Here is a 57,671-nt window from a genome sequence, read left to right on the forward strand (position 1 = left end):
CAATCCTCGCTCGGCCAATCCCTAAAGTTCAGCCTGACTAAGCATCTCAGCCTGTCGGAAGATTTTTTCGAACCGTAAGCCCCGCAGAAGCGCCGCCCCGTCGTTCGGTGAGGCGGCTTATAGACCCCATTTCCCGATCCCGTCAACACGCTAATTCAAAAAAATGCATTTTATCCCAACCAACCAACCTCAACCATTGACCAATCAAACACTAAAACCTCTGATTCAAAGGGATTACAGACAGGGAAGGCCCCCATGAAAAATCTCATCACAGACGTCGAAGGCATTCGCGTCGGCCATGCCGACGATCTCAACCTCGCATCCGGCGTCACCGCGATCGTCTTCGAAACACCCGCCATCGCGTCCGGCCTCGCACTCGGCGGCGCTCCGGGAAGCCGCGACCAGATGCTCGCAGAGGCAGCTTCATGAGATGACTGAGACGTGAACTCTGGATTGGACTGCTTTCACTGTCATCAGCTCCAGCAAGTGTTTGTGAACCTGTGACAGCCTAGGCATGAGCAACATGCACACCTGACGCCGCTTCGTCCGCGCGAGTTTGTCTCTTCCTCAAGTGAAGCAGATCAGATCAGCCGAATTGAACGGCAAGCAATACTCGGACAGCGATTCCATTGCGCCACCAAAGCCTGAAGCTCAGCACCCTGGCGAACGACACGTCAAGGTCGCCCGCATTGCATTATGACCAAGCGAGGGACCGATGAATTCACGATCCGCTCAAAACGCTTATGCTTCTCTCAGGACCGTCGCCTTCACGCGCGCTCGCCCCGGCTTTAGTTTGAGAGCAGGACTTTCGACGTAATGCCAGGAAACCCATGCCACTGGAAGCACGACCAACAAAGTCAGAATGAAATTCGTGTTTGGCCGATGCGCCAGATCAAAATAATTACAGAATATCTGCTGTATCAAAAATGCATATAGGTATACACCATAAGAAATATCTCCAAACCTGCCAAGCTTGGAGAAGACAGGATTTGGGCAGAAACCAAAGGCAAGTACTGTATAGGGGAGAACCAACAAAAGCAAAATCTCGCCACTGACCCGACCTTGGCAAATGAGCGGAGCAATTATGATGAGCGAGAATGCGACCTGCAGGTTAAAGAAATTTCTATCGACGTATACCTTGAAGGCTGCGCCAGCAAGAAAATAAGGCGCAAGCTCGAGAGCGTTTACGACATTCGTTCCATAAAATACCATCAAAGGCGCTTCGCCGCGCATAAAATACAGCGAAAGAATGAACGAAATAAATAAAACAATTAAAACGATGTATTTGGATGGACCGCGAAAGAATATAAACGGCACCATTATATACATAAAAAACTCGACAGGAAGGGTCCATAGGGAGCCATTCACTGCCACCGGGTAAGGGTTGTTTTCAAACAACCCGGGGAGGTTGTACCTGGGAAACAGGGCAATATTCGAAAAGTACTGATAAACGGAATGGCTCGAGAAATACTGCGTGAAGTCCAGGCTCGTCACGAGCGGACCGACCAAGAAAGCCGTTAGCGTTACAAGCACAGCCAAGCCAGGAATGATACGCAACAAGCGTTTTGAGAAATAACGCGAAAGAGAGCGATCTCTCAACCAGCTCTCAGTGATCAGAAAACCGCTGATCACAAAGAAGATTTTGAGGGCTACCGTATGGACCCCATTTCCAAGAAATCCGGGAGCCGTGGACAGGGTGAGCCCATATGCATGGCCAAATATCACCAGAATGGCTGCGAACATGCGGAGAGCGACAAAGTTGTCCTCATGGCGAATCGCTGCCGCCTCACCCTCATTCCGGTGACCCTGCATCTCACTTCCTCTTTTTTCTGAATATCTTCGTTTTGCGCCACGAACCGCTTTTGCGCAGCTTGCCCTCAATGAAGATCAGCTGGGACTCAGGCATGTCAAAGCACTTCCTGAACTTAGGGTCTTTCCTTCCCCGAAGCCGCGCGGGCAACCTAAGGGGCTTGGTCAACCTCCAACTCCAAGAGTTCAACACCTCTGATATGCTCTTCAACAAGGCCAAACGTCGATCCTGAGCCTCATCCGCAGGCGGAGGCGAATAGTTCATTCCCATCAAGTGACGAATACGCCGGCTTGATCCAGGAGGGAGCAGAATCGGAAGCTGATCGAATTTCTTCAGGATGACCTCGTGGTTTAACAGCCACTCCTCATTGTTGTGATCTGTTCGAGACGAGTGATCGTTATCTGACCACCAACGATAGATACATGTAATTTCCGAGGAAGTGGCAACGCCCACAAGCAAGGCGCACCGGATCAGGAAGTCCCAGTCCTCGGTCGTGGTAAGGGTCTCGTCAAAACGAATACCGAGATCCTGGAACAGGCTCCGAGGCACGGCAAACGAAATCGGTGGCGTTTCATTGTAGGAAAGGTGGGTAAACAGATCGAAATGCGCAGGATAAGGCTCAAACCCCCCGATCGCCTTGATACCAGCGCCGGCCTTTCCTCGCTTTGCCGAAGTCACCGTCTGTTTTGCAGCGACCGAGCGGAGTACGGCGCCTGGCTTCTTCCGCGCCAATTCCCGGAAGGTCGCCGTCCAATGTGCCAGTGGCAGGTCGTCGTCGTCAAGAATGACGATGTACTGCCCACGCGCTTCCGCAAACCCCACATTCAGCGGCCTCGTCCTGTTGCCATCATCCACGAGGACCAACCGAATGCGGTTGCGCATTCCCTCAACGGCATCTTCGATGACGCGCTCGATTGCCTTCTGGTTTTCATATTCAAGCTTGTGGCCGACGACGATCAATTCAAAATCAGTATCTTCTTGAGCGGTTAGTGCAAGAATGACTTCTTCCAGCCCAAGAATGCGTTTGCCCTGAGTCCGGGTGATAATGGACAGGAAGGGGCGCTCCGCATCCTCTATTTTCGCAAGGGAAAATGGCTCGGGCGCAGACCGAGGCCCCGCCTGAACCAGCTGGACAAACTGGTTGATTGACGCTGTATCATCAACACCGTTGCGAATATGACTGAGAAGCTGATGCAGTTGAGATCCAGCCGAAACTGCAGGATGCCCCACAGGAAAAGCCTGGTCACTCAGCGAGATGCGCACCGGATTGCGCGCAACCGTCTGCAGTCCCGAGTGCTGGAGAAACTGCTCAAGACCCCTTTGGGTGAATAAATGCGTGTGGGTGTGATCGAGCAACCCGTCTTCTGTGTAATCCCATTCACCCATCGCAAGTCTGAAGCCGACATCACGATGAGCGACGTTGGGAACACTGATGACTGCGGGACAGGAATTCCGGGAAATCAGGGCGCGAATGGCGTTCAAGACATCGGTACCATTCGGCAGATGCTCCAAAGTGTCGAGCATCGTCAGCGAATACAACCGGCGACCGTTTAGTATTTGCTCTATATCTTGAACCAGTTGCTCTGCCGTGCCGAAGACGACCTTATGAGCCTCGAATCCACGTTCTTGCAAAGAAATCAGACCGCGATCATCGCCATCGACACCGATATAATGCAGACCCAGGCGCTCAGTAAGAGGCTCGGCAATGCGGCCAAAACCACAGCCAAGGTCGAGATGCACGCCATTTGAAGCAATATCAACGACGCGCTCCGAAAACTCGCTTAGAAGATCAAGTGCATGGCCGTAGACATTATTGACCTCATATGCATGGTCATAAAGCGTTTTACTGTTGAAAATCATAGCGCGTACCGATGTTTGGCGTAAAGGAATCCTTCGAAGGTCGCGATCTTGTGCGATCTGTCCCTCTGCTCGGGAAGCTTGTTTTCTTCCCGCTTTGTCTGGAAATGATCGAAGGCTGCACGCTCTTGTTCGCTGCCATTCTCATAAAATGACAGAATTTTGTTGAGAAGCTTCTCGTTGGACCACTTGTACGCCATTAACAGCGCAGCTTGCGCGGAATAATAAACCTCCGCGGAAGAAGGCTGCCAGGAACCGCTCTGGCTGACACGCTTGTCATGAAAAGCGACTGCGTCAGGCAAAAAGATCACTTTCTTGCCTGCTTCACGCACACGCCAGGAGTAATCGACATCGTCGCAGTACAGAAAGAAGGACTCTGAATCAAATCCTTCAAGCTGTCGGAACAAGTTGGTGGGCGTTATCGCGCAAGCAGTGGTTGCCCACGATGTTTCACCTGTGCGCGCGTCGTAATCCTTGGGATGCTCGATAGGCAGCTGCTTGGCCTCGGTCATTCCGACAGCACCGGATTGGAAGGGCGCAATCATGCGCTGGAGCAGGCGCGGCGAAATTACCACGTCAGGATTTAGGATCATCAAATAGTCGGTGTCCGCGTCCTCGGCCAGGAAATTATGCCCGGCCGCAGAGCCGACATTCTTGTCAAAGAAGTGGTAGTCGATCTCAATAAAGTCGCCGTACTTTTCTTTCACCTTCTCCAGCTCTTCATCGGAAAGGCAAGGTTCAGCCGACGTGTCCCCCATAAAGAAGCGCAATCGCTCAAGCACACCATCAGCGTGAGCAAGATCAAAACCTCTCCTCAGGCTTTCAATGGTGCGCCCTACCTCTTTAATACTCAGTCCGTAGAGGATCGATTGGACTTGGAGCGTCGCCCCTTCCACTGGGTATGAAGCGCTTCGTTCTTTAACCATCTGTTGCGAGACCTTTAGTTCCAAGAGAGTGACCAAAACTCAGAGTCAGATATATCCACGCGAAATCAGCCAACCACCGACGCGCTCGCTCCCCTCCTCGAAGCTGACCGAAGGCTCAACGCCGATCGCTTTGAGAGCACTGATATCCGCACTGGCGCTTCTTACGTCACCATCCCGAAATTTGCCACAGATAGCTGGCTCGGGCGCACCATGCATTGCCGCTATAATGCGGGCCGCTTCCAGAATGGACGTAGGACGACCCGTTCCGACATCAACTGGGCCCAGCTGGTCTGCAGCACCGTTGACCGCAGCGACGATCGCCTTGGCGACATCGTCAATGTGCACAAAATCCCTGATGATCTCGCCGTCTTCGTAAACGGGGATAGACTCCTTAGCATATGCGAGTTTGTGGAAAATGTTGATAATCCCGGTATAGGAATTATGGGGCGACTGCCCCTCCCCATACACATTCTGAAGACGAAGCACGGAAAGCGGCACGCCGAACGCGCCGCACCAGGCTTTCAGAATGTGCTCCTGAGTCAACTTGGTCGCGCCATAGATGCTTGTCGGATTGGGAGGCGTGGTTGACGCGTCGTGCTTCAATGCCTCGACCTTTCCGCCATAGGGGCTTAGCGGATCCCATTTGCTCGCGGCAAGCTGAGCATGGCTGCGTGGTTCAGGTAGAAAGGTTTTGTCTTCAGCTTGGTCAAGCCAAAGTCCTTCACCATAGACCGCCCGGCTTGAAGCGAGAACAATCCTCTCTGGCTTGATTGCCCGACGCGCAAAGGCGTCAAGCATTTCCGAGGTGCCCAACACATTGACCTTCGAATGCCTGACACTTTCCGTCAAAGATTGGGCTGTTCCCGTCTCAGCCGCAAGATGTACAACGATCGTCGGCGTATACTGATCAAGGAACTCTTCCCACGTGTCGCGCTCGCTCACGTCTCGCTTGAGCAACACCACCTCCGGGTGCAGAAATTCAGATTTCGTGCCTGTCGGGTGAACTTGGCTCAGAAAGCTATCAATCGCAACAACAGTGTGTCGACCTTCGACGAGAAACTTGCTTATAGCCGAACCGATGAAACCGGCACCACCAGTAACCAGGACGCATTCTTTCATTTACAAAGCCTTATATTTCTTGCACATCGGATCGAATATGAGTTTGCTCACCTCTAGCCCAGCTAGCATTCCGCTGCAACAATTCGGTGAGAAGAGGAACTGATTATTCCTGAACGACTGAGAGAATCGAGACGCCAATTTTGGTGTCACTAAGAAGTCCTCTCGGCCGCGCTCAGCACCATTCCGACGAATGGACCACGTGGCAAGGGGACAATTTCCAAAGCTGCATCATCTTATAGACGATGACACTCTCGTATTACCCTAGGTAGAAAGACCTTGATCTGGTTCCCATGACCGCGAAAAACATCTTCATCTCCGTCGTCTACTTCAAGCAAGCCCCTCTCATCCGGACAGAGCATCTGATCCCGGTGCAGGCAGGCAGGGCGCTTGGGCGGCATGTCATGGAAGGCGTGCAGGGCGACGACACGGGCAGGAATATCTCGGAAAAGAACATCGCGTGGAACGAACTCACCGCGCTCTACTGGATGCGGCACAATGTGGAAGCCGATTATTACGGGATGATGCACTACCGCAGGCTTTTGGTCTTTGCCGAGAAGAGGCCGAAGCGGCTTGCCTTTTCGGAGGTCACCGAACGCGAGATCGAACGCTATGGCTGGCGTGACGATTTGATCGAGAAGGCCTGCGAGAGCGCCGATATCCTGATCCCCGAGATGCGCGATCTCTATCTGCCGGGCCTGCCCGACATGCCGATGGCGGTCGCAGCCTTCTATGCGCACCAGCACCACGAAGGCGATATGGCGATCGTCGAGGAGATCGTGAAGAAGCGGTTTCCGGAGATCTATCCGTTTCTCGTTCAGGTTCTTGCCGGAAGACGGGTGTTCTTCAACAGCATTTCGGTGATGCGCAAACCGCTGTTCCAGGAATATTGCGATTTCCTGTTCGGCACGCTTGAGGAGGCCGAGACCCGGATCGACACCTCGGACTACGACCCCTACCAGAAACGGATCTGGGGCTTCCTTTCGGAGTACCTGACCAACACCTATGTGCACTATGCCAAGGCGGTGCACGGGGCGAAGGTCCGCGAGCTGCCGCTGACCTGGGGCATGCGCCCGCGCCCGCCCGTGGTGCCGGAAGATGTGCTTGGCGATGCCCGCGCCAAACGGTCGGCGATCGTGCCGCGCGCCAGCAATGGTGAAGACGACATCAATGTCGTGCTGTCCGTCGACGATCGCTATGCCCCGCATGCCGCCGTTACCATGCTGTCCGCGCTGAAAACCAGCGAGACGCCGTCCCGGCTCCGCTTCTTCATCCTCAACGGCGGCAGCATCTCGGCAAAAAACAGGGCGAAACTCGAACAGACCATTCATGATGCCGGCGGGCGGATCGACTTCTGCGATATCGACGATCGCGACCTGCGCTTCCTGCCGCTCAACCGCGACTATGTCTCGATCGCGACCTATTACCGCCTCGTCATGCATCGCTACCTGCCGGAATCGGTCGGCAAGGCGATCTATATCGATGCCGACACCATCGTCGTCGATCCGCTCGAACGGCTGTGGGACATTGACCTCGAAGGCCACCCCGTGGCCGGCGCGCCGGACGATGCCGGCTTCCACCAGGCGCGGCGCCTGCAGCTTTCGGCCAACCACCGCTATTTCAATGCCGGGGTCATGGTGTTCGACATCGCCCGTTTCCGGCAGATGGACATCCAGGATGCTGTGCTGAGCGCCTACCGCAGCAAGGGTCCCGCCATCGTGTCGCAGGATCAGGACCTCCTCAACATCCTGTTCGAAAACGACACCAAGGTGCTTCCGCTGTCCTGGAATGCCGGCACGCGGATCTATCGGGCGAACCCGCTGGAGCCGTCCTATTCCGAGGACGAGGCCTATGAAGCCGCCCGGGCGCCCTCGATCGTGCATTTCACCGATGCCAAGAAGCCCTGGCACACCAAGTGCACCCACCCCTTCACCGAGCTTTACTGGGACTATCGCAACATGACGGCCTGGGCCGAGACGGCGGGCGAGACCCGCAAGCGCCGCCTGATCCAGAAGGCCCGCCGGCTTCTGAGAGCCCGCGACCGGCGGTTCGAGCGGAAGGTCACCGACGGCTGAAGGCTTTCTCGATCGGGAAGGCACAGCGTGCCGAGCGGCCCTTCTTCTCCGTGAAAAACGGAACCGCCCTAACGGGTGGCCGGGATGGCCATCGCCAGAAAGTCGCTGATCCGGCCGAGCACCTCGGCATGGATCTCCGCTCGACTGCGCGCCCCGCCGTCCCTGCATACAATCCCCTCACCAGGGTCTTCCGCCTCGATCAGCTCTGCCGCGCCCGGCTTGCAGGGCTGCATGAAGCTGAAATGGATCGCGTCCGGAATTTCGACTGAGACGGTGCTGTCTGTCGGCAGGTTTTGCGTGAGATAGCCGCTTTCCATTTTCGCCGGCAGGTCGCCAATATCCGTGCCTGCGCCGATGACGAGGGCGGGCACGGCGATGCCTGCGAGACTTTCCGGTGAAAAGCCCCGCGCAAGCCCGATATCAAGGGAAACAATGGCACCGATGCGCGGATCGGCCATGCTTTTCGCCAGTGCGGGACGATCAAGCGCGAGTTCGTCGGCAAGGCCGCAGATACGCGGGTTCGGATGGAGGCGGCAATCTTGCGTGAACCTGTCGGCATCGAACCGCCCACCGGCGAGCGCAACCACCGTCCATCCTCCGAGCGAATGGCCGATCGCGCCAATCCTGGCGACATCCACGCTCCCGGCAAAGCCGGGATCATCGATCAGGAGATCAATCACGCGGCTGAGATCATGCGGGCGCTCCCACAGCCGGGCGGCCTCTTGCGGGCTTCGGTCGCGCGTTGTCGTTCCAGGGTGATCGGGAGCGGCGACGATATAGCCCTGGCCGGCAAGCGCGGCCGCCAGCCAGTTCAAATTGCGCCAGTTTCCGCCATAGCCATGCGAAAGCACCACCAGCGGATGAATGCCCGTCGCGGGTGCTGCATCTCTCACCGCAGTGATGCCGAAGAATGCAGGATTTTCGCCGATCGCGACCGGATCGCCGCCAGCCTTGGCCGGATACCAGAGCGCGACATGGAGCGGCCTTGCGCCCTCAATCCCGGCATCGCGAAAGCCGACCGGCTCGGCGGAGACAGCGAATGTGGCAAGCAGCAGCCAGAGCCCGCCTGTCAGAAATAGAAACCTCGGCATGGAAAATTCCCCTTGAAGATCAGAAGACCCACCTAGGCCAAAACGATCCCGGCAAGAGACCTGAAACGCGATCAAGGACCTAAAAAACGGCCGAGAAAAACCCTCTGACGTCGAAAGCTCTAATTGCCGCTCAGGATGTCCATCAGCGTGCGCCGCCTTGGCTCCGGCTGGGCGGGCTGGGCATTGTCCGAGGCGGGCGTCTTGATCCCGATCTCGCCGAGAAGCTCGACAAGCGTCTTCGGGTCATTGTCGTTTGAAGGCTGCTGGGCGGGTTTCGGATCGATCAGGCGACCACCGCCATAAAGCGGCTGCGGCTTCAGTCCGTGATGGGCCTTGGCCATGTAATCGTGCCAGATCTGCGCCGGCAGCTTGCCGCCGGTGACGTGCCGCATCGGCGAATTGTCGTCATTTCCGACCCAGACGCCGGTGGTGAGATTGGCGGTGAAGCCGACGAACAGGGCATCGCGCGAGGATTGCGTCGTGCCGGTCTTGCCGGCGACCTGCCAGCCCGGGATCTGGGCTGCCTTGCCCGTGCCTTCGGTCACGACCCGCATCATCATGCCGTTCATATTGGCGGCCGTCTGCGCCGAGAGCACACGCTCGGGCTGAGGCGCTGCCCGCTGGAAGAGCGACTGGCCTTCCGCGGTTTTCACGCTCTCGATCAGATAGGGCGTCGCCCTGAAACCACCATTCATGAAGGCGGTATAGGCCCCCGTCAGCTCCAGCAGCGACACTTCGGACGTGCCGAGGGCAAGCGAGGCATTGGCGGTGATATCCGACGTGATGCCGAGACGATGGGCCACATCGACGACATAGCCGGGGCTTGCCTCCATCACCAGCTGCGCGGCAATGGTGTTGACGGAATGGGCGAGCGCATTGGTGAGCGTCATCGGCCCGGAATAGGTCTTCTCGTAGTTTTCAGGCGTCCAGTCGTCGATGGTGATCGGGGCATCGTTGCGCACCGAGCCGGGCCGGTCGCCGATTTCGAGTGCTGCGGCATAGACGAAGGGCTTGAAGGCCGAGCCCGGCTGGCGCTTGGCGGTCACCGCGCGGTTGAACTGGCTCTTGGAATAATCGCGCCCGCCGACGAGCGCGCGGATGGCGCCGGTGCCATCGACGGAGACCAGCGCGCCCTGTTCGACCCGATCCTTCTCGCCGCTTGCGGCGAGCGCCTTTGACAGGCTCTCTCCGGCATCGCGTTCGAGGCCCGGATCGATCGTCGTCGCGACAACGATATCGGTCGTCACATCGCCGATCAGCGGCGTCAGCTCCTTCATCACCATGTCGGCGACATAGTTGTCCGGCCCGGTCCAGTAGCTCGGCGCCCGCGTCGGCTTGCGCGACATCGCGGTTGCCATATCGCTGTCATCGATCATGCCCTGATCATGCATCGCCGCCAAAACGACCTGGGCGCGCTCCTCAGCCGCTTCCGGATCGCGGGCGGGCGAAAGCCTGGAGGGCGCCTTCAGCAAGCCTGCAAGAAGGGCCGCCTCGCCGAGCGTGACATCACGGGCGGATTTGTCGAAATAGCGCTGCGAAGCGGCTTCCACGCCGTAGGCGCCCGAACCGAAATAGACCCGGTTCAGATACATGGCCAGAATCTGCTCCTTGCTGTATTCGTGCTCCAGCCACAGCGCCATCAGCGCTTCCTGCACCTTGCGCTCCAGCGTCTGGGCGCTGGACAGCAGCACGTTCTTTGCCAATTGCTGGGTCAGCGTCGAGCCGCCCTGGACGAGGCCGCCATGCTGGAGATTGGTGATCATGGCGCGGGAAAGGCCGATCGGATCGACGCCGAAATGGGAATAGAACCGCCGGTCCTCGATGGCGACAACGGCCATCGGAATGAAGGGCGACATTTCATCAAGGGTCAGCGCCTCGCCGCCGGTCGCACCGCGATTGGCGATCAGCGAACCGTCGGTGGCGAGGATCTTCACGTTGGGCGCCCGGTCCGGAATCGCCCATTCATCGACGGGCGGCAGCTTGGAGCCGTAATAGATGACGATGCCGGCGACGACGATCGCGCCCCAGACGGCTGCAACACAGGACCAGTAGACCAGGAAGCGCAGCATGCGCGTAAACCCGCCGCCGGAAGAGGCGCGCGACCGTTTCTTCGACGTCTTCCTGTTTTTCCCGGTGGCACGCTTCTTGGAAGGCTTCCTGGCAGGCTTCGCCGGCTCGCCGCCGCCAAGGCCGAAGAGAGAGGGTTCGGTTCTGTCGTGCTTGTTCTTCTTGCTTGCCATCAGGGAGCCGTCGGCACCTTTCGTTTCCGCACCCGTTTCTAGGCCCGTCCCTTTAAGGTGGTATTAAGGCGGGGGTGGTTCGCACCGGGCGTTTCGGCAAAAGATAGTATCGAAGGTTAACGTAAGCTGAACGGGATCGGGCGATGTCTCACCGAAGCTTCGACCCGCAACCCATCCAGTGGTCATGCGCGGGCTCGACCCGAGCATTCAGGCGGCGTTCTTTCTGTGGCCTGGACCCTCGGGGCAAGCCCGAGGGTGATAGCGTTGGTTGGGAAATCTTGCCGCTCATCCGGCAAGCAGGCGACCACCCGTCTTATTTCGCCAGCGCGTCGAGGATCCGGATCCAGGAGCGGATGCCCTTGTGAAACGAGGTCAGCTCGTATTTTTCGTTCGGCGAATGGATGCGGTCGTCATTGAGGCCGAAACCGACCAGCAGCGAATCCATGCCGAGCTTCCTCTGGAAATCGCCGACGATCGGGATCGAGCCGCCCATGCCGATGACGACGGCGGGCTTCGGCCATTCGTCGGAAAGGGCGGCCTGCGCCTTTTTCAGGAAGGGCGCGTTGTAATCCAGATGGATCGCGGGCGAGCCGCCATGGGGGTGGAATTCGACGCTGCAATCGGACGGCAGCTTCGAGCGCACATAGGCGCGGAAGCTCTCGCGAACCTTGACCGGATCCTGGGTGCCGACGAGACGGAAGGAAACCTTGGCGGAGGCCTCAGCGGCAATCACCGTCTTGAAGCCCTCGCCCGTGTAGCCGCCGGTAATGCCGTTGACTTCGGCTGTCGGCCGCGTCCAGGTCAATTCCAGCACCGAGCGGCCCTTCTCGCCGGAAGGCTCGGAAAGGCCGATCGCGCCCAGAAAGCGGCTGTCGGTTTCGCCGAGCTGCTCCCAGCTCTTCTTCACCTCTTCGGGCGTTTCCTCGACGCCGTCGTAGAAGCCCGGCAGGGTCACCCGGCCGGTTTCGTCGTGCAGGCCCGCGAGGATGTTGGCGAGGATATGGATCGGGTTTGCTGCGGCGCCGCCGAAGAACCCGGAATGAAGATCGCGGTCGGCGGCCTTGATCACCACCTCGTCGCCCACCAGACCACGCAGCGTGGCGGCGATCGCGGGCGTCTCGCGGTCCCACATGCCGGTATCACAGACCAGCGCGAAATCGGCCTTGATCAGATCGCCATGCTCCTCGATGAAGGCCGGCAGCGATGGCGAGCCGGATTCTTCCTCGCCTTCGAACATGATGGTGATCTTCACCGGCAGCTCGGCGTTTTCCTCGCGATAGGCCCGGCAGGCCTGCAGGAAGGTCATCAGCTGGCCCTTGTCATCGCTGGTACCGCGCCCGGTGATCACCTTGGTGCCGGCGGCGCTGTCCTTGATCTTCGGGTCGAAGGGATCGTCTTCCCAGAGCGCCAGCGGATCGACCGGCTGAACGTCGTAATGGCCGTAGAAAAGCACGTGCGGCGCGCCCTCGGGGGCATTCTCGCTGGTGGCGACCACCATCGGGTGGCCCTTGGTCTTGTGGGCTTCGGCCAGAAAGCCGAGCGTCTTCAATTCCGCAACGAGCCAATCGGCCGCTTCCGCGCATTTTTCCTTGTAGGCCGGATCGGTGGAGATCGACGGAATACGCAGGAGCGAAAACAGCTTGTCGAGGCTCGAGGGCAGGTTGTCATCGGCGCGCTTCAACAGCGCTTCTAGCTGGGTCATGAAAAATCTCCGGTGCAAATCATTGAGCGGACCATAGGCCAGGAGAGGCCGAATGAAAACCTGTGGGACTGCGTCAATTCCGGGCGAGAAAAAGCCGCCATGGCCGGGAGGGGGGACGGGCCATGGCGGCGTTTTTAGGGACAAAGGCCGGAGAGGGGGATGGAGCCTTTGTCCTTTTGTCTGACGAGGCGGGGGACGAGCCTCTTGCCAGACAGCGGCGTGATCAGGCGCCGTTGCTAAGTAAATGTACCCTGAAATGTGTCGATTCAAGGGAAGCGGGCACGCCGTTTCGTTACAATTCAGTAATCTGATTAAAGGCACGGGATCGCCCGATTGACGGGATCGGCCCAGCCAAGGCTTGCGAAGGGCTTGATGCGGGCGAACGGGCCATGGACGTTTGAGCCCCGAGCGGCTATGGATTCGCCATGAAAAAAGACGATCACCTTTTCCTGATTGATGGCTCCGGCTTCATCTTCCGCGCTTTCCACGCGCTGCCGCCGCTGACCCGCAAATCCGATGGCCTGCCGGTTGGCGCCGTCTCCGGCTTCTGCAACATGCTGTGGAAGCTACTGACCCAGGCGCGCGACACCTCCGTCGGCGTGACGCCCACCCATCTCGCGGTGATCTTCGACTTTTCCTCGAAAACCTTCCGCAAGGAAATCTATCCCGACTACAAGGCCCACCGGCCGCCGCCGCCGGAAGAGCTGGTGCCGCAGTTCTCGCTGATCCGCGAGGCGACCCGCGCCTTCAACCTGCCCTGTATCGAGATGGAAGGCTATGAGGCCGACGACATCATCGCCACCTATGCAAGGATGGCGGTGGAAGCGGGCGGCGCTGCCACCATCATCTCTTCCGACAAGGATTTGATGCAGCTCGTCGGCCCGAACGTACACATGTATGACGGCATGAAGGATCGGCAGATCGGCGTTGCCGAAGTGATCGAGAAATGGGGCGTGCCGCCTGAAAAGATGATCGACCTCCAGGCGCTGACGGGCGATTCGGTCGATAATGTGCCGGGCGTCCCCGGCATCGGCCCGAAGACGGCGGCGACGCTGCTGGAGGAATTCGGCGATCTCGACAATCTTCTGGCCAATGCCAAAACGATCAAGCAGACCAAGCGCCGCGAAAACATCATTGCCAACCGGGAACTTGTGCTGGTTTCGCGCCAGTTGGTGACGCTGAAGCAGGATTGCCCGGTGGACGTGCCGCTCGACGCGCTGTCGCTGGAGCCGCAGGACGGGCCGAAGCTCGTCTCCTTCCTGAAGGCGATGGAATTCAACTCGCTGACCCGGCGCGTTTCGGAGGCGACGGGCGCCGAGGCCCAGGCGATCGAGGCGGCACCCGTCGATGTCGAATGGGGCGCCGACGCCCATGGGCCGGATCTCGATCCGGGTGAAGGCAAGTCGGCGGCAGGTACCGCTGCCCCTTCGTCAGAAGGCAACCGGCCCGCAGATCTCGCAGCAGCACGCGCCGCCCGCTTTGCAGCGCTCCCGATCAACCGCGACAGCTACGAGACGATCCGCGATCTCGAAACGCTCGAAGCCTGGATTGCCACCGCGCGCGAACGCGGCCTCGTCGCCTTTGACACCGAGACCACCTCGCTTGATGCGATGCAGGCCGAGCTCGCCGGCTTCTCGCTGGCGCTTTATGACGAGGATGCCAAGGACGACGCTTCCGTCATCCGCGCAGCCTATGTTCCGGTCGCCCACAAGGCCGGACAGGACGATCTTCTGGGCGGCGGGCTTGCGGAAGGGCAGATCCCCTTCGACAAGGCGCTTGCCGCGCTGAAGGGCCTGCTCGAGGACGAGGCAGTCAAGAAGATCGCGCAGAACCTGAAATATGACTACCTCGTGATGGCCCGCCACGGCATCACGGTGAAGAACTTCGACGACACCATGCTGCTGTCCTATGTGCTGGATTCCGGCATGGGCGCGCATGGCATGGATGCGCTGTCGGAAAAATGGCTCGGCCACCAGCCGATCCCCTACAAGGAGGTCGCGGGGTCCGGGCGCAACATGGTGACCTTCGATCATGTCGATATCGACCGCGCCACGGCTTACGCGGCGGAAGATGCCGATGTGACGCTGAGGCTCTGGCTGGTGCTGAAACCCCGGCTTGCCGCCGAGCGGGTGACCACCGTCTACGAGCGTCTCGAGCGCCCACTGGTGCCGGTGCTTTCGCGCATGGAAGAGCGCGGCATCTCGGTCGACCGGCAGATCCTCTCCCGGCTTTCCGGGGAACTCGCGCAGAAGGCCGCAGCGCTCGAGGACGAAATCTACGAGCTTGCCGGCGAGCGCTTCAATATCGGGTCGCCCAAGCAGCTCGGCGACATCCTGTTCGGCAAGATGGGGCTTCCCGGCGGCAAGAAGACCAAGTCCGGGCAATGGTCGACGGCCGTTCAGGTGCTCGACGATCTGGCGGCACAGGGCCTGCCGCTTCCCAGCCGCATCGTCGACTGGCGGCAGATGACCAAGCTGAAATCGACCTATACCGATGCGCTGCCGGGCTATATCCACCCTCAGACCAAGCGCGTTCATACCTCCTATTCGCTGGCCTCGACCACGACAGGGCGGCTGTCTTCGTCGGAGCCGAACCTGCAGAACATTCCGGTCCGCACCGCCGAAGGCCGCAAGATCCGTACCGCCTTCATCGCCAATCCCGGCCACAAGCTGCTGTCTGCCGACTACAGCCAAATCGAGTTGCGCGTGCTTGCCCATGTGGCCGATATTCCGCAATTGAAACAGGCCTTTGCCGACGGCATCGACATTCACGCGATGACGGCATCGGAAATGTTCGGCGTGCCGGTGGAAGGCATGCCGGGCGATGTCAGAAGGCGCGCCAAGGCGATCAATTTCGGCATCATCTACGGCATCTCGGCCTTCGGGCTTTCCAACCAGCTCGGCATAGAGCGCTCCGAGGCGAGCGACTATATCAAGCGCTATTTCGAGCGCTTTCCGGGCATTCACGATTACATGGAAGAGACCAAGGAAAAGGCCCGCGACAAGGGTTATGTCGAGACCATTTTCGGCCGCCGCATCCATTACCCGGAAATCAAATCCTCGAACCACCAGGTCAAAAGCTTCAACGAGCGCGCCGCGATCAACGCCCCCATCCAGGGATCGGCCGCCGATATCATCCGCCGCGCGATGATCCGGATCGAGCCGGAACTTGCGAAAGCGGGCCTTGCCGACCGGGCGAAGATGCTGCTGCAGGTTCATGACGAACTGATCTTCGAGGTCGAGGACGAGGCCGTGGAAAAGACGCAAGCCCTGGTCGTCGACATCATGGAAAACGCGGCGATGCCCGCCGTCTCGATGGCCGTGCCGCTGAAGGTCGATGCCCGCGCCGCCCACAATTGGGACGAGGCGCATTGAACGCTGTTAAGAAGGAACGGCCATGAACCCGGCGCTTGCGGCTTACGGCATGCTCGGTATCGCGATCGTCTGCGAGGTGATCGGCTCGACGCTGCTGCAGAAATCCTACGGCTTCACCCGGCTGATGCCGACGATCGGCGTGGCCGTGTTCTACATCATCGCCTTCTTCTGCCTGTCGCAGGCGTTGAAGACGATCCCGCTTGGCGTCGCCTATGCGATCTGGGCAGGCCTCGGCATCGTGCTGACGGCCGCCGTCAGCGTCGTCTTCCTGCGCCAGAGCCTGGACCTTGCCGCCTGGATCGGCATCACGATGATCATCGGCGGCGTGCTGGTGATGAATCTGTTTTCGAGTGCAGCCGGGCACTGAAGACCGAAAGCAAGCTGACCCACAGGATGCGGCGGCGCGAGGTCGCCGATAAAGCGCTCGCGGGGTATCCCCGGGCTTGACCCCGGGGATCCATGCAGATGTGAACAGCGTCGATAAACAGCGTCAATCGCCTGCTCAGTATGGATGCTCGGGTCGAGCCCGAGCACGTGGCAAGAGGCTCTGAAGCCGTGGCTTGTCAAATGCCTGAGGGCCGCACGAGGCGGCCCGCGCATTCACGCCTCACACGTACTTGTTGACGATGTTTTCCAGATATTCCTGGCGGCCGGACTTCGGAAGCGGGTTGATGTCTTCCTTCTCGACCATGGCCGCGATCTCTTCCAGCGTCATTTCGCCGGCGAGCATCTTCTTTGCCACATCGCCGTTCCAGCCGGCATAGCGCTCGTCGAGCGGCTTCTGCAGGGCGCCGTCCTCGAACATGCGGGCAGCGGCCTTTAGGCCACGCGCGCAGGCATCCATGCCGCCGATATGGCCATGCAGCAAGTCGGCCGCGTCGATCGACTGGCGACGGACCTTGGCGTCGAAATTGGTGCCGCCGGTCGTAAAGCCGCCGGCCTTCAGCACTTCGAGATAGGCGAGCGCCATTTCCGGAACATTGTTCGGGAACTGGTCGGTATCCCAGCCCGACTGGTAGTCGTTGCGGTTCATGTCGATGGAGCCGAAGATGCCGAGCGTGCGGGCGAGCGCCAGCTCGTGCTCGAAGGTGTGACCGGCCAGGATCGCGTGACCCTGCTCGATGTTCATCTGCACTTCCTTCTCCAGCCCGTGCTTCTGCAGGAAGCCGTAGACGGTGGCGACGTCGTAGTCATACTGGTGCTTGGAGGGCTCCTGCGGCTTCGGCTCGACCAGGATCGCGCCCTTGAAGCCGATCTTGTGCTTGTACTCGACGACCATGTGCAGCATCCGCGCCATCTGGTCGAGTTCGCGGGACAGGTCGGTGTTGAGCAGGGTCTCGTAGCCTTCGCGACCGCCCCACAGCACGTAGTTCTCGCCGCCGAGCTTCATGGTCGCGTCCATGCAGGTCTTGATGGTCGCGGCGGAGTAGGCGAAGACCTCCGGGTCCGGATTGGTCGAGGCGCCCGACATGAAGCGGCGATGGGTGAAGAGGTTGGCCGTGCCCCACAGGAGCTTCATGCCGGCTTCTTCCTGCTTCTTGGCGAAGTAGTCGACGATCTCGTTCAGGTTCTTCGTGCTTTCGGCGAAGTTCTTGCCTTCCGGGCGCACATCGGCGTCATGGAAGCAGTAGAACGGCGCGCCGAGCAGGGTGAAGAGTTCGAAGGCGACATCGGCCTTGAGCTTGGCCTTGTCCATCTCGCCATCATACCACGGGCGATCGAAGGTGCGTCCGCCAAAGGGGTCGCCGCCTTCCCAGGCCAGCGAATGCCAGTAGGCGACGGCGAAGCGGAGGTGGTCCTTCAGCGTCTTGCCGAGGACGACCTCTTCCGGGTTGTAGTGCTTGAAGGCATACGGATTGTCGCTGTCCGGACCTTCATACTGGATCTTGGCGATATCGCCGAAAAAACCGGTGCTCATATCAATTCTCCATTCTGTTGGATTTCAGGCACGGCCCACTCTGAAGACCGTGAATTTCATCGGCAGCGCTTCAGCCCTTGCGGACGCCCTTGATCGCCGGGTAGAGCGCGCGAAAACGCTGGTAGCCATCCTCGAAGGCAGCGGTGTGGGCGGCTTCGGGCTCGACCGTCTCCGCAGTCTTCGGCGGGGTGCAGACGGCAAGCGGATCGCCGCCGGCTGCCGCCAGCATGCCGAGGCGGGCGGCGCCGAAGGCCGCGCCGAAATCGCCGTCGGCGGGGATGTCGATCGGCAGGTTCAGCGCGGTCGCCACCGTCTTCAGCCAGTACCGCGAGCGCGAGCCGCCGCCGATCGCGGTGATGCGGGTGAGTTCGGTGCCGGCCGAGCGCAGCGCCTCGAGATTGTCGCGCAGCGCGAAGGCGACGCCTTCCATCACCGCGCGGGTCATGGCCGGCCGGTCGCTTTCATGGGCGAGGCCGATGAAGGCGCCGCGGATTTCCGCATCGTTGTGCGGCGTGCGCTCGCCGGACAGATAAGGCAGGAAGGTCACATCGCCCGGGGCCTGCAGCGTATCGCCGACTTCGGTCGAAAGGTCTGCCGGGCTCTTGTCGGTGATCCGGGCATACCAGTTCAGCGTGTCGGTCGCCGACAGGATCACGCCCATCTGGTGCCAGGTGCCGGGAAGCGCATGGCAGAAGGCGTGGACGGCCGATTCCGGCTTCGGGCGGTAGCGGTCGTTCGCCGCAAACAGCACGCCGGAGGTGCCCAGCGAAACGAAGGCCGCGCCATCGGCAACCGTGCCCATGCCGCAGGCGGACGCGGCATTGTCGCCGGCACCGCCCGCCACCACGACGGGACCGGTCATGCCCCATTCGGCGGCAAGCGCGGATTTCAGCGTACCGCCGGCTTCAGAGCCCTCGACCAGCGCCGGCATTTCGGCGCGGGAAAGCTCGGTTGCCGCCAGCAGCTCGTCGGACCAGTCGCGCTTTTCGGTATCAAGCCAGGAGGTGCCGGCCGAATCCGACATTTCGGAGATGTATTCGCCGGTCAGCCAGTAGCGCAGATAATCCTTCGGCAGCAGCACCTTGCCGATCTTCGCAAAGATCTCCGGCTCGTTTTTCCTGACCCAGACGAGCTTGGGGGCGGTGAAGCCCGGAAACACGATATTGCCGGTGATCGCGCGGAACCGCGGATCGCCGTCGAGCGCCGCCGCTTCCACATGCGAACGGGTGTCGTTCCAGAGAATGCAGGGCCGGAGCACCTCGCCAGCCTTGTCGAGGATCGTCGCGCCGTGCATGTGGCCGGACAGGCCGATGCCCTTCACGGCTGCCAGTTCGCCGGGATGGCGCTCGGCGAGCCTGCCGACGGCGATCCGGCAGGCATCGATCCAGTCGGCGGGGTTCTGTTCCGACCAGCCGTGATGCGGCCGTGCGACCGAAAGCGGCGCATCGGCGCTGGCAATCACGGTCTGATCGCCATCGATCAGCATCGCCTTCAGGCTGGAGGTTCCGAGGTCGAGCCCGAGATACATGGTCATTTGCCTTTCCCGCCGGCTACGGCAGATTGTTCTTGATAAAGATATCGATGCGGATGCGTTCCTGCGCGGCAATCACGGGCAGGCCATCGGCCTCGGCCTTCAGCACGCGCACCGCGCTTCTGACCTCGTGACCGGCATCCTGGTTCAGCACGGCGTCAAACAGGCCGTTTTCGAGTGCTGCGCGCGAATGCTCGGAAAGCTCGTGCCCGATCGTGACGATTTCGCGGCCATTGGCGCGCGCCTTTTCCAGCGCCGCGATCAGGCCGCGATTGCCGGCGCCGAGGCTGTAGATGCCGATGATATCGGGATCGGCGGCCAGCGCCGCGTCGACCAGACGTTCGGCAATCGCCGAATCGTCGCGGCCTTCCAAAGGGGATTTGAGCGCAAGATGGGGAAAATCGGCCGCCATCTCCTCGGAAAAGCCGGAGAGGCGGTTCTGGTGGTCGCGTACCGAGAGCGAACCGACCAGGATGGCGATGCGGCCCTTGCGCGCGCCGATGAACCGGCCAAGCAAGGTTGCCGCCGTGCGCCCCGCCGCCTGGTTGTCGACACCGGCATAATGGTCGCGGCCGCTGTCTTCCAGATCGGAAACCAGCGTGACGACCGGTATGCCCTTTTTCTTCAACGCGCCGACGGCCTTGCGCACCGGATCGCTGTCGATTGCCACCATCGCAATGCCGGCAGGGCATTCCTCGCCCGCCTTGTGCAGGGCCCTTGCCAGCGCTTCTCCGTCAAAGGCCGGCACATCGACGATCTTGATGGCCGTGCGTTCAATGCGGCCGCGTTCGCCCGCCTGCTCGACGGCTGCGCGCAGCTCGGCCATGAACGCGTTGTCGTTGCGTGGCAGGATAAAGGTGAAGGCATAGGTCCGGCCCTTGGCGAGATTGGCGGCAGCAACATCGCGGACATAGCCCAGCTGCTGGATGGCCTCCTCGACCTTGGCCCGGGTCTTTTCGCGCACACCGGGACGGTCGTTCATGACACGGTCGACGGTGGCGAGGCTGACGCCTGCCTTCAAGGCTATATCGTGGACTGTCGGGCGCATCTCTCCCCTGCCTGGCTCTTTCCCCCGGCGGTCCACTTGCGGGACCTTGTTTTGTCCCCTTATAGCGCGTCGAATGATGTACGTAAATCAAAAAAGGCCGACGCGGGTTTTGGACCGAGCCGCGAGCTGGTCCCAAGCGCTCCGGAAGACGTCGCGGGCCCGGTCTGCGCGCCTAGAAACTGTCGGCGAACAGCTTGTTGAGCCTGCCGATCACCGCAATGGCCGGAGCATCTGTGCGCAGGGCCTCACTCAGCACATCGGATGCCTGCAGCTGGAAACGCATATAGCCGTCGTGGCGCGGGCGCATGTAGGCATGGGCAAGCGTGTTGGCCGTATTGCGGTAGAAGCCGTTGACCACGCTGTTGACCTCGGCGCTTTTCCAGGCGTCGGCATGGGCAGGCTGACCGCCGGCCTCTGCATAGATCGTCGACTGAACCTTGCCGCTGGCAAGCCAGAATGCGTGATCGATCGCAGCATCCCGGTTCTCGCTGAAGGCCGACACCGCGATGCCGGTCCCGCCGAGCGCCGAGCCTGCAGGACCGCGCTCGCCAAGCCCCGGGATATCGGTGAAGCTGAGGCGGTTGTGGCTGAAACCGTCCTGTGCGTAAAGCGCGTAGCCCGGCACATAAGGCGCAATGCTGGCCTCGACATCTGGCGCTGCAAGCGCCTCCAGCACGGCGACAGGATCCATCACCAGATTGTCTTCGGGCACGAACCGGGCGAGCGCCAGCAAGCGTTCATAGGCGGCGATGCCGTCGTCCTCGTCGATCAGTTCGCCGGGGCCGTCATTGCGGCAGGGCGTGCCGGCATTGGCGGCGAGCGTGAAGAAGGTCAGGAGATTGTAGGGAGGCTTCAGCGGCATCAACACATGGCCCTCTTCGGCAAGCTCGAGAAGTTCATCCCAGTTGCTGGGCAAGCTCGGCGCGCGATCGGGACGGTAGGCGAGCATCTGCGCATCGACATCGATCGGCAGCGCCCATTGATGCCCCTTGAAATGAAACGCCTGGAACGCATCGCCGATCGAGCCCTGCTGCAAGGCTGTACGCTCTTCTTGCCGCTCTTCCATATCGAGAGGCACGATGCAGTTTTCCGCCGTGATCTGGCCGAGATGCGGGTGATCGATCACGATCAGATCATATTCGTGGGCGATGTCGAGCGCAGTCATGTTTTCGAGGTCTTCGGGAACGGGCTTTTCCCACCGGATCTCGACCCCTTTTTCTTCCTGCCATTTCTCGGCGCAGGCAACCAGCGGATCATAGCCGCGCGGGTGGCTCCAGGTCATGCCCTTCAACGTCGTCATAGAAACAAAGCTCCGATCCGGCGCCCGCCATGGCGGTCGCGACCCCTTTGGAAAATCCGGAAAAATTCACTGTCCCAACAAAAAGCCGAGCAGTGGCAAAATGTTCCATACCGCCTGAAATACAGGCGCTGCAGGCTTCCCGTCAGGGCGGCAGCGCCGGACGGCGCAACCGCGTCGCCTTGCACACTATGCGTGCCGCCACAACCGCCGTAAAGAGGCCCGCCGGTCGCCAGTCAAATCTGCGCGGCGTTCGCGTGAGGTCAGGCCCCGGAAGGCCCCTCGCCCGCGATCACCAGCTCGGTTCCCCATCCGCTGCAGTTCTGCTGAAGCTCTGGCGAAAGCGGGCGGTCGGTAAAGAAGGCACCGATATCGGAAAGCCCGGCAATGCGGGCCGGCGCCGTGCGCAGGAATTTCGAATGGTCGGCGACAAGAAATGTCCGGCGTGCGCGCCTGATCGCCGTCTGGCTGACGCCCACCTCCATCATGTCGAAATCGAGAAGATCGCCATCGCCATCGATCGCAGAACAGCCGATCACGGCAAGATCGAACTTGAACTGCTCGACGATGCGGTTGGCAAGCGGGCCGACCAGTCCGCCATCGGCGCGCCTGAGCTGGCCGCCGGCGACCACGATCTCGCAGCCGGGATTGGCGACCAGAATATTGGCGACATTGATATTGTTGGTGACGACGACAAGGTTCTTGTGGCCGAGCAGCCGTTCGGCGACCGCCTCCACCGTGGTGCCGATATTCATGAAGATCGCGGCATTTTCCGGAATCCGGCTGGCCGCTGCCTCCGCAATCGCGGCCTTGCCGGCGGCATTCAGCGCCCGGCGGTCGTCATAGCCGATATTGGCGGTGCCCGATGGCAACACCGCGCCGCCATGGACACGGGTAAGCTTGCCCTTCTCGGCAAGCGTCAGCAGATCGCGGCGGATGGTCTGAACCGTGACGCCAAGGCGCCTTGCGGCATCCTCCGCCACAATCCGGCCCTCTTCGCGCGCCATCTGCATCAGGTCGTCAAGGCGGAATGTTTGGGACAAGACCCTTCCCCGGTTTGTCTGCGTCCATGCGCGGCGCAAAGATCGTGAACCGCAAAGACGCATTTTTCGGCGCATTTTGCAACGGTTCGAAGCGCTTCTGCGTTGAAGCAGGCACGTGACGGTATTTTGCCTTGATCGGGCGACGGAAACACTGTCAAAAGCGATGATACCATCTTCAACGGACGGGAAGACACTGTGAGCGGACTTGAATCAGCCATCAGGACAGCGCTGGAAAATACGGACCGGCATGACGCCAATCAACGCGCAAGGGTCTATCAATCCGCTCGTCAGGCGCTCGAAAAGGGCCTCGCCAACCAGAATATCCGGGAGCCGGGCGCCGTTGCGCGCCAGCGCCGCAGGCTCGACGACATCATAACCGCAATCGAGCAGGAAGAGGCGGCTGCCGCCCGCAAGGCCCGCGAGGCAGCACAGGCGCGGCCGATGTTCGACGACCCATTTGCGGTCGGCCGCACCCCGGATGCCCGCACGTCCGAGGCGCCCTCCCTCGATGACGAGATCGGGGCGATCTCACCCGGCGAGAGCTTTTCCGCCGAGCCCTCCTTCGACGCTGAACCGGATGCGCGCTTTGCCTATCCCGAAAGCCCCGTGATTGCCTCCGAAGAGGCCGAGAATGTCGATTTCACCGAGGCCGGCTTCACCATGGCGCCGCGCGTGGAAAGCGGCCATATCGACAGCGCAGCCCTCGCTCCGGTGGGCGACATCGCGCTTTCCGGCGAGGACCGGACGCCGTTTACAGGCAGCGTCAGGTCCGACCCGAAAAGGCGCCGCCCCACCCGCAAGGAACGCAAGGCTGCAAAACAGGCTGCGCGGGCGGAGAAAAAGCCAGTCCGCCGCCGGCGCACGCTGACCGCAGCGGTGATAACCGTGATCCTGATCGGCTTCGTCCTTCTCGCCGGCGCCTGGGTGCTCAACTCCAACTTCGCGATCAACCCCGAGAACCTGGATACGTCCGTGCCAAACCCGAGCCCGCGCATCGAGGCAGAGGATTTCGAAGGCGCGTCCGGCTGGACCCAGATCTTCCAGCCCGGCACGGCCAATGTGATGACACCGGGCGCTCAGGCGACCCTTCAGGACGTCACGTTCGCCAATGCGCCCGCCGTGGAGATTGCCTCCAATGCAGTCGGAGACGTAGGCGCTGTCGCGATCGCGCTTCCGGTTGCCGTGCGCGGCATGCTGGAAAGCGGTCCGGTTCTGATCGAGATCAGCGCGGTCTCTCCGGATGGCGCCGGGCAGGAGGTCGGCATCTATTGCGCCGATGGCACGATCGACGGTTGCCAGCGCCACCGCTTCACCACCAATGCCCACCGCGACAGCCTCGTCATCCGGCTGGACCCCGCGCGCGGCGTGGTGCCGACACGGCTGATGCTGTCATCGGATCTGACCGGCGGCGGCAAGCCGCTCGACATCTTTGCAATCCGGGCCCGCGAGGCCGAATAGACCGCAAGCCCGGAAAGCAAACCTTCAGCCCGCGAGCATTTTTGCCAGCATGAAACCGGAACCGGCGCCCGTGCCAGCCCCCGGCCAGGTGGCTGCTCCGCACATGTAAAGTCCGGGAACCGGCGTCTTATAGCGGGAATAGCCCGCAACCGGGCGGAACAGGAAGTTCTGGTCGAGGTGATGCGAGCCCGACAGGCTGTCACCGCCGATGAGATTGGGGTTTTCTCGCTCCAGATCCCGCGGGGAAAAGACCGCGCTTGACCTGATCCTTGCCCGGGTTCCCGGCGCATAGGTCTCGATGAGATCGAGCACGCGCTCGGCATAGGCATGCTTGACTGTTTCCCAGTCGGTGCCCTCGATCGTGCCTGCCGCATCGCCGATGACGTCCGCCGGCAGTACCCTGACCTGTATCCACAGAACATGCTTGCCATCCGGCGCACGCGAAGGATCGACCGCAGACGGCTGGCCGACGACGAGCGCGGGTTCAGCCGGCAGCAGACCGTCCATCGCCTCGGCATAGAGCTTTGACATCATCTGCATGTCGGGCGCGATATGGATATAGGCATAGTCCTTCAGATGGCTGCCCGCGGACCAGTCCGGCAGATCGTCCATTGCGAGATGGATCATCATCGTGCCGGGTCCGGCGCGGAAGCGTGAGACCTTTTCGGAAAAATCGGACGCTGCATCGGGCACCAGATCGGTAAACAGCAATTTCGGATGGACATTGGCGATCACAGCCTTCTTCGCGGCAATCGTCCGGCCGGAGGCAAGCGTCACGCCGGTCGCCTTGCCGGCGCTGTCGCGCACGACACGCGCCACGCGTTCGCCCAGCACGATATCGCCATCATGCTCCCGCACCACCTTTGTCATGGCGCGGATGATGGTGTCGGCGCCGCCCTTGCCGATGACCATGCCGAAAGCCTGGTTCGCCATCGATTCCAGATAGGGGAAGAGCGCACCGCCAGCGACGTCGGGAGCAAAATCCAGATGCAGACCCCAGGTCGCCATCATCACCTTCAGCTTCTCGCTGTCGAAATGCCGGTCCAGGAACGCGCGCGGGGTGGCGACCAGCAGCCGCGACAGCCGGTAAAGCCCCTCGGTTCCGAGCGCCCGCCAGGCCTTCCACACCGCCTTAGCGGTTTGAAACGACGGCATCGGCGCGCCGAGAAGCGCGAAAATATGCGGCGCATCGCGCGAGAAATCGGTAAGCATCTGTTCCCAGCGCGCCGCGTCCTCCGGCGACAGTTCGGCGATGGCGGCCCTTGTCTCGGCAAGGTCGGGCCCGACGCCAAGCGCGGTGCCATCGCGGAAGACGCTGGCAAAGCAATGCGGCGCCGGCACCAGTTCGAGCCCTGCTGCGGTCAACGGATCGCGATGAGCGGCGAAAAAGGCGGAGCCCGCGAACATCGACAGGTTCATGGCGCCGAAATCGTGGCGGAAGCCCGGCTCGGTCAGCTCCTGCGTTTTCACAGCGCCGCCCGGCTCTTCAGCCGCCTCGACCACGCAGACCGACCAGCCTTTGCTGGCAAGATGCACGGCAGCTGCCAGCCCGTTATGGCCGGCACCGATGATCACCGCATCATATTCCGTCTTTTCCGTCATCGCCGTTCCCCGATATACCTATATGCATAGAAAATGCGTTTTGTTCAAAAGAGCATTTTTTTCGGGGAACCTGCAATCCCTGCAAGCGAAATAGTCTTTCTGTGCTGAAAATTTTCGGTTGCGCGCCTTTGGCCAAGATTGGCAACCGGCTGCGATCAACGCAGATGGCGGCGCCATGATCCTTGCATTATCATATTTTCTTTCATAGGCTCTCATTCAACGCCCGCAACAAGACCGGTTGAACAAGACCGCCAGATGCGCCGGCACCGGTCCGGGCGACAAAGGGGAAGAATATCATGAGTGATACATCCGTGCTTGGAAGTCTCGGCGCCGCTCTGCTTTCGGGCAGCGTCAAGGTCGTCGACATCACCGCGCCGCTCGGGCCCGAGACGCCGGTCCTTTATCTGCCGCCGGAGTTCGGTCAGAACACACCGAACGTAAAGGTGCACAAGATTTCCGAGTATGACGAGAACGGGCCGTTCTGGGCCTGGAACTGGATCGAGCTCGGCGAGCATACCGGCACCCATTTCGACGCACCGTCGCACTGGATCACCGGCAAGGACAATCCGGACAACACCACGGACACCATCAAGCCGCAGAATTTCGTCGCACCGGTCAACGTCATCGACCGGTCAAAGGAAGCCGAAGCCGATCACGATTACCTGCTGACCGTCGACAGCATCAAGGAATGGGAAGCCGAGCACGGCGAGATCGAGGCCGGAAGCTGGGTTGTGATGCGCACCGACTGGTACAAGCGCAACGGCTCGAGCGAAACCTTCCTGAATGCCGACGAAAACGGCCCGCATTCCCCCGGCCCGACGGCGGAGGCGATCGAATACCTGATCTCCAAGGGCATTATCGGCTGGGGCCAGGAAACCATCGGCACCGATGCCGGCTCCGCCGGCGGCATGGAGCCGCCCTTCCCGGCGCACAACCTGATGCACAAGCACAACAAATATGGTCTTGCGAGCCTCTCCAACCTCGACCAGCTTCCGGCCAAGGGCGCGATCCTGATCGCGGCGCCGCTGAAGTTCGTCAAGGGCACCGGCTCTCCGGTGCGCGCCCTGGCGCTGATCGCCTGACGATCATTCCGGCGCGGCAGACCACTGCCACGCCGTTCCTTTAGGCAGCGAGGGCTCAGCGTGGCGAATTACGATCACATCATCATCGGCAGCGGCATCAATGCGCTGGTTGCGGCGTCCCTTCTCGGCAAGGCCGGAAAGCGCGTGCTGGTGCTGGAACGCAATGACACGACCGGCGGCTGCCTGAAGACGGCCGAGATCACCGCGCCGGGCTACCTGCACGATGTGATGGCGACCACCATGGTGCTGTTCCTCACCTCGCCCGCCTTTGCGGCGCTCGGCGGCGACCTTGCAGCGCGCGGCGTCGAATTCTGCCACACCGATACGCCGACCGGCGTGTTGAGGCGTGATGGCAGCCATCTGATCTTCTCCACAGACCGCAAGCGCAACATCGCCGCATTTGCCGAAAAGGCCGATGGCGATGGCGCCGTCTTCGATGCCGAAATGGGCGCGATGGGAGGCGATGCGGACTTCGTGTTCTCCCTGCTCGGCGGCAACCTCTGGTCCGGCGCGACCATGAAGACGATGATGAAGCAGGTGTGGAAGCGCGGCCCGCGCGGGCTCGCCGCCTGGTTCGGCGAGGCGCTGACGCCGGCGCGCGGCTATCTGGAAACGACCTACACCTCGGAAGAGGCAAAAGCGCTCTGGGCGCCCTGGGTGCTGCATTGCGGACTTTCGCCGGAGGCAAGCTATTCGGCCCAGATGCTGAAGGTGATCGGCTTTGCGATCGAGCTTGCCGGCTGCCCGATCGTCAAGGGCGGCGCGCGCAACCTCACGCTTGGCTTTGAAAAGCTGATCCGCGACCAGGGCGGCGAGATCCGGACCGGTGCGGATGTCGAGAGCATCACCCTCGACAATGCCGGCAAGGCCACCGGCGTGCGCCTTGCCGATGGCACGTCCCTTGTCGCCAAGTCCGGCGTCATTGCCTCGGTCACCCCGAACCAGCTCTACAACCGCCTGCTGGCCGGAAAGCCTGCGCCCGATGACGTTGCGAAAGGACTGAAATCCTATCGCTATGGCAAGGGCAACATGCAGATTCACTATGCGCTGAAGGCGCCGCCGAAATGGAAGGCAGGCGCGGAGCTTGCCAATGTCGCCCTGATACACCTCACCGATGGTCTCGATGCGGTCTCGCGCTCTTCCAACGAGGCCGAGCGCGGCATGCTCCCGGCAGAACCCACGGTCTGCGTCGGCCAGCCGACCGCGCTTGATCCGACCCGGGCGCCGGAGGGCGGCGCAATCCTGTGGCTGCAGCTTCCCGATACGCCGCGCCATATCAAGGGCGATGCTGCGGGCCTCCTCGATTGCCCCGCCGACGGCCGCTGGACCGAGGCGCTGCGCGAGGCCTTTGCCGACCGCATCCATGCCATGCTTGCCGAGCGGATCGAGAATTTCGACGACATCGTGATTGCGCGCCATGCCGCGTCGCCGGCCGATCTCGAAGCCATGAACATGAACCTCGTGGGGGGCGATCCCTATGGCGGTTTCTGCGGGCTCGACCAGTTTTTCCTCTGGCGCCCGTTCAAGACTACGTCTAACCACAAGACCCACATTCCCGGCCTCTATCACATCGGCGCATCGACCCATCCGGGTCCGGGCCTCGGTGGCGGCTCGGGCTATCTTCTGGCTTCCTCGCTGACGTAATGGAGTGGATCGATGGGTGAGCGTTTTTCAGGCTCGGTTCTCAATGATGACGGGGCCGCAGGCGAGATCGTCCGCAGCCTTGGCGAAATCGGCCTGAACGCCTTTGCGCCCTATCTGATGAACCGGGTGATGGCGCGCTACAATGCCAATCTGGCGGAAGAGCTCAAGCATCTCGGCATGAACACCGCCAAGGTGCGCACGCTTGCCGTGCTCTCGGTCACGCCGTCGGCAACCATCAACGAGCTTGCCGTCTTTGCCGTGATCGAGCAGTCGACCATGAGCCGTACGCTCGATTCGCTCGAGGAACAGGGCTATATCCGCCGCCAGTCGCGCAATGAGGACATGCGGGTGCGCGACGTCTCGATCACCGAAGAAGGCCGCACCGCCTTCGAGGCGGCCTGGCCCACCATGTACGCCTTCCTGCTGCAGATGTTCGAGGGCATCGACGAGGACGAACACCGCGCCTTCGTGACCACACTGCAGAAGATGCTGCGCAATGTGCGGGTGAACGAGATCTAGAGCAGTGCAGGGTGGCGCTGGGCACCAAGCTTGCTGGCCGTTCGCTCAAGCCCCCGCCTCCAACCGCTCCTCTATGATCTCGCCCGACCTTCGATCGTGTCATGCTCGGGCTCGACCCGAGCATCCAGGCCACACGGAAAACGCTTCCTGGATCCTCGGGTCAAGCCCGAGGATGACGCGGACAGTGTGGAGCGGCTGTCCCAAAACTGAGCGGCAGCGCAGTTCCAGACAGGGCACCAGGCTTGGTGGCTGTCCGCATCAGCCCCCGTCTCCAATCGCTCCTCTATAGTCTCGCCCGGCCTTCGATCGGGTCATGCTCGGGCTCGACCCGAGCATCCAGGCCACACGGAGATCGCTTCCTCGATCCTCGGGTCAGGCCCGAGGACGACGCGGAAAGTGCGGAGCGGCTCCCCTAACCCGACATGTCCGCAGCCCGTCGCCTAAAGCGTCGCCACCGTCTTCAGCGCGCCGTCGAGCGCGATGCCGCTTTCGTCGAGCAGGGCGGCCTGGCGCAGGCGCTTGAGCCAGGCGGCGCCATCCTCGCGGGTTTCCAGCATCGGGATCGCGGACATGACGCGATCGAATTTCGACAGGCCGCGGGCATGGGTGTCGGAGTAGCCCTTGACGAGACGGCGTGTCGCGATCGTCTCGCAGGCGAGATCGTAATTGCGGGGCAGCACGGCGAGCGCCGTCTCGAGCCATGCCTCGCGATGCTCCGCCTCGCGGAAATGCCGCAGGCTGCCGCGACGGGTGCGCCGCATGGCGGCAAGGAGATAGAGCGAGGAGAACCAGAACAGCGTCGCGGTCTTGACCCGGCGGCCCTTGTTGATACGCCGGTCGAGCCATGCAAACAGCTTCGGGCAGTTTTCGATATAGAGCCCCAGCCCCTTCGGCAGCGTGCCGCAGACTTCCTCCATGCGCGGATGCATGTATTCGGTCATGTAGAGGATCTGGTCTTCCTTCACGCCCACCTCGTTTTCGACGCGCTTGAAACGGGTTCCGCGCACCTTGAGATCGGCAACCCGGACGACGTCGTCATAGGCCATGGCGACCGCGACATATTTGGCGGCCTCGACGGTGAAGGCAAAGCCCTTCTCCGCACCGCCATTTTCCCGGTCGGCGGAAAGAAGCGCTGCCATCCGCGTCAGATATTCGTCGGCATAGGCCGGATCCTGAAAATCGGTGAGCTTCTTCACGCCGGCAAACAGCATGGCATGGGCGACATCCGGAAATTCGCTGCGGATCCGGTTCACCAGCCTGTCGAGCACCGGATGGCCGGCAGAGGCGGGAAGGGTATCCAGCCGCTTGACGGGCGTTGCCGAGACCTTGTCGTTTCCGCCCTGGAGCGCACGGGCATAGGCGGCATCGAACGCCTTGAGGCTCGCCGCGACGCCGCGCCCGCCGGCCTTGATCGTCTCGTGATAGGCTTCCTTTGGAAACGGCAGGGCCTTCGAGGCCGCGAACGCGCCGAACATGGCCGACGAAATCACGCTGCCATTCTTCACCGCAAGCGTATCCATGTCGAAGGCGATCGTCTTGCGGGCGGCGAAATCGGTGGCGTCGACCACGGTTTCGGGATTGCCGATGCCATCGCCCGGCTTTTCCTTTTCGCCGACGGCGAAGGAGCGGTGGGTGGAGGCGACCAGAAGCGTCTTGTCCGGCGTCACGAGCCCCCGCATCACGGAACGGCCGGCCTCCATCAGTTCGGCCGCAATCACCACATCCACATCGCCGGGGGTCGGCATCAGCGACAGGATCGGCGTTTCGCCATCGCGCGCGCGGATCATCTCGAGATAATAGATCGTGGCGCCGGTGCGCTGGGCAACGCCCGGCACAGAGGTTGTCTGCGCCACCCAGCCCTGGCTTTCGGCGAGATTGACGATCCAGTCGGCGAGAACCCCGCCGCCCTGTCCACCCATGGCGAGGATCGCGATCGAAAACGGCTTGTCGGCGGAAAGCGCCCGGCTATCGGTCATCATCATGGCCCTTACTCCGCGAATGCGATGCGCCGCGCCTGGCGGCGCTGCAGGAAGCCGATCACGGCGGTGCGGACGCGGTGCACGAAGCGGTCCCATCCGGTCGGATTGTGGATCACGTCGGCGCGGTAGAAGGACGGACAGAGCACCGCCGCCTCCGACACCTCGCCGCAATTGCCGCAGCCGACGCAGGAATTGTCGATTGCCGCCACCGGGTCATCCTTCAGCGGATCGTCGGTGTGCTTGACCGAGAGCGACGGACAGCCCGACAGGCGGATGCAGGCGTGATCGCCGGTGCAGACATCCTCATCGACGCCGAAACGCTCCTTGACCATGCGCTTGCCGTCCTTGACCGCCTTCGCAAATTGCGGCTTCACCCGGCGCTGCTTGTTCAACATGCATTCCGAGGAGGCGACGATGATCTTCGGCCCCTTTTCCTCGGTCGTCAGCGCCTCGCGCAGCGTGTCGCGCATCTTGGCAACGTCATAGGTGCGGTCGATCTGGCGCACCCATTTGGCGCCGACGCCCTTGACCGCATCCACGATCGAATTGTTGGTCTTGCGCCGGGCATTGTCGGCGCGCGACGAGAGAATGTCCTGACCGCCGGTGGCCGCCGAATAGTAATTGTCGACCACCAGAATGACGCCATCCTGCTTGTTGAAGACCGCATTGCCGACGGAAGTGGCAAGCCCGTTGTGCCAGAAGCCGCCATCGCCCATGACCGAGATCGAACGCTTGTCGGCATCGACGTTGAAGGCCGAGGCGGATGCCGGGCCGAGCCCATAACCCATCGTGGTGCCGCCGATATTGAAGGGCGGCAGGATCGAAAACAGGTGACAGCCGATATCGGCGGAGACGTGATGCTCGCCGAGTTCCTTCTCGACGAGCTTCATCGCCGCAAAGATCGGCCGCTCCGGACAGCCGGTGCAAAAGCCTGCGGGGCGCGGCGGCACCACCTCTGCCAGCGCCTTCACCTTGGCGTTTGAAAGGACGGGGCCCGCGTCCGGCACCGGCGGGCGGTTGCCGAGGATCTGCGGCGCATTCGCCTCGAAGAAGGCTGTCAGCCCGTTGACCAGCACCGGCGTGGTATATTCTCCGCCGAGCGGCAGGATGTCCTTGCCGGAAACCTTGGTATTGAGATCGCGGCGGCGCATCAGCGTGTGCAGCGCCTGCTCGATATATTCCGGCGCGCCCTCTTCCAGCATGATCACCGCCTTCTTTCCGGCGGCAAAGGCGATCACCTCGTCGTCGATCATCGGATAGGCGACATTCATGCAGTAGATCGGCACCCGGGAATTGCCGTAGACATCGGCAAGGCCGAGCTGCTGCAGCGCGCGCATCGTGCTGTTGTAGAGCCCGCCCTGCATGATGATGCCGACATCGCCCTCCTCCGGGCCGAAGAATTCGTTGAGACGGTTTTCCTTCACGAAGGAAATCGCCGCAGGCCAGCGCTTCTCGAGCTTTTCCTTCTCGTGCACGAAGCTTGCAGGCGGCAACACGATGCGGGAAACGTCGCGTTTCGGGTGTTCCAGCGCCTCGCGCAGGGTGAAGGCCGGGCGCTTGTTGTCCTTGGCTTCGAAATGGCCGTGAACATGGCAGGAGCGGATACCGACCTGCAGCATGACAGGAGTGTTGGAGGCTTCGGAGAGCTCGAACCCCTTTTCCACCGCATCGACGATCGAGGGCAGGTTCGGCCGCGGCGTCAACAGCCACATCTGCGATTTCATCGCAAAGGCATGGCTGCGCTCCTGCATGATCGAGGAGCCCTCGCCGAAATCCTCGCCGATGATGACGAGCGCGCCGCCGGTGACGCCGCCCGAGGAAAGGTTGGAGAGCGCGTCGGAGGCGACATTGGTGCCGGCGGTGGATTTCCAGGTTACCGCGCCGCGCACGGGATACATCACCGAGGCCGACAGCATGGCGGCGGCGGCGGCTTCGGAGGCGGAGGATTCGAAGTGAACGCCGAGATCGGCCATCACATCCTTGGCGTCGGCCAGCACATCCATCAGGTGCGAGATCGGAGACCCCTGATATCCGCCGACATAGGACACGCCGGACTGCAGCAGCGCCTTGGTGATGGCAAGGATACCTTCGCCGCGAAAGGTATCCCCCTCGCCCAGTTTCAGATCCTCGACTTCGCGAGCAAAAGAGCGCTCAGCCATCTCGACATCCCCTTTTCCGTAGACCGGATTTTTGAATTAACATGCATTAGCATATTTTTGGGAATCTCGAAATGTCAACAAAAATAGCGAATTTTTGGAGGAATCCGCGTCATCTCCGGGTTCGGCCCCGCCCGAAGTCATGCAATTGCATATTTATGCATCAGAATATGCTCAAATGGCGCTCAAAATTTTAAACCTCAAATATTTGCCTTGCCGGACCGCCCGTTTTGCTCTTAGACTTGGCACAAACAACAAGCATGACCCCGTGGACAACCATTTCTGCGGGCTCGGGAACAACTGGAGCATCATCATGACGACCTTTACCCGTCGCCAAACACTTGGCCTTGGCGCAGCCGCTTTCGTTTCAGGTCTCCTCGCTGGCCGCTTGCAGGTCCTCGCCGCGGAAACCGACACGCTTACCATTGCTTTCAATGTAAACCTTCCCTCCTTCGATCCGACCGTCGGCGCCTCTGCCGTCAACCCGACGATCCAGGCGATCTACCGCTCGATCTTCAGCCAGTATGTCGGCCAGAAGCCGGATCTCTCCTTTGAGCCCGGCATCCTGACCGACTGGGGCTGGAACGAGGACAAGACCAAGGTCTGGATGGAGGTCCGCGAGGGCGCGACCTGGCATGACGGATCGCCGGTCACCCCCGAAGACGTGGTCTGGTCGCTCGAGCGCGCCGCCAACCCCGAAACCGGCAACCCGATCCAGTTCGTCTGGTCGACGATCGGCAATTTTGCGATCGAGGGCAACAAGGTCACCGCCGACGTGCTCCGCTTCGAGCCGACGCTGTTCATGTGGATGGCGTTCCTCACCGGCTATGTCATGCCGAAGGCCTATTACGAAAAGGTCGGCGCGGAAGGCTTCGAAAAGGCCCCGATCGGCTCCGGCCCCTATATGGTCGAGGAATATGAGGGCAACGCCTTCCTCAAGCTCAAGGCCTATCCCGGCTATTATGGCGACAAGCCCGCCTTCGACACCGTAATCTTCAAATTCGTTCCGGACACGACGAGCCGCGTTGCCGAAATCGAATCCGGCTCCTCCGACGTCACGCTCGAAATCCCCTACGAGGAATATGACCGCCTGATCGCCAAGCCCGGCCTTTCCGGCGTGGCCGAGCCGGTTTCCGACATCGGCATGATCTTCCTCAACAATATCGACGTGATGAACGACAAGAATGTCCGTCTTGCCGCCAATTACGCGATCAACAAGCAGGCGATCATAGACCGGCTTCTGTCCGGCTATGGCGTGCCGCTCGACACGCTGGAAGCGCCGGAATATTCCGCCTTCGATCCCGACATCAAGGTGCCCTACGATCCCGAACTCGCGGTCAAGCTTCTGGCAGAGTCCGGTTACTCGGTCGACAATCCGGTGAAGTTCACGATCCAGACCACGCGCGGGCTGAAGCCCAAGGATTACGAGATGATCCAGGCGATCGTCGGCATGTGGCGCAAGGTCGGCATCGATGCGAATATCGAGGTCTACGAGATCGCCAAGCATTACGAACTGCGCGCGGCCGACGAACTGGCCCCTGCCGCCTTCTACAACTGGGGCAATGCCATCGGCGACCCGACCACCTCCACCGGCTTTGCCATGTTCGGCCCGTCGCCGCACTCGGTCTGGAACACCGACGACCTCGACGGCATGATCGGCCCGCTCTGGGGCGAAATGGATGAGGAAAAGCGGATCGAAGGCTGGAAGGCGGTCAGCAAGTACATTGCCGAACAGGGTTATGTGATTCCGCTCCTCCAGTATGTCCAGCCGATCGTGTTCAAGGACACGCTGACGGTGACGCCGAACGTTTCCGGCGCGCTCGAGCCGACGCTGGTTGCGCCGAAGTAAGCTTTTAGGCACAGGCTGCAGGCATGGTGCCGCCTGTCCCTGTGTCTCAAGAGACGCCACCTTCTCATGAGTCATGCTCGGGCTTGACCCGAGCATCCAGGCCACACGGAAAGCGCTGCCTGGACCCTCGGGTCAAGCCCGAGGGTGACGCGGAGAGGGGGAGAGAGCTTTAGAACAAGGCTGGAGCAGAGCACCGCTCTCCTCCTTTAAACTTGAAGAAATGCGGCGGAGTATTCATGTCTGTCACCGGAATTTTCAACCGGGCCGTGATGGCGGCCGTGACGCTGTTCGGCGTCGCGGTGATCGTCTTCTGTCTCTTGAGGGTCGTCCCCGGCGATCCGATCGCGATGATGATTTCGCCGGGCGCATCCGCCGACGACATTCTGGCGCTCAAGGTCAAATACGGGCTCGACTCCAGCATTCCCGTCCAGTTCGGCGTCTGGATCCGCGAAATGCTGACCGGCGACTTCGGCACCTCGATCTCGCTGAAGCGTCCGGTGCTGTCGCTGTTGATGGAACGCCTGCCGGCAACGCTGGAGCTCGCCTTCGCCGCCCTCGTCTTCGGCGTCATCGGCGGCGGGCTGATCGCGATCCTCGCGACGCTTGCCCGCCGCACGGCTCTGGAATCGATCATTGACGTCTTGAACGGGCTGTTTCTCGCCGTGCCGGATTTCGTCTGGGCGCTGCTGTTCGTGCTGGTGCTTGGCGTCGCGTTTCCGGTCTTCCCGACCTCGGGCCGCGTCGACCCTCAGCTTTCGGGCGATTTCAGCACCAATTTCTACCTGGTCGAAAGCCTTGTGACACTGCGCTTTTCGCTGTTTGCCAATGTGCTTTCCCATATGGTGATGCCGGTTCTGGCGCTGGGCCTTCCGCTTGCGGCCGTCATCATCCGCACGCTGAAGGAAGCCCTGAGCGAGGCGATGCTGCAGGATTACGTGCTGCTGGCGCGGCTGAAGGGCATGTCGGAAACCCGGCTCGTCGTGCAGGAGACGCTCCGCAATGCCATCGGCCCGACGCTGACGCTGACCGGTGTGCAGTTCACCTTCATGATCGGCGGCACCGTGATCGTGGAGAGAATATTTTCCTATCCCGGCATCGGCAACATGGCGATCGACGCGGTCATCAACCGCGACCTGCCGCTGATCCAGGGGATCGTGCTGATGTTCGGCCTGATCTTCGTGCTGATCAACATCGCGATAGACCTTGCCGGCAACTTCTTCAATCCGAGGCTCAGACATGGCTGACACCAGCATTGCAGCAGGCGCTGCGCCCAAGAAGCGCCATCCGGTGCTGTCGGCCCTTTTGAGCGAGCAGCGCGTGCTCTGGGGCGGCGGCATCATTCTTCTCTTGTTCCTGATCGCGATCTTCGCGCCCCTGATTGCGCCCCACAATCCGCTGGAACAGGACCTGATGCTGTCGAAGATTCCACCGGTGACGTGGCCAGGCGCCGAACCCGGCTATTATCTCGGCACCGACGATCTCGGCCGCGATGTGCTGTCGCGCCTGATCTACGGCACCCGCACGGCACTCACCGTTGCGGTGATCGCCGCAGGGCTTGCAGCGATCCTCGGTTCGCTGCTCGGCCTGCTGGCCGGCTGGTATGGCGGCTGGACCGACCGGGTGATCTCCCGCCTTGTCGATATCTGGATGGCGTTTCCGCCCGTCCTGCTGTCGGTGCTGCTGGTGGCGGTGCTTGGCGCTGGCCTTCATTCCGTGATCGCGGCGATCGTGATCATCGACTGGACCCGTTTCTGCCGGGTGGTGCGCGCCGAAACCATCGCCCAGCGCGGCATGGATTACGTGACCGCAGCGCGCACGGTCGGTTTTTCGCGGTTCGCGATCCTGACCAAGGAAATCGTCCCCAACATCCTGCCGGTCTTCGTTGCACTTTTGAGCCTTGAGATGGGCATTGCCGTGGTGGTCGAGGCGATCCTGTCCTTTGTCGGTCTGTCGGTCTCCTCCGACAGCCCGACCTGGGGCGGCATGATCGCGGCCGGCCGCCAGACCATCCATCACACGCCCTGGGTTCTGGTGGCGCCGCTTTGCATGCTGCTCGTCACCGTGCTTTCCTTCAACCAGCTCGGCAACGGCCTGCGCCGGGCGCTCGATCCGGTGATGCGCCGATGACCCTTCTAGCAATCGACGGCCTCAGCGCCGTTTCGCTGCGCGACGGCAACCGCCCGGTTCTGTCGGATGTAGCGCTCACCCTTGAGCCCGGCGAGGTGCGCGGACTGGTGGGCGAAAGCGGCGCCGGCAAATCGACCATCGCCAAGGCGCTGCTTGCCATGCTTCCGGCAACCGTCAAGGTGACCGGCGGTCACATCCGCTTCGACGGCCGCGACCTGCTGTCGCTGCCGGGCCGGGCGCTGAAGGAGATCATGGGCAACGAGATCACCCTGATCCCGCAAGATCCGCAGACGGCGCTGAACCCCGGCCGGCGGATCGAGGCGCAGCTGACCGACGGGCTCCGGCTGAAGCGCGGCATGAGCGCGAAGGAGGCGCGCAAGGTGGCGCTTTCCATGCTGGAGGAAGTCTATATCCGCGATCCCGAGCGGGTGATGCGCGCCTACCCGCACGAGCTTTCCGGCGGCATGCGCCAGCGCGTGCTGATTGCCGCAGCCTTTGCGATGCGGCCGAAACTGGTGGTCGCCGACGAGCCGACCACCGCCCTCGACGTGACCGTGCAGAAACAGATCCTCCGCCTGATCCGGCAGATGCAGAAGGCCCACGGCACCGCCGTCCTGTTCGTGACCCACGATCTCGGCGTCGTCGCCCAGATCTGCGACAGCGTGACCCTGCTCTATGCCGGGCGCGTGATCGAGGAGGGCCGGACCGCCGATGTGCTTTCCGATCCCGCCCATGCCTACACCCGCGCGCTGATTGCCGCCGGTCCCCGCTACGACCGGCCGGATGCGGGGCTTGAACCCGTGCCCGAGGCTATTTTCACGCAGTTGCGCGCAGAAATCGGGGAGGCTTCGCGATGACCGAACCCTTGCTTTCCGCGACCGGCATCAAGGTCACCTATGGCGGCGGCAGATCGCTGTTCGGCAACATACCCGGCCTCACCGTGCTGCACGGCGTCGATATCGCGATCGCGCGCGGCGAGACCGTCGGCATTGTCGGCGAGAGCGGATCGGGCAAGACCACGCTCGGGCGCGCGCTGCTGCGCCTCATCGATGTCGCGGATGGCGAAATCCGCTTCGACGGTCAGGATATCACCCGGCTCGACGATACCGCCATGCGGCCGTTGCGGCGGCGGATGCAGATGATCTTCCAGGACCCGATGGCCTCGCTCAATCCGCGCCATTCGATCGGCCGGATTCTGGGCGAACCGCTGCTGCTCCATGGGCTTGCAAAGGACCGCAAGGCTGCGCGAGATCAGGCGGCGGCCATGCTTGCCCGCGTATCGCTGCCGGAAGAGGTGCTGGCCCGCAGTCCTCACGAGCTTTCTGGCGGCCAGCGCCAGCGCATCGGCATTGCCCGCGCGGCCCTGCTGAAGCCCGATTTCGTGCTCGCAGACGAGATCGTCTCCGGCCTCGATGTCTCCACCCAGGCCCAGGTGCTGAACCTCCTGAAGGCACTGAGCGCCGAGATGGGGCTTTCCATGGCCTTCATCAGCCATGATCTCTCCGTCATCCGCGCGGTCTGCGACCGGGTCTATGTCATGCAGTTCGGAAAGATCGTCGAGCACGGGCCCTGCGCCGAAGTCTTCGACAATCCGCAATCGGCCTATACGCGCACGCTGCTCGATGCGATCCCGCTGCCGGAAATCGATCCGGACTGGCTGGACCGGGTGCCGGCCGACGAGGCATAAGGCCGCGACAACCATTGATGCCGGAGGAGAATTCATGAGCGGCTTTCGCAAGACCTGCATTTCGTTTGAACGCGTGATCGGAACCTTTTCGGCGATCCCGCATCCGGTTGCCGTGGAAATCGCGGCGACAAGCGGAGCGGCGTTTCTCTGCATCGACTGCGAACACGCCCAGATCGGCCGCGAACGGGTGGAAGACATGATCCGCGCCGCAGACCTTCACCGCGTGCCTGCCATGGTGCGGGTGCCGGGCCATCAGCCGGAAGCAATTGCAAGCGCGCTCGATGCAGGCGCAGCCGGCGTGCTGGTGCCGCGCGTCTCGACCGCCGGCGAAGCCCGCGCCGCTGTTGCCGCCACGCGGTTTCCCCCCGTTGGCCGCCGCGGCGTCGGACCGGGACGGGCAGCCGGTTATGGCTACCGCATCGCCGAGACCCTGAAATCCGCCAACGAGACCGTGGTGCTCGCGATCCAGATCGAGACCGCCGAGGGTCTTGCCAATGTCGAGGAGATCGCAGCCGTCGAAGGCATCGACGTGATCTTCATCGGCCCCGGCGATCTCTCGGTCGCCATTGATGCCATGGGGCCGGACAATGCCGAAAAGCTCAATGCCGCGATCCGGCAGATTGCAGACACGGCGCGGGCCGCCGGCAAGGCGGTCGGCATCTTCCGTCCAGACGGCTCCGATGTCGCGGCATGGGAAACGGCCGGCATCAGCTTCTACATCATCGGCTCGGATGCAATGATGCTCGCATCCGGCCTCGCAGCCGGTCTCGGCGCGGCGCTGAGGGACTGACCGATCTCAAAGACCGGCGTGACGGTGGGCTTCGGAGAGCGAATTCTCCGACTTGATGTCGCGCGTGATCATCGCCGTCACCGTGCGGGTGACGCCGGGAAGCTGGCTGATTTCCATGCGCAGCAATCGGTCGAGGGCAGCCATGTCTGCGGCCATGATGTGGAGAAGGTAATCGGCCTCGCCCGTGGTGGCATGCGCCCGGCGCACCAGCGGATGGGCGCGCACCTCCCGTTCGAACGGCTCGAACATTTCCGGCCTTATCGACACCTGCACCAGCGCCTCGATGCCGAAGCCCATGCCGGCCGGATCGACCGCGGCGCGGTAGCCCCTGATCAGCCCTTCCGCCTCGAGCGCCTTGACCCTGTTCCAGCAGGGCGTCTTCGAAAGGCCGACGGTTTCCGCAAGCTCGGCAAATGACATGCGGGCGTCTCGCTCCAGAAGCCCGATGATCCTGCGATCGATTTCACTGATGGTCATTCGTTCTGCCTTTTCAACCTCATTGCGAACAACGTACCGAATAATCGCCATGCCGGGCAAGCTTTGAAACAATGTTTGCGGGAAAGCCGGTAACATTGATCAAAAGCAACATTGCGGGAACCCATATGGACAAGCAGCCCTATCACGATCGCATCGAAAATCCGGTCATGCTCGATTACGGCGTCTATCTCAATGTCGAGAAGCTGCTCGACTGTCAGAAGCCGCTCGCCGAAATGGCCAATGCCGACGAGCTGCAGTTCCAGATCGTCCATCAAGTCGAAGAGCTCTGGATGAAGCTGATCGCCTACACGCTGGTCGATGTGATGGATTACATCGAGAAACAGGACACCAACCGGGTTGTGACGCTGATGGGCCGGGTCCACCGGCTGATGCGACTGATGACGGCGCAGCTCGACGTGCTGGAGACCATGTCGCCCAAGGAGTATCAGCAGATCCGGCTGCAGCTCGGCAATGGCTCGGGCCAGGAATCGCCGGGCTTCAAGCTGCTTCTGAGACTGCCGCCCGATCTCTGGCAGATGTTCAAGGCCCATTACCTGACCGCAAAGGGTCTCACCGTGGCCGATGTCTATGACGGCAAATACGACCACGGCGACAGCTATGTCGTGGCCGAGGCGCTGGTGGAATTCGACGAGCTGTTCCAGAAATTCCGCGCCAACCACGTCTACCTCATCCACCGCTCGATCGGGCTCGGCTCGAAATCGCTGAAGGGCCGTCCGGTGGATCTGCTGCAGGCCGGCGCCCGCTACCGCTTCTTCCCCGAACTCTGGGACATCCGCTGCGACATGACCGACGCCTGGGGCGCAAGCTACGGCGTTGTGCGCGAGGCAATCAGCGGGAAGGACAAGGGGTAAAAGGTCTCTCCTCACCCGATCTCTCCCCTCAAAGGGCAGGGCTATCGCATAAGGCGTGGCAGCTTGCTCCCAATACTCTCTCCCGCTTGCGGGAGAGATGCCCCGAAAGGGGCAGTGAGGGTGATGCAGCCTCCCAGAGCTGTGAGGGCGTTCGCGGTGATATGCTCCCCCCTCACTGTCGCTGTCGCGACATCTCTCCCCTCCGGGGCGAGAAGATTGGGGGGCTATGCGGAAAAGTCATATGCGACACCCCTAGAGCGTTTCCGCATTTCATGGAAACGCAAAGGTTGCTCACAAACCTATCCCCGGACGTCATCCTCGGGCTTGACCCGAGGATCTAATCACCTCTCTTTACGAGAGGAGGGTGCGGTGAACAATGATCTGTGTTTAAATGGATTTTCATCCGCCACGCCTGTCGGGCTGACATGTGCTTAGATGCTCGGGTCAAGCCCGAGCATGACGGAGGAGAGTGAGGCGGGTCTGTCAACAATCTGACGTTTCCGTCAAATACAGAACCGCTCTAGCCTCAAGGGGAATTTTGAAGCTGTAACGCTTCTCGAACTGGAAAGCGCGAGGTCTACGGACCGGCAGATTACGCCGGTCGTGCTTTGGCCTTGCGGCGACGCCTGATGCGCGCGCCCAGAATGCCCTCGGGGCGCACCAGCAGGATGACGCAGAGCATGACGCCGATGGCGACGATCTGCAGCGAGGCGGCGCGGGCCTGCTGATCGGTCGGCACCAGCGCCGAGAGCATCGCACCCGATCCCGCCCAGATGGCCCAGACCAGAATACTACCGAGGATGGCGCCGCGATTGCTGCCCGAACCGCCGACGATCAGCATCACCCAGACCTGGAAGGTCAGCGTCGGCAGATAGTTTTCCGGTGCGATGAAGCCGATGAAATGGGCCTGCACCGCGCCCGCAAGCCCCATCACCGCGCCGCCGATGGCAAAGGCCTGGACGCGGTAGAAGCGCGCGCTCTTGCCGAGCGAAACGGCCGCCGTCTCGTCTTCCCGAAGCGCCCTCAGCACCCGGCCCCACGGGCTTTTGGAAAGATGCTCGAGTGCCAGATAGGCAATCAGCGTTACCAGCGCGACAACGCCGAGGATTGCCATGTTGAAGCGGAACGGTGTCGAAGCAAGCTCCGCGAAGGGGCGCGGGATGAAGCCGATGCCGAAGGGGCCGCCGGTAAGGCCCTGGGTATTGAGCGCCACCAGCTGGACCACGACCGCCACGCCAAACGTGGTGATCGCGAGATAATCGGCCTTGAGCCGGAGCGTGGCGAAACCGGTGATCGCAGCCGCAATGCCGGCCGTTACCATCGCCGCCAGCCAGCCAGCCAGGATCGGCCAGTCCAAACCGCCGAAACGGGCAGGATCCGGGGGCGTCGTGAAGATTGCGGAGGTATAGGCGCCGATCGCCACGAAACCCGCAACGCCGACATTGAACAGGCCCGTCAGCCCCCATTGCAGGTTGAGGCCGAGGGTGATCAGCGCAAAGATCAGGGCCGTCGTCAGGAAGAAGGCGCCGTAGCCAACAAGATCAATCATCGTTCCTTCACTCCGAAAAGGCCGATCGGCCTGACAAACAGAACCGCCATCAGGATGATGAACGACACTGCGGCGCGCCATTCCGCGCCGATGAGCTGCACCGCTGCGGCCTCGCTGAGACCGATGATAAGGCCGCCAATGACGGCGCCCGGCACGCTGCCGATCCCGCCGAGGATCGCGGCTGCAAACATGGGCAGAAGCATGTCGAAGCCCATCAGCGGGCGGATCTGCACCAGGATGCCGATCATGACGCCGGCGACGCAGGCAAGCGCGCCGCCCGTCATCCAGGTAAGCCGCACGACATTGCGGACATCGATGCCGACCACTTTCGCAAGCGCCGGGTTCTGGCTGACGGCCCGCATCGAACGGCCGGCATGGGTGCGGGTCATCATCAGATGCACGGCCGTCACCAGCACGACTGTCAGCGCCAGAAGCGCGATCTGATCGGGCGTGATCCTGAGGCCGAAGCCGAGCGGCATGGCGATCTGGATCGCACGGCTGAAATAGGCCGGTCGCGCGGTGAACAGGAATTCCAGCATGTTGCGCAGCGCCATCGAGGCGCCGAAACTTGCCATCACCACGATGATCATCTGTCCCTTGGCCCGAAGCCTCGAAAACAGCACCTTGTCGAGCGCGATCGCCATCAGGCCGATCAGCGCCATCGATATGACGAGCGACAGGATCAGCGGCCAGCCGAAGGAGAGCGGCTTGATCGGCGCCACCTTGCCGACGATCGCCCCGATGATGCCGAGCACGGTGAGCGTCGCGTAAGAGCCCCAGGCCATCAGATCGCCATGGGAGAAGTTCGAAAAACGCAGGATCGAATAGGTCAGCGTCACGCCGATGGCGCCAAGGCCGATCATCGCGCCGTTCAGCGCGCCGTCGATGAGGAATTGCGGGTTCATGCGGGGCTCCCGTCGCGCTTTCCGCGCTGGCCAAGATAAAGTTCGGCGACCACCGGATCATTCCAGAGCTCGGAGGCCACGCCCTCATGCCGGTCCTTGCCTTCCACCAGCACATAGGCGCGATCGCCGATGGCGAGCGCCGCGCGGGCATTCTGTTCGACCAGCAGGATGGTGACACCATGGCCGCGGATTTCGGACAGCATGTCGAAAACCATGGTCACGAATTTGGGCGACAGGCCCGCAGACGGTTCGTCCAGCACCAGAAGCTTCGGCCGCACGATCAGAGCGCGCGCAACCGCCAGCATCTGCCGCTGGCCCCCGGAGAGATTGCCCGCAGCCGTCCGCCGCCGTGCGGAGAGATCCGGGAAGATGTCGTAGATTTCGGCAAGGCCCGGCGCGATGTCCTTCTTCGGCAGGATGGCGGCGGCGACCTTCAGATTGTCCTCGATGCTCATCAGCGGAAAGATGTTTTCCGTCTGCGGCACGAAGGCAAGGCCCCGGCGCACCATCTCGTGGGCGGACACATCGGTGATGTCCTCACCGGCAAGATGCACGCTCCCGCCGGATTTCGGCACCAGGCCCGCAATCGCCTTGATGAAGCTCGACTTGCCCGCGCCGTTCGGCCCGAGCACGACGACGATCTCGCCCTGATCGACGCGGATCGACGCGCCGCGCACGATCGGAACGCCCGGCTCGTAGCCGGCGACCAGTTCGTTCACCTGCAATACCGGCCCGCTCATGCGCCACCTCCGAGATAGGCCTCGATCACGCGCGGATCGCGGGAAATTTCATCCGGCGTACCCTCGCAGAGCAGCGCGCCACTCGCCATCACCAGAACCCGGCCGCAGAGCCGGCTGACCATGTCGATATTGTGCTCGATCAGCAGGAACGAGATGCCACGGGCGTTGATCTCGCGGATACGGTCGATGATGACTTCCAGCAGCGTGGCGTTGACGCCGGCGGCCGGCTCGTCGAGCAGCATGATCGAGGGATCGGCCATCAGCACGCGGGCAAGCTCGAGCAGCTTGCGCTGGCCGCCGGAAAGCACCTTGGCGGGCTCGTTTTCGAGATGGGACAGCATGACGAAGGCGATCAGCTCGCGGGCCTTTTCGCGGGCACGCCGCTCTTCGGCCGCCACCTTCTTCGGCATCAGGAAATTGGCGATCACGCCCTCGCCGGTCTGGCTCTGGCGGGCGAGCATGACATTGTCGATCAGGCTCAACTCGGGAAAAGGACGCGGGATCTGGAAGGTGCGGCCCAGCCCGTGGCCGATTCGGCGCCAGGCATTCTGGCCGGAAACCTCGCGCCCATGGATCGCAATGCTGCCGGAAGTCGGTTTCTGGCTGCCGGCGACGAGATCGAACATCGTCGTCTTGCCCGCGCCGTTCGGACCGATCAGGCCGAGGATCTCGCCCTTTTTCAGCGCGAACGAAACGTCGTTGACCGCCAGCAAGCCGCCATAATTCTTGGCCGCATGGCTCACCGTCAGGACATGGTCCGGTCCTGCCCGGCCATTTTCATCTGTCATCATTCCCCTTGCCCGCTTCGAGCTAATTTTGATCTGTGATCACACTTGTTTTGATCACGATATTCAGGTTTAAATATTCCCGCAACAAAAAATGCTGGCGGGGGACAATGAAACAGAGCCTGGCAAGGACGGATGGCGAGGGATTGAGGCTTTTGCCGGTGGAGCGGGAAACCGTTCAGGACCGCGTCTACAAGGAGCTGCGCCGCGCGCTGATCGCCGGCCTGTTCGAGCCCGGACAGGTGCTGACCATACGCGGTCTCGCCGATGCGATGATGACCAGCACCATGCCGGTGCGTGAAGCGCTGGGAAGGCTCGTCACCGAAAAGGCGCTGGAGGCGCTGCCGCAGCGTTCCGTCCGGGTGCCGCCCGTTACGCTGGAGCGGGTCGACGACCTGCTCAAGACGCGCATCCTGATCGAGGGGGAGGCGATAGCGCTTGCCTGCCCGCGTATGACCGGACGCGATATCGCCGAACTCAACCTGATCCTTGCCGAATGGGGCGAGCCGCAAGATCTCAGCGTGCCGAGCGACTTCGACCGGGAATCGACGCTGAACCAGAAATTCCACTTCGCGATCTATCGCTGCAGCGGCTCTTCGGTGCTGTTGCCGATGATCGAGAGCCTGTGGCTGCAATCCGGACCCTGCACGCGATCGGCGGCCTATGCCTTCTCGCGCGCGGCCAAGGACCGCACCAGCCCGGATGTCGGCTATTATCACCGCGCCATGGTCGAAGCGCTTGAAAGGCGCGACGCAGACGCCGCGCGTCAGGCGCTCGTGACCGATATCAGCCGCCCCTTCACCTTTCTCAGCGCGCAGCTTCAAGAAACAGCGAGTACTCCATGACAGACCGCATGATCCATATCCGCGAAACCGTTTCCGGCCTCGATATCAAGGCGCCTCTCCTTTCCGGCAGGGCACCGGAAAACGCCGCCTTCTTCTGGGACTATCTTGCAGAAGAGCGCACCGTGGGCGGCATGCATGCGATGTGGACGGGACCGGAAATCTCCTGCCCGATCCCCGCCGCCCATCTGGAAGGCGCTCGCTACGCAAAGCCGCTGCCGCCGGAGAATGCCACGCTCAACCCGCAGCCCGGCGACATCGTGCTCAGCTATGTGCCGGAACGGATGTGGGGCGGCAGCCCCAACCCGATCTTCGATATCGGCCTGTTTTACGGACCGGGCGCCAGGCTTCTGTTCCCCATCGGCTGGCTTGCCGGCAGCGTGGTTGCGAAGGTGCCTGCAGCCGACCTTGAGGGCTTTGCCACGGCCTGCGGCACGATCCGCAGAAACGGCGCCTGCGAGGTCATCTTCTCAAGGAGCGGCGGATGAGCGACGACAGTTTCGAGCTCTACGATCTGAGGGTCGAGGCGATCGTGCCCGAGGGCAAGCCGATCTATTGCGGCGCAAGGCCCGGCGATCATTTCGAACTGCGCGGCGAAATGCTGCATATGCCGGATGGCCAGGGCTTTTCGATCTATTCGCTTTCCGCCGTGCTGCCGCTGCTCGCCGCCAAGCAGCGCGACACCCACAGAAATGACTGGATGACCTCGGACGCCGAGATCGCCTGCCCCGATCCCAATTGCGCAAGCCGGCTGAAGATTACCCGGATCGGCCGCCGCCGCTTCAGCCACGCCGAGACCACTGCCGTAGCCCTGCCGAAGGATGACGCATGACCAACACAACATTCGAACTCGCGCCCGGCTATACCATTCCCCGCGTGATCCGCGGCGGCTGGCAGCTTGCCGGCGGCCACGGTGAAATCGACCGGTCAAGTGCCGTAGACGATCTGATTGCCGCCTTCGATGTCGGCATCACCACCTATGACTGCGCCGATATCTATACCGGAGTCGAGGCGCTGATCGGCGCTGCACGGGAGAAGCTGAAACGGGAACGCGGCGCGGCGGAAGCTCTACGGATGCAGGTCCACACCAAGCTGGTGCCGGATCTCGACGTGCTGCCGGTGATCAGCCGCGACTATATCCGCGGCATTGTCGACCAGTCGCTTGGGCGCCTCAAGACCGACCGGCTGGACCTCGTCCAGTTTCACTGGTGGGATTATGCCCATCCCCGCTACATCGATGCGATGCACTGGCTTCTGGAATTGAAGGGCGAGGGCAAGATCCGCAATATCGGCACCACCAATTTCGACACCGAGAGGCTTTCCGCAATCATCGAAAGCGGCATCCCGCTGGTGAGCCAGCAGCTGCAATATTCCGTGCTCGACCAGCGCCCGGCCGGGCCGCTGACGGCGCTGGCGGAGGAAAAGGATTTCCGCTTCCTCTGTTACGGTTCGGTCGCCGGCGGCTTCCTGTCCGATAAATGGCTTGGCGTTGCCGAGCCCGACATGCCGCTCGAAAACCGCTCGCTGGTCAAGTACAAGCTGATCATCGACGATCTCGGCGGCTGGGACTATTTCCAGGCGCTGCTTGCAGCGCTGCGCGCCGTTGCGGACCGCCACGACACCGATATCGCCACCATCGCCAGCGCCTTCATGCTGACGCGTCCGCGCGTTGCCGCCGTCATCGTCGGCGCCCGCAACCGCGCCCATGCGGAAGCGAATGCGCGGATCATGGAAATCGCGCTCACCGATCAGGACATTGCCGAAATCGAGGCCGTCATGGCGACGGCGACGCCGCTTGAAGGCGATGTCTATACGCTGGAGCGCGACCGCACCGGCCGGCATGGCAACATCATGCACTACAACCTCAACGACGGCAGGGTGTAGCGCCGCCAGACATACCGGCGGCCAGAGCCTGGCGGCCGCCGGAACAAGACAGGCAGAACCGCAATTTTGAACGTCCATTCCATAAAAGGGGAACGACAATGAAAAGGACATTTGCATATCTGACCACCGCCCTCGGGCTGGTGATGGCCGTAGGCCACGCCAACGCTGCCGATTGCGAGATCACCGTCGGCATGGTGATGGAACTGACCGGCCCCGCCGGCGAATACGGCCAGGCCGGCGCCAAGTCGGTCGAGATGGCATTCAACGATATCAACGAGGCCGGCGGCGTGCGCGGCTGCGATCTCGTGACCGACACACGCGACAGCCAGAGCCAGGGCAATGTCGCCGTCGATTCCGCCACCCAGTTGGTTCAGGTCAAGAAGGTGCCGGTCATCATCGGCGGCATCATCTCGTCGGTCTCGATCCCGATCCTCACCTCCGTCACCGGTCCGGCGAAGGTGGTGCAGGTCTCGCCCGCCTCGTCCTCGCCGACGCTGACGGCGCTCGGCCGCGAGGGCAAGACCAACGGCATCTTCTTCCGCACCATCACATCCGATGCGCTGCAGGGCGTGGCGGCGGCCAAATACGCCATGGATCAGGGCCTCACCAAGCTTTCGATCATCTACGTCAACAACGACTTCGGCGTGAACATGTTCAAGGAGTTCTCCCGCGCCTATGAGGCCCTTGGCGGCGAGATCGTTGCCGAAACGCCCTATAACGAGAAGCAGTCGAGCTACCAGTCGGAAGTCACTGCCGCACTCGAAGGCAATCCGGATGCGCTCTACCTGATCTCCTATCCGATCGACGGCGCCACGATCGCACGCTCCTGGATCTCGCAGGGCGGCCCGCAGAAATTCCTGCTCAATGACGGCATGAACAGCCCGGACTTCATCGAATCCGTCGGCGCGGACTATCTGAACGACGCCTATGGCACCTCGTCCGGCACCAATCCGACCCAGTCGACGGAATATTTCAACGCCAATTACGAGGCGTTTTCCGGCGGCATCGCGCCCACCAACCCGGCCGCCGACCGCTCCTATGATGCCGGTGCGATCGTGGGCCTTGCGATTGCCGCTGCGGGCTCGGAAGACCCGGCCGCGATCCGCGATGCGATCTACAAGGTCACCGATCCTGAGGGCGAGCCGATCTTTGCCGGTAAGGAAGAGTTCGAAAAGGCGCTCGCGCTGATCAAGGACGGCAAGACGATCCGCTACGAGGGCGTCATCGGCCCGGTCAGCTTCGACCAATATGGCGACATCACCGGCCCGTTCCGCCTCTGGAAGATCACCGACGGCAGCGTGGAGACTGTTGGCGAGATGACCACGGACGACGTCGCCAAGCTGCAGAGCGAACTCGAATAGTTCAGGCCTGTGCAGAGAAGGGCGTCGGGTCTCCGGCGCCCTTCAGGCTGCTGAAAAATCACCAAGCTTTGACCATCGTGTGTCATCGCCCCTTCGTTCTTGTGTCATGCTCGGACCGAGCATCCGGGCGAGTTAACGCGCTGAATTTGCAAGATTTATAACGAGACTTCGCCGGGCGGCCTGGATCCTCGGGTCAAGCCCGAGGATGACCCCGGGGGACATTTGTCAACAAGCTGAAGGGCGTCGGGTCTCCGGCGCCCTTTTTTTGCTGCCAGAAAATGCAGGTAAATAACTGCCCTTTACATGCAGGCAAATACCTGCATAATGAAGCGTGTTGAAAGTGAGACCCATGGATACCGATACCGTTTTCAAGGCCCTGGCCGATCCGACACGCCGCAAGCTGCTCGACCTCTTATGCGCGCAGAACGGACAAACGCTTGGCCAGCTTTGCGAACACCTCGACATGACCCGCCAGTCGGCGACCCAGCATCTGGGCCTGCTGGAGGCCGCAAATCTGGTCTCGAGCACCCGGCGCGGGCGCGAAAAGCTGCATTTCATCAACCCCGTGCCGCTCTACGAAGTCTATGAGCGGTGGATCCGCAAATTCGAACATCAGCGGCTCACCCTGCTGCATGATCTCAAGACAGAACTCGAAGGAGACAGCAAATGAACGAAGAGAAGACCAGTTTCGTTTACGTGACCTACATCGTCTCGACACCCGAGAAAGTGTTCGAGGCGATCACCAAGCCGGAGATGGCAAGCCGCTACTGGGGACACGAAAACGTTTCCGAGTGGAAGCAGGGTTCAAGCTGGCAGCACGTCAGGGCGAATGAGACACGAAAGGTCCAGCTCGTCGGCAAGGTCATCGAGATCAACCCGCCGTCCCGCCTCGTCATCAGCTGGGCCAATGAATCGCAATCGGCCGATCCCGAGGCCTACAGCCGGGTGACTTTTGAAATCGAACCCTATGACGACATGGTGCGGCTCACTGTAACCCATGACGATCTGGTGGTCGGCAGCGGCATGGCCAACGGCGTCATCAAGGGCTGGCCGATCGTGCTGTCCAGCATGAAATCCTATCTGGAAACCGGCCAGGGCCTCGACATCTTCGCCAAGCCGAAAGCGGCCTGAGCCAGCTGTCGCAGGTCATCTTTCTCCGGCGCGGCTTGCAAAGGCACCCGCATCAATGGCCGCGGCCGGGGTCTCCGGCGCGCCGCTCCGGAACCAGCATCCGCCTTCATAACCTGTGCGCAGACAATCACCCCGGAGGCAAAACTAATAGTTGAACTTTAAAATACTCTGTGATCAAATAATCAAAACAACAAAATATGCTGGCGGCGGTGCGCGTCGCCAGCCGGGAACGACACAGGAAAATCCATGAACCGGCAGACCGAATCCACCCCGCTCAGCAACGGCTTTCCCGTCGAGGAGATCCGGAAACAGTTTCCTGCCATCGTCAAGGCCGGTGAGTTCATCTTTCTCGAAAACGCCGGCGGCTCCCAGGTGCCCCAGAGCGTCGTTGACGCCGTCACCAACCACCTGATCGATGCCAATGTCCAGCGGATGGCGAGCTATGAGCACAGCGCCCGCGTGGATGCCGGCCTCGAGGCCGCCCGCGAAAGCGTTGCCATTTTGATCAATGCCTCTCGGCCGGAGGAGATCTCCTTCGGGCTCAACGCCACCTCCTTCATCCGCCTCGTCAGCCTCGGCATCGCCAAGATGCTCGACACCCGCAACGAGATCGTGGTCACCGACATGGATCACGACGCCAACATCGCCACCTGGATGGCGCTGGAGGCGAACGGCGCGAAGATCGTCTGGTGGCATATGCGCGAGGATGGCACGCTTGATCCCGAAGATCTGAAACCGCTGGTCAACGATCGCACCCGGCTCGTTGCCTGCACCGCAACCGCGCATTCGATCGGCACGATCGTCGATGTTGCCGCCGTCTCCCGCATCGCCCATGAAGCAGGCGCCGAAGTGTTCATCGACAGCGTCCATTTCGGTCCGCACGGGCTGATCGACGTTCAGGCCTGGGACTGCGACTATCTGGTCTGCTCCGGCTACAAGAATTTCTCGCCCCATATGGGCTTTCTCTGGGGCCGGTATGAAGCGCTCTGCGCGCTGCCCACCTTCAAGGAAGACTTCATTCCGGACGTTCCTCCCTACAAGATCGAGGTCGGCACCTTCCCGTATGAAAACGTCGCCGGCATGGATGCGGCGGTGCGCTATCTCGAAAGCGTGGGCGAACGCTTTCTCGCCGGCGGCACACATACGCGCCGAGAGGCGATCATCGCGGCGATGGCGGCGATCCGCGATTACGAACGCATCCTGATGGCCGAGATGATCGCCGTGCTGAAGCGCCATGACGCCGTGATCTACGGCATTTCCGACGAGGCCAATTTCGACCGCCGGGTGCCGACGATCTGCTTCAACATTCCCCATCTTGCACCGAAGACGCTGTCTGAAGAAATGGGCAAGGCGCGCATCGGCATCCGCGACGGCCACATGTTCGCGCCGCGCCTGATGAAGCGGCTCGGCCTTTCGATGGATACGGGCGCCGTGCGCGTCTCGCTGCTCCACTACAACACGCTTGCAGAAATCCGACGCTTTGACAAAGTGCTGGGCGAGATCATCGCGGCCCATGCAGGCTGAAGCGTTGCGACAAGGGCGGCGTTTGAAGCGCGCCGCCACTCATCCGCCTGCGCAACAGCATGCGGGTTCCACCAGAGGGAGAATGATAAAATGATGCTTACCCGTCGCCACGTCATCATGCTCGCAACGGCATTCGGCCTTGCCGCCGGCAGCCTTTCGGCTGCATCCGCCGAAACGATCGCGATCGGCGCCTACCCCAGCAATCCGCCTTTCGAATTCAAGGATGCCAGCGGCAGCTTTGAAGGCTTCGAGGTCGATATTGCCACCGAAGCCGCCAAGCGCGCCGGCTTCGAGCCGGAAATTGCCGATTACGGCTTCCAGGCGCTGTTTGCCGCCACCACGTCCGGCCGGATCGATGTCGCGATCTCCTCGATCACGATCACGGCCGAGCGCCTCCAGTCGCAGTCCTTCACCCAGCCCTATTACGATTCCGACATGGGCATCGCGGTCAAGGAAGGCGTCACGCTTTCCGGAACCGAGGGCCTGAAGGGCAAGGCCGTCGGCGTGCTATCCGGCTCGACCGGCGAGAAATGGGTGAAGGAAAACGAGACCGCGCTCGGCATCAAGGCGGTCAAGGGCTACAACGCCCAGCAGGACATGTTCCTCGACCTCGGCGCCGGCCGGGTCGATGCCGTGGTCTCCGACGTGCCCGGCATGGAGTACCTGTTCACCAAGATGAAGGGCTTCGAAGTTGCCGACCGGATCAAGACCGGCGAGCAATACGGGCTGATGATGGCGAAGGATTCGCCCAAGCTCGACGCCATGAACGAGGCGATCACGACGATGAAGGAAGACGGCACCATGGCCAAGATCCACGAAAAGTGGTTCGGCTCCGAGCCGCCGGCCGGGTCTTCGACCGTCACCGTCTTCGCGATGCCCTGACGGATTGGGGGCGTGGCTGAAGCCGCGCCCCTTTTTCCTGCTGCCGCCCAAAGCCCCTGACGGGCGCCGTCCCGCGCCGGGGCGCGCGCGCTGTTTCATGCGCATATTACCGGGAGTTGCCGCCCATGACACTGGTCGAAACCTTCTTCAACACCGAGGTTCTGGTCGCGAGCATTCCGCTCCTGTTGCGCGGCCTCAGGAACACGCTGGTTCTCGGCATCCTTGCCATCATCTTCGGCGTCAGCACAGGCCTCCTGATCTGCGTCCTGCGCCTTTATGCGCCGAAACCGATCCGGTTTCTGACGGTCGCCTATATCGATGTGTTCCGCGCCATGCCGGTGCTTGTGGTGCTGATCCTCGTCTACTACGCGCTGCCCTTCGTCGGCATCCGCTTTTCCGCCTGGACCTCCGCGATCCTGTCCTTCTCGCTGGTGATGGCTGCCTATTCGGCGGAAGTGTTCCGCTCCGGCATCGAAAGCGTTCCGAACGGCCAGTTCGAGGCAGCAGCAGCCCTCGGCCTGCCCTTTCCGATCACGCTCTGGAAGGTGATCCTGCCGCAGGCGATCCGGATCGTCATTCCGCCGACCACCAGCAATTGCGTATCGATGTTCAAGGATACCGCGCTCGCCTCCACCGTGGCGCTGCCGGAACTTCTCAAACAGGCGCAGGACCAGCAGGCCTTCTATGCCAATCCAACGCCGCTGATCGGCGCTGCGATCATCTATCTTCTCTTCCTGCTGCCACTCGTGCGGCTGGTCGGCGTGCTGGAGCAGCACTTCCGCAGGGCGAAAACCCGCTAAAACGGGGCATACGCTTGACATTGACGGCCCCTGCCCCGACAGACGAAGAGCGCCAATCAAGAGAGATGCACGATGATCGAAAGAGGACTTTCCAAGGTTTCCTCAAGAGTGACGGTTCAGGACGGGGTCTATGAGCAGTTGCGACACGCGCTGATGTGGGGCCAGTTCGAGCCCGAACAGGTCACCACCATCTCCTCGCTCGCCGCCGAATTCGGCACCAGCCACATGCCGGTGCGCGAAGCCCTCAGGCGGCTTGCTGCCGAAAAGGGACTGGAAATCAGCCGCAGCGGCTCTGCCCGGGTGCCGGCGGTATCGCGCGAGCGGCTCGACGATCTCTGCCGCGCGCGCAAGGCGATCGAGGGTCTGGCGACCAAGCTTGCCGCAACGCGGATGACCGCAGAAGACATCGCGCTTTGCCTGAGGCTTGCCAAGGAGCACGAAACCCTCGGCAAGCAGGGCCAGGTCTACGATATGCTGCGCAAGAACCAGGAATTCCACTTCGCGATCTATGAACGCTCCGGCTCGGAAGTGCTGCCGCAGATGATCGAGACGCTGTGGCTCAGGCTTGGTCCCTACATGCGCATCCTCTCCGACCTCGTGGTCCGCCAGATCAACGAGGGCACAATCCACCCCTATTCGACCTATCACTACGAGATGATCGAGGCCTTCAAGGCCGGTGAGGCTGAGCGGGCCGGAGAGCTGATGGTGAAGGACATCGACTCGACCCAGGTTCTCCTGCAGGAAATGTGCCCGGCCTGAGCTTCGGCATAGGCAGAACGTCTTCTTTCGAGCGCTCAGAATGACGGCGGCGTACAGGCGCTGACGACAACGCACCGCCCGTTTCGCAGCGCCCTGAAACGGTGCGGTCGGCGGCTCTTGAACAGATAGGCATCGCCCGGTCCGAGGATCTTGCGCTCGCCTTCCACCGTCAGTTCCAGATGGCCCTCGATGACGATGCCCGCCTCCTCGCCATCATGGCTCAGCATCACCCGGCCGGTATCGGCGCCAGGCTCGTAGACCTCGTAGAGCATCTGCAGGTCATGGCCGAGAAGATTGCCGCCGACCTGTCTATAGGAGATGCGGCCCCTGCCGATCTCGACCAGCTCCTCCGCCTGATAGAATACCCTGTCCTTTCGCTCCGGCTCATAGGCGAAGAACTCCGACAACCCGATCGGAATGCCGTCGAGCACGCGTTTCAGCGCGCTGAGCGAGGTATTGATCTTCGCCGCTTCAAGCTGGGAGATGAAACCGTTGGTGACGCCGGCGCGGCGCGCGAGCTCGCGCTGCGAATAGCCGTGGGCCTCGCGCACCGCCCTGAGTCTCACGCCGACATCGATGGAGAGCGCATCCGTGTTCTGCATGTTTACGATTGTAAACACAACGATTTCATTTTCAATGAAAACAAGGACCTACCGCAGAAAACAAACAGACTTTTCTCCGCTCGCAATCGGTGCGCAAATCGCTGCAAAGGAGAACGCTCATGAACATACGCACGAACCAGGCGCTCGACGCCTACTGGATGCCCTTCACCGCCAACCGCCAGTTCAAGGAAACGCCGCGCATGCTGGTTGGCGCGCGCGGCATGCATTACCGCAGCGAAGACGGGCGCACGATTCTCGACGGCACCGCCGGGCTCTGGTGCTGCAATGCCGGCCATGGCCATCGCAGCATTGCAGAGGCCGTGATGCGCCAGCTTGAGGAGATGGATTATGCGCCCTCTTTCCAGATGGGCCACCCGGCGGCCTTCGCCTTCGCCGAACGGCTGAAGGCACTTGCGCCGGAAGGCTTCGACCATGTGTTCTTCACCGGCTCCGGATCGGAATCGGTTGACACGGCGCTCAAGATCGCGCTCGCCTATCACCGCGTCCGGGGCGAAGCATCGCGCACCCGGCTGATCGGCCGCGAGCGCGGCTATCACGGTGTCGGCTTCGGCGGCATTTCGGTTGGCGGCATCGTCAACAACCGCCGCCATTTCGGCGCGCTTCTGACCGGTGTCGATCACCTGCCGCACACGCATGACCTTGAAGCCAACGCCTTCACCCGCGGGGAGCCGGAGACGGGCGCAACGCTTGCCGACGATCTGGAGCGGATCGTGGCGCTGCATGGCGCGGAAACGATCGCGGCCGTGATCGTCGAGCCGGTTGCCGGTTCGACAGGCGTGCTGATTCCGCCGAAGGGCTATCTGGAAAGGCTGCGGGCGATCTGCGACCGGCACGGCATCCTGCTGATATTCGATGAAGTGATCACCGGTTTCGGCAGGCTCGGCACGCCGTTCGCGGTCGACTATTTCGGGGTGAAGCCTGATCTCTACACCACCGCCAAGGGCATCACCAACGGCACGGTGCCCATGGGCGCAGTCTTTGCGCAGAACCACATCCACGACGCCTTCATGACCGGCCCTGAAGAAACGATCGAGCTCTTCCACGGCTATACCTATTCCGGCCATCCGGTGGGATGCGCGGCCGGCATGGCGACACTCGACATCTATGAAAGCCAGGGCCTCCTGACCCGCGCCGCAAGCCTTTCAGCACCCTTCGAAGACGCCGTCCATTCGCTTCGCGATGCGCCCTTCGTCAAGGATATCCGCAATCTCGGCCTGATGGCCGGCATCGAACTCCAGTCGCGCGACGGCGCCGTCGGCAAGCGCGCCTATGAGACCTTCGTGAAATGCTTCGAGGCGGGGCTCCTGATCCGGGTCACCGGCGACATCATCGCGCTCTCGCCGCCGCTGATCGTCGAGGAAGACCAGATCGGGCAGATGGTGGCAACGCTTCGCAGCGTGCTTTCGACCATCGAATAGCAACAGGACCCCGCTTGTAAAAACCCGATCCGCAGGCGAAAAACAGCCTGCGGATCGATTGCCGTCGTGGCTTCATCCAACCGTCAACGATTGCCGCTATTCACCGCGGCGCACGCCAGCGATGAAAGCGACACGGACCCCATGACAGACGGACTTTACCTTGAGCACAACGGCCGTCGCACACGGCTGAAATGGCATCAGCTGCGCCGCCGGCTTGCTGATCCGGTATTTTCGCCCGCCGTCATGGCGCAAGGTTTCGAGACCGGCGCATCGATGGAGATCGACCTCAGGGTGCGCGCCGATTTCGGCTTTGCCGTCATTCACGACGCCACGCTTGAACGCGAGACCAGCGGCCACGGCCCCGTTTTCGCCCATGAGCGCGCAGACCTTGCTGCCCTCCGCTACCGCGACAGTGGCGAGGCGCTGACCCTTTCCGAAGATCTCGGCCGCATGCTGCGCAGCGCGCACCCCGACACCGTCCTGCAGTTCGACATGAAATCGGGGCTCTCCGAAATCGGCGAGGCGGGGCTTTCCCACCTTGCCGACATCATCGGCGTAAACGGGAAAAACGTCATCGTGTCGGCGAAAGATCTTCAGCTGATGACCGCCATGCGCGACAGGCTGCCGGGGGTTGCGCGCGGCATCGACCCGTCGGACGAGATTGAGGAAGCGTGGCAGGACGGCGGCCTTTCTGCCGCGAGGGAAGCGCTTTCGCGCGCGCTTCGCGCGCCAACCGATGCCGGAACGATCTATCTGCACTATCCGCTGATCCTGAGGGCCGACGATCAGGGCTTCGACATGATTGCCGCCTGCCATGAGGCCGGCCTTCTGGTTGACGCCTGGACCTTCAACCCGGCCGATCCGGACGCCGGACTGGCGGCCCAGGAACGCGCCACGATCCGCCGCCTCGTTGCCTGCGGCGCCGACCAGATCACCACCGATGAAGCGCTCCTGATTGCCGCAAGTTTCCAAGCCGAGGGATAGCGGCGTCGCGCCGGGACGGGCCGGAGCCGGCCGGGATGATACGCCCGCTAGGCGGAGACTGCGCCCGCGCGGCCGGCGATGTCGAGCGTCGCGCCGCCTGCCTCAAGCGCGGCAAGCACCTCCGGCGCCGCTGCCTCGTCAAGGACGATCCGGTCGAAATCGGCAAGGCCCGCAAACAGGCAGAGCGACCTTCTGGGAAACTTGGTGCAGTCCG

49 protein-coding genes and 1 pseudogene (1 of these 50 running past the window's edge) are annotated in these 57,671 nt (G+C 61.8%); 28 read left to right on the forward strand and 22 right to left on the reverse strand.

All coding sequences use genetic code 11. The features are described from left to right. Window positions 1-255 precede the first annotated feature (255 nt). Window positions 256-417, forward strand: a pseudogene (locus HPQ62_RS18290) (P1 family peptidase); the annotation flags it as partial. A gap of 324 nt (window positions 418-741) precedes the next feature. On the opposite strand, the gene HPQ62_RS18295 reads toward HPQ62_RS18290, so the two are convergent. The 4 genes from HPQ62_RS18295 to HPQ62_RS18310 are packed head-to-tail and all read right to left on the reverse strand — an operon-like array spanning window position 742 to window position 5,712. Beyond that, the gene (locus HPQ62_RS18295) at window positions 742-1,812 is read right to left on the reverse strand and encodes an acyltransferase family protein (RefSeq protein ID WP_174804035.1); all 1,071 of its coding nucleotides are present in this window, start codon (window positions 1,810-1,812) and stop codon (window positions 742-744) included. A 1-nt stretch (window position 1,813) separates the two neighbouring features. Further along, window positions 1,814-3,670, reverse strand: coding sequence for a methyltransferase domain-containing protein (locus HPQ62_RS18300; protein WP_174804036.1), 1,857 nt, complete (start codon window positions 3,668-3,670; stop codon window positions 1,814-1,816). Beyond that, complete coding sequence (locus HPQ62_RS18305) at window positions 3,667-4,617, reverse strand: glycosyltransferase (protein ID WP_244629769.1); 951 nt, start codon at window positions 4,615-4,617, stop codon at window positions 3,667-3,669. The genes HPQ62_RS18300 and HPQ62_RS18305 overlap by 4 nt, the downstream gene beginning before the upstream one ends. A 21-nt stretch (window positions 4,618-4,638) precedes the next feature. Next, a complete protein-coding gene (locus HPQ62_RS18310; protein WP_174804037.1) occupies window positions 4,639-5,712 on the reverse strand; it encodes an NAD-dependent epimerase/dehydratase family protein in 1,074 nt (357 codons plus the stop codon). Between the two features lie 290 nt (window positions 5,713-6,002). On the opposite strand from HPQ62_RS18310, the gene HPQ62_RS18315 reads away from it, so the two are divergent. Next, entirely contained in the window at window positions 6,003-7,784 is a 1,782-nt protein-coding gene (locus HPQ62_RS18315) for a DUF4422 domain-containing protein (protein ID WP_174804038.1), read from the forward strand. Between the two features lie 68 nt (window positions 7,785-7,852). Here the strand turns inward: HPQ62_RS18315 and HPQ62_RS18320 are convergent, their stop codons facing one another. The 3 genes from HPQ62_RS18320 to HPQ62_RS18330 all read right to left on the reverse strand — a co-directional run bounded on the left by HPQ62_RS18320 (window position 7,853) and on the right by HPQ62_RS18330 (window position 12,817). Further along, window positions 7,853-8,875, reverse strand: a complete 1,023-nt coding sequence (locus HPQ62_RS18320; RefSeq protein WP_174804039.1) for an alpha/beta hydrolase family protein — start codon at window positions 8,873-8,875, stop codon at window positions 7,853-7,855. A 119-nt stretch (window positions 8,876-8,994) separates the two neighbouring features. Continuing rightward, window positions 8,995-11,115 (reverse strand): transglycosylase domain-containing protein, encoded by a 2,121-nt coding sequence (locus HPQ62_RS18325; protein ID WP_174804040.1) that lies wholly within the window; start codon window positions 11,113-11,115, stop codon window positions 8,995-8,997. A 313-nt stretch (window positions 11,116-11,428) separates the two neighbouring features. Further along, entirely contained in the window at window positions 11,429-12,817 is a 1,389-nt protein-coding gene (locus tag HPQ62_RS18330) for a dipeptidase (RefSeq protein ID WP_174804041.1), read from the reverse strand. A gap of 425 nt (window positions 12,818-13,242) precedes the next feature. Between HPQ62_RS18330 and polA the strand changes: the two genes are divergently transcribed. Continuing rightward, complete coding sequence (gene polA, locus HPQ62_RS18335; protein ID WP_174804042.1) at window positions 13,243-16,191, forward strand: DNA polymerase I; 2,949 nt, start codon at window positions 13,243-13,245, stop codon at window positions 16,189-16,191. Window positions 16,192-16,213: 22 nt separating this feature from the next. After that, window positions 16,214-16,558 carry a DMT family transporter gene (locus HPQ62_RS18340; protein WP_174804043.1) on the forward strand — a complete coding sequence of 115 codons (345 nt, stop codon included), beginning with the start codon at window positions 16,214-16,216 and terminating at the stop codon, window positions 16,556-16,558. Between the two features lie 240 nt (window positions 16,559-16,798). Here the strand turns inward: HPQ62_RS18340 and xylA are convergent, their stop codons facing one another. From xylA to HPQ62_RS18365, 5 genes are all read right to left on the reverse strand, one after another. Beyond that, window positions 16,799-18,109 (reverse strand): xylose isomerase, encoded by a 1,311-nt coding sequence (xylA, locus tag HPQ62_RS18345; protein WP_174804044.1) that lies wholly within the window; start codon window positions 18,107-18,109, stop codon window positions 16,799-16,801. A 70-nt stretch (window positions 18,110-18,179) separates the two neighbouring features. Further along, window positions 18,180-19,637: a xylulokinase gene (gene xylB, locus HPQ62_RS18350; RefSeq protein ID WP_174804164.1), complete on the reverse strand. Its 1,458-nt coding sequence runs from the start codon at window positions 19,635-19,637 to the stop codon at window positions 18,180-18,182. Window positions 19,638-19,659: 22 nt separating this feature from the next. After that, window positions 19,660-20,688: a LacI family DNA-binding transcriptional regulator gene (locus HPQ62_RS18355; protein WP_174804045.1), complete on the reverse strand. Its 1,029-nt coding sequence runs from the start codon at window positions 20,686-20,688 to the stop codon at window positions 19,660-19,662. A 172-nt stretch (window positions 20,689-20,860) separates the two neighbouring features. Further along, complete coding sequence (locus HPQ62_RS18360; RefSeq protein ID WP_174804046.1) at window positions 20,861-21,988, reverse strand: extracellular solute-binding protein; 1,128 nt, start codon at window positions 21,986-21,988, stop codon at window positions 20,861-20,863. A 260-nt stretch (window positions 21,989-22,248) separates the two neighbouring features. Next, window positions 22,249-22,998 (reverse strand): DeoR/GlpR family DNA-binding transcription regulator, encoded by a 750-nt coding sequence (locus HPQ62_RS18365; protein ID WP_425312652.1) that lies wholly within the window; start codon window positions 22,996-22,998, stop codon window positions 22,249-22,251. Window positions 22,999-23,223: 225 nt separating this feature from the next. Here HPQ62_RS18365 and HPQ62_RS18370 point away from each other — a divergent pair, with 225 nt between their 5' ends. Next, window positions 23,224-24,486, forward strand: coding sequence for a hypothetical protein (locus HPQ62_RS18370; protein ID WP_174804048.1), 1,263 nt, complete (start codon window positions 23,224-23,226; stop codon window positions 24,484-24,486). Between the two features lie 24 nt (window positions 24,487-24,510). On the opposite strand, the gene HPQ62_RS18375 is transcribed toward HPQ62_RS18370, so the two are convergent. Next, window positions 24,511-26,088: a phytoene desaturase family protein gene (locus HPQ62_RS18375; RefSeq protein WP_174804049.1), complete on the reverse strand. Its 1,578-nt coding sequence runs from the start codon at window positions 26,086-26,088 to the stop codon at window positions 24,511-24,513. A 296-nt stretch (window positions 26,089-26,384) separates the two neighbouring features. Between HPQ62_RS18375 and HPQ62_RS18380 the strand changes: the two genes are divergently transcribed. Genes HPQ62_RS18380 through HPQ62_RS18390 form a run of 3 tightly spaced genes read left to right on the forward strand, consistent with a single transcriptional unit; the run spans window position 26,385 to window position 29,333 of the window. Further along, window positions 26,385-27,170 carry a cyclase family protein gene (locus HPQ62_RS18380; RefSeq protein ID WP_174804050.1) on the forward strand — a complete coding sequence of 262 codons (786 nt, stop codon included), beginning with the start codon at window positions 26,385-26,387 and terminating at the stop codon, window positions 27,168-27,170. Between the two features lie 60 nt (window positions 27,171-27,230). Beyond that, on the forward strand, window positions 27,231-28,814 hold the full coding sequence (locus tag HPQ62_RS18385) for an NAD(P)-binding protein (protein ID WP_174804051.1): 1,584 nt from the start codon (window positions 27,231-27,233) through the stop codon (window positions 28,812-28,814). A 12-nt stretch (window positions 28,815-28,826) separates the two neighbouring features. Continuing rightward, complete coding sequence (locus tag HPQ62_RS18390; protein ID WP_174804052.1) at window positions 28,827-29,333, forward strand: MarR family winged helix-turn-helix transcriptional regulator; 507 nt, start codon at window positions 28,827-28,829, stop codon at window positions 29,331-29,333. 440 nt (window positions 29,334-29,773) lie between these two features. Here the strand turns inward: HPQ62_RS18390 and HPQ62_RS18395 are convergent, their stop codons facing one another. Then, window positions 29,774-31,315 (reverse strand): indolepyruvate oxidoreductase subunit beta family protein, encoded by a 1,542-nt coding sequence (locus HPQ62_RS18395; protein WP_174804053.1) that lies wholly within the window; start codon window positions 31,313-31,315, stop codon window positions 29,774-29,776. Between the two features lie 5 nt (window positions 31,316-31,320). After that, complete coding sequence (locus tag HPQ62_RS18400; RefSeq protein WP_174804054.1) at window positions 31,321-33,471, reverse strand: ferredoxin family protein; 2,151 nt, start codon at window positions 33,469-33,471, stop codon at window positions 31,321-31,323. A gap of 310 nt (window positions 33,472-33,781) precedes the next feature. Between HPQ62_RS18400 and HPQ62_RS18405 the strand changes: the two genes are divergently transcribed. From HPQ62_RS18405 to HPQ62_RS18430, 6 genes are all read left to right on the forward strand, one after another. Further along, a complete protein-coding gene (locus HPQ62_RS18405) occupies window positions 33,782-35,317 on the forward strand; it encodes an ABC transporter substrate-binding protein (RefSeq protein WP_174804055.1) in 1,536 nt (511 codons plus the stop codon). A gap of 236 nt (window positions 35,318-35,553) precedes the next feature. Continuing rightward, window positions 35,554-36,561, forward strand: coding sequence for an ABC transporter permease (locus tag HPQ62_RS18410; RefSeq protein WP_174804056.1), 1,008 nt, complete (start codon window positions 35,554-35,556; stop codon window positions 36,559-36,561). Next, window positions 36,554-37,444, forward strand: a complete 891-nt coding sequence (locus HPQ62_RS18415; RefSeq protein WP_174804057.1) for an ABC transporter permease — start codon at window positions 36,554-36,556, stop codon at window positions 37,442-37,444. The genes HPQ62_RS18410 and HPQ62_RS18415 overlap by 8 nt, the downstream gene beginning before the upstream one ends. Then, window positions 37,441-38,301, forward strand: coding sequence for an ABC transporter ATP-binding protein (locus HPQ62_RS18420; RefSeq protein ID WP_174804058.1), 861 nt, complete (start codon window positions 37,441-37,443; stop codon window positions 38,299-38,301). Before HPQ62_RS18415 ends, HPQ62_RS18420 begins: the two co-directional genes overlap by 4 nt. Continuing rightward, window positions 38,298-39,131 carry an ATP-binding cassette domain-containing protein gene (locus HPQ62_RS18425; RefSeq protein ID WP_174804059.1) on the forward strand — a complete coding sequence of 278 codons (834 nt, stop codon included), beginning with the start codon at window positions 38,298-38,300 and terminating at the stop codon, window positions 39,129-39,131. Before HPQ62_RS18420 ends, HPQ62_RS18425 begins: the two co-directional genes overlap by 4 nt. Before the next feature lie 34 nt (window positions 39,132-39,165). Next, on the forward strand, window positions 39,166-39,921 hold the full coding sequence (locus tag HPQ62_RS18430) for an HpcH/HpaI aldolase family protein (RefSeq protein ID WP_174804060.1): 756 nt from the start codon (window positions 39,166-39,168) through the stop codon (window positions 39,919-39,921). Between the two features lie 6 nt (window positions 39,922-39,927). Here HPQ62_RS18430 and HPQ62_RS18435 read toward each other — a convergent pair whose 3' ends face one another. Beyond that, window positions 39,928-40,398 (reverse strand): Lrp/AsnC family transcriptional regulator, encoded by a 471-nt coding sequence (locus tag HPQ62_RS18435; protein ID WP_174804061.1) that lies wholly within the window; start codon window positions 40,396-40,398, stop codon window positions 39,928-39,930. 95 nt (window positions 40,399-40,493) lie between these two features. Between HPQ62_RS18435 and HPQ62_RS18440 the strand changes: the two genes are divergently transcribed. Then, window positions 40,494-41,270 (forward strand): tryptophan 2,3-dioxygenase family protein, encoded by a 777-nt coding sequence (locus tag HPQ62_RS18440; protein ID WP_244629770.1) that lies wholly within the window; start codon window positions 40,494-40,496, stop codon window positions 41,268-41,270. 592 nt (window positions 41,271-41,862) lie between these two features. Here HPQ62_RS18440 and HPQ62_RS18445 read toward each other — a convergent pair. The 4 genes from HPQ62_RS18445 to HPQ62_RS18460 are packed head-to-tail and all read right to left on the reverse strand — an operon-like array spanning window position 41,863 to window position 45,252. Beyond that, a complete protein-coding gene (locus HPQ62_RS18445) occupies window positions 41,863-42,819 on the reverse strand; it encodes a branched-chain amino acid ABC transporter permease (RefSeq protein WP_174804062.1) in 957 nt (318 codons plus the stop codon). Then, the gene (locus HPQ62_RS18450; RefSeq protein ID WP_174804063.1) at window positions 42,816-43,724 is read right to left on the reverse strand and encodes a branched-chain amino acid ABC transporter permease; all 909 of its coding nucleotides are present in this window, start codon (window positions 43,722-43,724) and stop codon (window positions 42,816-42,818) included. The genes HPQ62_RS18445 and HPQ62_RS18450 overlap by 4 nt, the downstream gene beginning before the upstream one ends. Continuing rightward, window positions 43,721-44,464 (reverse strand): ABC transporter ATP-binding protein, encoded by a 744-nt coding sequence (locus HPQ62_RS18455; RefSeq protein ID WP_174804064.1) that lies wholly within the window; start codon window positions 44,462-44,464, stop codon window positions 43,721-43,723. Before HPQ62_RS18455 ends, HPQ62_RS18450 begins: the two co-directional genes overlap by 4 nt. Then, window positions 44,461-45,252, reverse strand: a complete 792-nt coding sequence (locus HPQ62_RS18460) for an ABC transporter ATP-binding protein (protein ID WP_244629774.1) — start codon at window positions 45,250-45,252, stop codon at window positions 44,461-44,463. Before HPQ62_RS18460 ends, HPQ62_RS18455 begins: the two co-directional genes overlap by 4 nt. A 107-nt stretch (window positions 45,253-45,359) precedes the next feature. Between HPQ62_RS18460 and HPQ62_RS18465 the strand changes: the two genes are divergently transcribed. From HPQ62_RS18465 to HPQ62_RS18515, 11 genes are all read left to right on the forward strand, one after another. Next, window positions 45,360-46,094, forward strand: a complete 735-nt coding sequence (locus HPQ62_RS18465) for a GntR family transcriptional regulator (protein ID WP_174804066.1) — start codon at window positions 45,360-45,362, stop codon at window positions 46,092-46,094. After that, window positions 46,091-46,579 carry a DUF3830 family protein gene (locus HPQ62_RS18470; protein ID WP_174804067.1) on the forward strand — a complete coding sequence of 163 codons (489 nt, stop codon included), beginning with the start codon at window positions 46,091-46,093 and terminating at the stop codon, window positions 46,577-46,579. The genes HPQ62_RS18465 and HPQ62_RS18470 overlap by 4 nt, the downstream gene beginning before the upstream one ends. Further along, entirely contained in the window at window positions 46,576-46,923 is a 348-nt protein-coding gene (locus HPQ62_RS18475; RefSeq protein WP_174804068.1) for a TIGR04076 family protein, read from the forward strand. Before HPQ62_RS18470 ends, HPQ62_RS18475 begins: the two co-directional genes overlap by 4 nt. Beyond that, window positions 46,920-47,975 carry an aldo/keto reductase gene (locus HPQ62_RS18480; RefSeq protein ID WP_174804069.1) on the forward strand — a complete coding sequence of 352 codons (1,056 nt, stop codon included), beginning with the start codon at window positions 46,920-46,922 and terminating at the stop codon, window positions 47,973-47,975. Before HPQ62_RS18475 ends, HPQ62_RS18480 begins: the two co-directional genes overlap by 4 nt. A 98-nt stretch (window positions 47,976-48,073) precedes the next feature. Next, the gene (locus HPQ62_RS18485) at window positions 48,074-49,336 is read left to right on the forward strand and encodes an ABC transporter substrate-binding protein (RefSeq protein WP_174804070.1); all 1,263 of its coding nucleotides are present in this window, start codon (window positions 48,074-48,076) and stop codon (window positions 49,334-49,336) included. 349 nt (window positions 49,337-49,685) lie between these two features. Then, complete coding sequence (locus HPQ62_RS18490; protein WP_174804071.1) at window positions 49,686-50,006, forward strand: ArsR/SmtB family transcription factor; 321 nt, start codon at window positions 49,686-49,688, stop codon at window positions 50,004-50,006. Beyond that, complete coding sequence (locus tag HPQ62_RS18495) at window positions 50,003-50,467, forward strand: SRPBCC family protein (RefSeq protein ID WP_174804072.1); 465 nt, start codon at window positions 50,003-50,005, stop codon at window positions 50,465-50,467. The genes HPQ62_RS18490 and HPQ62_RS18495 overlap by 4 nt, the downstream gene beginning before the upstream one ends. 246 nt (window positions 50,468-50,713) lie before the next feature. After that, window positions 50,714-51,991 carry a cysteine desulfurase-like protein gene (locus HPQ62_RS18500; RefSeq protein ID WP_174804073.1) on the forward strand — a complete coding sequence of 426 codons (1,278 nt, stop codon included), beginning with the start codon at window positions 50,714-50,716 and terminating at the stop codon, window positions 51,989-51,991. A gap of 90 nt (window positions 51,992-52,081) precedes the next feature. Then, window positions 52,082-52,873, forward strand: a complete 792-nt coding sequence (locus tag HPQ62_RS18505) for an ABC transporter substrate-binding protein (RefSeq protein WP_174804074.1) — start codon at window positions 52,082-52,084, stop codon at window positions 52,871-52,873. Window positions 52,874-52,998: 125 nt separating this feature from the next. Next, the gene (locus HPQ62_RS18510) at window positions 52,999-53,673 is read left to right on the forward strand and encodes an amino acid ABC transporter permease (protein ID WP_174804075.1); all 675 of its coding nucleotides are present in this window, start codon (window positions 52,999-53,001) and stop codon (window positions 53,671-53,673) included. 72 nt (window positions 53,674-53,745) lie between these two features. Then, window positions 53,746-54,432 (forward strand): GntR family transcriptional regulator, encoded by a 687-nt coding sequence (locus HPQ62_RS18515; RefSeq protein ID WP_174804076.1) that lies wholly within the window; start codon window positions 53,746-53,748, stop codon window positions 54,430-54,432. A gap of 35 nt (window positions 54,433-54,467) precedes the next feature. Here the strand turns inward: HPQ62_RS18515 and HPQ62_RS18520 are convergent, their stop codons facing one another. After that, the gene (locus tag HPQ62_RS18520; protein WP_174804166.1) at window positions 54,468-55,034 is read right to left on the reverse strand and encodes a cupin domain-containing protein; all 567 of its coding nucleotides are present in this window, start codon (window positions 55,032-55,034) and stop codon (window positions 54,468-54,470) included. A 119-nt stretch (window positions 55,035-55,153) separates the two neighbouring features. Between HPQ62_RS18520 and aptA the strand changes: the two genes are divergently transcribed. Continuing rightward, the gene (gene aptA / locus HPQ62_RS18525; protein WP_174804077.1) at window positions 55,154-56,473 is read left to right on the forward strand and encodes an omega-aminotransferase AptA; all 1,320 of its coding nucleotides are present in this window, start codon (window positions 55,154-55,156) and stop codon (window positions 56,471-56,473) included. A 141-nt stretch (window positions 56,474-56,614) separates the two neighbouring features. Continuing rightward, the gene (locus HPQ62_RS18530) at window positions 56,615-57,457 is read left to right on the forward strand and encodes a glycerophosphodiester phosphodiesterase (protein WP_174804078.1); all 843 of its coding nucleotides are present in this window, start codon (window positions 56,615-56,617) and stop codon (window positions 57,455-57,457) included. A gap of 47 nt (window positions 57,458-57,504) precedes the next feature. Here the strand turns inward: HPQ62_RS18530 and HPQ62_RS18535 are convergent, their stop codons facing one another. Beyond that, window positions 57,505-57,671, reverse strand: the end of a protein-coding gene (locus tag HPQ62_RS18535) for a DeoR/GlpR family DNA-binding transcription regulator (protein ID WP_174804079.1). The gene runs 625 nt beyond the window's last position; the window shows 167 of its 792 coding nt (coding positions 626-792); its start codon lies off the right edge, out of view; the stop codon is at window positions 57,505-57,507.

Source organism: Martelella limonii (assembly GCF_013344475.1).
GTDB classification, from domain to species: domain Bacteria; phylum Pseudomonadota; class Alphaproteobacteria; order Rhizobiales; family Rhizobiaceae; genus Martelella; species Martelella limonii.

Coding starts and splice junctions, on each gene's coding strand:
- polA (WP_174804042.1), top strand. CDS start 13,243: ATGAAAAAAGACGATCACCTTTTCCTGATTGATGGCTCCGGCTTCATC.
- HPQ62_RS18425 (WP_174804059.1), top strand. CDS start 38,298: ATGACCGAACCCTTGCTTTCCGCGACCGGCATCAAGGTCACCTATGGC.
- HPQ62_RS18315 (WP_174804038.1), top strand. CDS start 6,003: ATGACCGCGAAAAACATCTTCATCTCCGTCGTCTACTTCAAGCAAGCC.
- HPQ62_RS18405 (WP_174804055.1), top strand. CDS start 33,782: ATGACGACCTTTACCCGTCGCCAAACACTTGGCCTTGGCGCAGCCGCT.
- HPQ62_RS18470 (WP_174804067.1), top strand. CDS start 46,091: ATGACAGACCGCATGATCCATATCCGCGAAACCGTTTCCGGCCTCGAT.
- HPQ62_RS18295 (WP_174804035.1), bottom strand. CDS start 1,812: ATGCAGGGTCACCGGAATGAGGGTGAGGCGGCAGCGATTCGCCATGAG.
- HPQ62_RS18480 (WP_174804069.1), top strand. CDS start 46,920: ATGACCAACACAACATTCGAACTCGCGCCCGGCTATACCATTCCCCGC.
- HPQ62_RS18495 (WP_174804072.1), top strand. CDS start 50,003: ATGAACGAAGAGAAGACCAGTTTCGTTTACGTGACCTACATCGTCTCG.
- HPQ62_RS18445 (WP_174804062.1), bottom strand. CDS start 42,819: ATGATTGATCTTGTTGGCTACGGCGCCTTCTTCCTGACGACGGCCCTG.
- xylA (WP_174804044.1), bottom strand. CDS start 18,109: ATGAGCACCGGTTTTTTCGGCGATATCGCCAAGATCCAGTATGAAGGT.
- HPQ62_RS18450 (WP_174804063.1), bottom strand. CDS start 43,724: ATGAACCCGCAATTCCTCATCGACGGCGCGCTGAACGGCGCGATGATC.
- HPQ62_RS18460 (WP_244629774.1), bottom strand. CDS start 45,252: ATGACAGATGAAAATGGCCGGGCAGGACCGGACCATGTCCTGACGGTG.
- HPQ62_RS18400 (WP_174804054.1), bottom strand. CDS start 33,471: ATGGCTGAGCGCTCTTTTGCTCGCGAAGTCGAGGATCTGAAACTGGGC.
- HPQ62_RS18455 (WP_174804064.1), bottom strand. CDS start 44,464: ATGAGCGGGCCGGTATTGCAGGTGAACGAACTGGTCGCCGGCTACGAG.
- HPQ62_RS18365 (WP_425312652.1), bottom strand. CDS start 22,998: ATGCAGATGGCGCGCGAAGAGGGCCGGATTGTGGCGGAGGATGCCGCA.
- HPQ62_RS18325 (WP_174804040.1), bottom strand. CDS start 11,115: ATGGCAAGCAAGAAGAACAAGCACGACAGAACCGAACCCTCTCTCTTC.
- xylB (WP_174804164.1), bottom strand. CDS start 19,637: ATGTATCTCGGGCTCGACCTCGGAACCTCCAGCCTGAAGGCGATGCTG.
- HPQ62_RS18415 (WP_174804057.1), top strand. CDS start 36,554: ATGGCTGACACCAGCATTGCAGCAGGCGCTGCGCCCAAGAAGCGCCAT.
- HPQ62_RS18395 (WP_174804053.1), bottom strand. CDS start 31,315: ATGATGATGACCGATAGCCGGGCGCTTTCCGCCGACAAGCCGTTTTCG.
- HPQ62_RS18515 (WP_174804076.1), top strand. CDS start 53,746: ATGATCGAAAGAGGACTTTCCAAGGTTTCCTCAAGAGTGACGGTTCAG.
- HPQ62_RS18320 (WP_174804039.1), bottom strand. CDS start 8,875: ATGCCGAGGTTTCTATTTCTGACAGGCGGGCTCTGGCTGCTGCTTGCC.
- HPQ62_RS18490 (WP_174804071.1), top strand. CDS start 49,686: ATGGATACCGATACCGTTTTCAAGGCCCTGGCCGATCCGACACGCCGC.
- HPQ62_RS18310 (WP_174804037.1), bottom strand. CDS start 5,712: ATGAAAGAATGCGTCCTGGTTACTGGTGGTGCCGGTTTCATCGGTTCG.
- HPQ62_RS18475 (WP_174804068.1), top strand. CDS start 46,576: ATGAGCGACGACAGTTTCGAGCTCTACGATCTGAGGGTCGAGGCGATC.
- HPQ62_RS18485 (WP_174804070.1), top strand. CDS start 48,074: ATGAAAAGGACATTTGCATATCTGACCACCGCCCTCGGGCTGGTGATG.
- HPQ62_RS18465 (WP_174804066.1), top strand. CDS start 45,360: ATGAAACAGAGCCTGGCAAGGACGGATGGCGAGGGATTGAGGCTTTTG.
- HPQ62_RS18330 (WP_174804041.1), bottom strand. CDS start 12,817: ATGACCCAGCTAGAAGCGCTGTTGAAGCGCGCCGATGACAACCTGCCC.
- HPQ62_RS18530 (WP_174804078.1), top strand. CDS start 56,615: ATGACAGACGGACTTTACCTTGAGCACAACGGCCGTCGCACACGGCTG.
- aptA (WP_174804077.1), top strand. CDS start 55,154: ATGAACATACGCACGAACCAGGCGCTCGACGCCTACTGGATGCCCTTC.
- HPQ62_RS18390 (WP_174804052.1), top strand. CDS start 28,827: ATGGGTGAGCGTTTTTCAGGCTCGGTTCTCAATGATGACGGGGCCGCA.
- HPQ62_RS18410 (WP_174804056.1), top strand. CDS start 35,554: ATGTCTGTCACCGGAATTTTCAACCGGGCCGTGATGGCGGCCGTGACG.
- HPQ62_RS18375 (WP_174804049.1), bottom strand. CDS start 26,088: ATGACGGAAAAGACGGAATATGATGCGGTGATCATCGGTGCCGGCCAT.
- HPQ62_RS18340 (WP_174804043.1), top strand. CDS start 16,214: ATGAACCCGGCGCTTGCGGCTTACGGCATGCTCGGTATCGCGATCGTC.
- HPQ62_RS18505 (WP_174804074.1), top strand. CDS start 52,082: ATGATGCTTACCCGTCGCCACGTCATCATGCTCGCAACGGCATTCGGC.
- HPQ62_RS18500 (WP_174804073.1), top strand. CDS start 50,714: ATGAACCGGCAGACCGAATCCACCCCGCTCAGCAACGGCTTTCCCGTC.
- HPQ62_RS18520 (WP_174804166.1), bottom strand. CDS start 55,034: ATGCAGAACACGGATGCGCTCTCCATCGATGTCGGCGTGAGACTCAGG.
- HPQ62_RS18380 (WP_174804050.1), top strand. CDS start 26,385: ATGAGTGATACATCCGTGCTTGGAAGTCTCGGCGCCGCTCTGCTTTCG.
- HPQ62_RS18435 (WP_174804061.1), bottom strand. CDS start 40,398: ATGACCATCAGTGAAATCGATCGCAGGATCATCGGGCTTCTGGAGCGA.
- HPQ62_RS18430 (WP_174804060.1), top strand. CDS start 39,166: ATGAGCGGCTTTCGCAAGACCTGCATTTCGTTTGAACGCGTGATCGGA.
- HPQ62_RS18360 (WP_174804046.1), bottom strand. CDS start 21,988: ATGACGACGTTGAAGGGCATGACCTGGAGCCACCCGCGCGGCTATGAT.
- HPQ62_RS18510 (WP_174804075.1), top strand. CDS start 52,999: ATGACACTGGTCGAAACCTTCTTCAACACCGAGGTTCTGGTCGCGAGC.
- HPQ62_RS18300 (WP_174804036.1), bottom strand. CDS start 3,670: ATGATTTTCAACAGTAAAACGCTTTATGACCATGCATATGAGGTCAAT.
- HPQ62_RS18355 (WP_174804045.1), bottom strand. CDS start 20,688: ATGCGCCCGACAGTCCACGATATAGCCTTGAAGGCAGGCGTCAGCCTC.
- HPQ62_RS18420 (WP_174804058.1), top strand. CDS start 37,441: ATGACCCTTCTAGCAATCGACGGCCTCAGCGCCGTTTCGCTGCGCGAC.